This is a genomic window from Streptomyces sp. NPDC024632 (assembly GCF_055559175.1).
Genome location: NZ_JBVHLD010000011.1, coordinates 57,672 through 108,527, shown reverse-complemented (window position 1 = coordinate 108,527; position 50,856 = coordinate 57,672). Strand labels below are relative to the sequence as shown.

The window sequence follows — 50,856 nt, the reverse complement described above, 5'->3', positions numbered from 1 at the left end:
TGCGGTGGTCGTAGTGGGGGCGCGGGGCGCGGTTCGAGAAAACAACAAAAAAACACCCCCCCCCCCCCCTCCTCCTCCCCCCCCCCCCCCCCCCCCCCCCCCCCCCCCGCGTTCGTACCCTTTTCATCCCTGTTCCGGAGTCGGAGAGTGAGCCGTACATGCAGTTGGTAGTCGGCAGGATCGGCCGCGCCCACGGCATCAAGGGCGAGGTCAGCGTCGAGGTGCGGACCGACGAGCCGGAGTTGCGGCTCGCGCCCGGAGCCGTCCTCGCCACCGACCCGGCCGCCACGGGCCCGCTGACCATCGCCACCGGACGCGTGCACAGCGGCCGGCTGATGCTGCGCTTCGAGGGCGTCGCCGACCGCACCGCCGCCGAAGCGCTGCGCAACACGCTGCTGATCGCCGAGGTCGACCCGGAGCAGACGCCGGAGGACCCCGAGGAGTTCTACGACCATCAGCTCATCGACCTCGACGTGGTGACGGTCGACGGCCGCGAGGTCGGCCGGATCGCCGAGATCAGCCATCTCCCGTACCAGGACCTGCTGATCGTCCGGCGGCCTGACGGCACCGAGGTGCTCATCCCGTTCGTCGGCGAGATCGTGCCGGAGATCGACCTGGAGGAGCAGCGCGCGGTGATCGACCCGCCGCCAGGGCTGCTGGACGAGGCCGACGCGGAAGTGGCGACGTCCGGCGAGGGCGCGGGCGGCGCCACGTCCGGCGACGCCACGGATGACGGGGCCACTGATGCCGACGCTACGTCCGGCGACGACGCGGACGGCGTGTGACATGCGGATCGACGTCGTCACGATCTTCCCCGAGTACCTGGAGCCGCTGAACGTCTCGCTGGTCGGCAAGGCACGGGCGAGCGGGCGGCTCGACGTGCGGGTGCACGACCTGCGCGGGTGGGCGTACGACCGGCACAACACGGTGGACGACACCCCGTACGGCGGCGGACCCGGCATGGTCATGAAGACCGGCCCCTGGGGCGAGGCGCTCGACCAGACCCTCGCCGACGGCTACGAGGCGGGCGCCCGCCGCCCCGCCCTCGTCGTCCCCACTCCCAGCGGCCGGCCCTTCAGCCAGGCGCTCGCCGTCGAACTCTCCGCCAGCCCCTGGCTGATCTTCACACCCGCCCGCTACGAGGGCATCGACACCCGCGTCACCGACGAGTACGCGACCCGGCTGCCGGTCCACGAGGTCTCCATCGGCGACTACGTGCTGGCCGGCGGCGAGGCGGCGGTCCTGGTGATCACCGAGGCGGTGGCCCGGCTGCTGCCCGGCGTCCTCGGCAACGCCGAGTCGCACCGCGACGACTCCTTCGCGCCGGGACCGATGGCCAATCTGCTGGAGGGCCCGGTCTACACCAAGCCGCCGCAGTGGCGCGGGCGCGGCATCCCCGACGTGCTGCTCAGCGGCCACCACGGCAAGGTCGCGCGCTGGCGGCGGGACGAGGCGCTGCGCCGTACCGTCGCCAACCGGCCCGATCTGGTGGAGCGTTGCGACCCCGCGGCCTTCGACAAGAAGGACCGTGAGATGCTCTCCATCCTCGGCTGGGGCCCCGGCCCCGACGGCCGATTTGGGCCCAGCCCGGAGGCCGTGGAAGAATGAGCCGCTGCTGTCCGTCCGGCGCGCGCCCCTGCCACAGGGGGAACGACGTCCGTCCGACGCGGCGGCACCCCATTTTTTGGCAAATCCGCATCGCGACATTCCGTCGATGACCTGTGGCATCGGCGAGGAAGCAGAATCTCATGCCCAACCTGATCGACAGCGTCAACAGCGCCTCGCTGCGCACCGACGTCCCGGCCTTCCGCCCCGGCGACACCGTCAACGTCCACGTGCGCGTCATCGAGGGCAACCGCTCCCGTGTGCAGCAGTTCAAGGGTGTTGTCATCCGCCGCCAGGGCGCGGGCATCAGCGAGACCTTCACGGTCCGCAAGGTCAGCTTCTCCGTCGGCGTCGAGCGCACGTTCCCCGTGCACACCCCGATCGTCGAGAAGATCGAGGTCGTCACCCGCGGTGACGTCCGTCGCGCGAAGCTGTACTACCTCCGTGAGCTGCGCGGCAAGGCCGCGAAGATCAAGGAGAAGCGCGACAACTGATCCACGGGAAGGCCGGATAAGCTCTGGCCTCGATGGACAGCGAAGCGACACTTCCGGAACGCGACCGTTCCTCTCCCGCCGACGAGGCGGATACGGAGGAGCGGTCGCGTTTCGTCGTGTCAGGACGCGATGCGGCGGGTCCTGGATCCCGGTCCCCGATGCGGGTCCTCGTGCGCGAGGCCGTGCCGCGCTGGTGGGCGGAGTGGCGGCGTACGGTGCTGCTCGCGGTCGGCTGCGTCGTCGCGCTGCTGCTGGTGAGCACGTATGTCGTGCAGCCCTTCCAAGTGCCCAGCGGCTCCATGGAGAACACGCTGCGGGTCGGCGACCGGGTGCTGGTCAACAAGCTGGCGTACCGTTTCGGCGGCCATCCGCGGCGCGGGGACGTGATCGTCTTCGACGGCGACGGATCGTTCACTCAGCAGGGTGGGACGGACTACGTGAAGCGCGTCATCGGCATCGGCGGCGACCGCGTCACCTGCTGCGACAAGCAGGGCAGGCTGCTGGTCAACGGCCGCCCGCTGGACGAGGGCTACCTCTTCCCCGGCGACGCGCCCTCGCGGGTACCTTTCGACATCGTGGTGCCGGACGGAAGGCTGTGGGTGATGGGCGACCACCGCGACGACTCCCGCGACTCACGGGACCACCTCGGGGAACCGGGCGGCGGCACCGTACCGCTCGGCAAGGTGATCGGCCGGGCCGAGTGGATCGGCTGGCCGTTCGGCCACTGGACCCGGCTCAACCGCCCCGCGACCTTCGCCGCCGTCCCCGCACCCGCCGCGGGTCACCATGGGTAACCGCGGGCGGCCCCGCTACGGCCACCACCGCGCCGCCCCGGTGACGGGCGCGGCGGGCTCCGGCGCGGGCGGCGCCCCGGGAAGCGGCGCGGGCGACGGCGCGTACGGCGGACCGCCCGGCGGCGGCAGCACCCGTATCGAGCGCCGCAAACTGGCCCGCAAGGTCAAGCGCAAGCGCCGCCGCTCGCTCGCCAGGGAGGTGCCGCTGCTGGTCATGGTGGCCCTGCTGATCGCGCTGGTGCTCAAGACGTTCCTGCTCCAGGCGTTCGTCATCCCGTCCGGGTCGATGGAGCAGACCATCAAGATCGGCGACCGGGTGCTGGTCGACAAGCTCACCCCGTGGTTCGGCGCCGAGCCGCACCGCGGTGACGTCGTGGTCTTCAAGGACCCCGGCGGCTGGCTGCCGCCCGAGGAGCAGAAGAAGCCCGACCCCGTGGTGATCAAGCAGGTGAAGCAGTTCTTCACCTACATCGGCCTGCTGCCGTCCGCCGACGAGCAGGACCTGATCAAGCGGGTCATCGGCGTCGGCGGCGACACCGTGAAGTGCTGCGACGCCGACGGGCGCATCACCGTCAACGGCGTGCCCCTCAGTGAGCCGTATCTTTACGCCGGTAATCCACCCTCAATGATGAAATTCACCGTGCACGTACCCCAGGGCAGGCTCTGGGTGATGGGCGACCACCGGTCGGATTCGGCCGACTCGCGGTACCACACGGACAAGCCCGGAGGCGGCACGATTCCGCTGAATCTGGTGGTGGGAAGGGCCTTCGTCATCGCCTGGCCGTTCGGTCACTGGGAGCGACTGAAGGAACCCGGCACGTTCGCGTCCGTCCCCGACGCGCAGGTGGCGGCGACCGCGGCCACAGCCGGGACGGCTAGGGTGGCCCAGGCCAACAACGGCCAAGGAACGAGCCAGACACCGACTCCTGCGGAACTCCCGCTCGTTATGGGAGTGGCGGGCCTGCGCCGGAAACGGGGCAGGCGGCGGACTGGAGTGAGGAGTGGATGTGGGGGACCTGGTGGTCGGCGCACGGTCTGGATCCGGCGAGCCCGAAAAAGGGGATGTCACGGTGCCGTCTGTCGACAAGTCGGAGGCCGATGGCCGAGTCCCCGAGCCCGCGGACAGTACGGAGTACGGCGGCGGGCAGTACCCGGGCGGCGGGTCGTACCCCGGCAGCCACGCCGATGCGGGTCAGGTTCCCGGCCAGGCTCCGGAGGCCCCCGCGGGGCCGGCGGACGGCACGGACCCGCGGGACCCCGCGGCGGGCGGTCCCGCTGACCGCCCCCAGGGCCCCGGCGGCCCCGGGGACCCCGGCTCGGGTGACGAGCCGCCGTCCCACTCCTCGGGCGGCTCCGCGAGCAAGAACCGGTCGTTCTGGAAGGAACTGCCGCTCCTGATCGGCATCGCGCTGGTCCTGGCGCTGCTGATCAAGACCTTCCTGGTGCAGGCGTTCTCCATCCCGTCCGACTCCATGCAGCACACGCTGGAGCGCGGCGACCGCGTCCTGGTCGACAAGCTCACCCCCTGGTTCGGCTCCAAGCCGAGCCGCGGCGAGGTCGTCGTCTTCCACGACCCGGGCGGCTGGCTCGGCGAGAATCCGCCCGCCAGCGGCAACGCGGTGACCAGGGGCGTGCAAAAGGGCCTCAGCTTCATCGGCCTGATGCCGTCCGCCGAGGAGAAGGACCTGATCAAGCGGGTCATCGGCGTCGGCGGCGACACGGTCGAGTGCAACGGCACGGGACCGGTGAAGGTCAACGGCAAGGCGCTGGACGAGCCGTACGTCTTCGCGGGCAACACCCCCTGCACTCCCGACCGGCCGTTCAAGGTCACCGTGCCCAAGGGCCGGATCTGGGTCATGGGCGACCACCGCCAGGACTCCCTCGACTCCCGCTACCACATGACGCTGCCCGGCGGCGGCACCGTGTCCGACAACGAGGTCGTCGGCCGCGCCGTGACGGTGGCCTGGCCGGTCAACCGCTGGGACTGGCTCTCCATCCCCAGCACCTTCAGCCAGCCGGGCATCAACGCGGCGGGCACCGCGGGCCCGGCCGCGGTGGGCCTCCTCGGTGCCGCGCCGCTGGTGCTGATGCGCCGCCGCAAGCTGCTGCGCGCACAGCCGCCGGTCACTGCGGAGACGGAAGAGGACTGACGGACGTACCCGGTCCGCGGCGGCGGGCGCCCGGTCGAGCACCGACGGGCGTCCGGGCCTACGGTCCGGGGCGTACCGCCGGGTAGGGTTCCGGTCCATGAGCAGCAGCAGTGCGATACGCAAGGGTGAGGGCCGGTTCGGACGTACGGTGTCCGGGCTGGCCATCGCTCTTGGCTGTGCCCTGTTCCTCGGCGGCTTCGCCTGGGGAGCGGTCGAGTACCGGCCGTACACAGTGCCCACCAATTCCATGCAGCCGACCGTGCAGCCGGGCGACCGGGTGCTGGCCCAGAAGGTCTCCGGCTCCGATGTGCGCCGCGGCGACGTGGTGGTCTTCCAGGACAAGCTCTGGGGCGACCTGCCCGAGGTCAAGCGGGTCGTCGGCGTCGGCGGCGACGTCGTCAAGTGCTGCGACACCCAGAGCCGCCTCACGGTGAACGGCACGGCGGTCGACGAAGAGGGCTATCTCGACGGCTCCGACGCCTCCGCCGCACCCGGTGGCTCCGGCCTTCCCGGCGTTCCCGCCTCCGTGACGAAGTTCAGCACCACGGTGCCGCGCGGCTCGCTCTTCCTGCTCGGTGACAACCGCGCGGTCTCCCAGGACTCCCGTATCCGCCTCAGCGACGCCCAGCACGGCGCGGTCCCCGTGAGCGCCGTGAAGGGCCGCGTGGACGGCACGGTGTGGCCCATGGGGCGGATGGGGACGCTGTCGCCCACGACCGCCTTCAAGGCCGTGCCGGGCGGCGGTACGTCCGCCGAGGGGCCGCTGCGCTGGATCGTCGTCATGGTGGTCGTGGGCGCCGTGCTGATTCTCGGCGGCGCGGCGTACGGACCGGTGGCCGGGCTGCTGAGGCGGCGCAGGTGACCGTGGTGCGTCGGCGCGTCGCCCGTGTGGTGCTGCTCGACCCGGCGGACCGGATCCTGCTGCTGAACGGCGTCGATCCGGCCGATCCGGCGGTGGGCTCGTGGTTCACGCCGGGCGGCGGGGTCGAGGGCGGTGAGAGCCTGGAGGAGACGGCGCTGCGCGAGCTCGCCGAGGAGACCGGCATCACCGATGTACGGCTCGGCCCGGTGCTGTGGGAGCGGACCAGCTCCTTCAGCTTCGACGGGCGGCGCTGGGAACAGGACGAGTGGTACCACCTGGGCCGTACCGACACCGTCGACATCGACACCAGCGGCCAGACGGACCTGGAACGCAGAAGTGTCTCGTCGTTGCGCTGGTGGACCTGCGAGGAACTTTTGCGCACTCGTGAGACGGTGTACCCCATCAGACTCGCTGAGCTGCTGCGTACGCTGCTCGGCGAAGGCCCCCCGCAATCCCCGATCCCCCTGGGGACGGAGCGCGACTGACGCACAATGGGGGGCACGTACGGCTGAAGGGGAACATGCCATGAGCGCCGAGGACCTCGAAAAGTACGAGACCGAGATGGAGCTGAAGCTCTACCGGGAGTACCGCGATGTCGTTGGCCTGTTCAAGTACGTGATCGAGACCGAGCGGCGCTTCTACCTCACCAACGACTACGAGATGCAGGTGCACTCGGTCCAGGGTGAGGTCTTCTTCGAGGTCTCGATGGCCGATGCCTGGGTCTGGGACATGTACAGGCCCGCCCGCTTCGTCAAGCAGGTCCGTGTCCTCACGTTCAAGGACGTGAACATCGAGGAGCTGAACAAGGCGGATCTGGATCTGCCGTCGGACGAGTCGGGCTTCAATAGTTGAAGCTGAGGCCCTTTTGAGGGGGCCTTCGGGGGTGCCGGTGCGCTCTTGGTGGGGCGTGGGCCGGGTGGTGGTGCGGGGCGCGGTGGGGGATCGCGGCGCGGGGTCGCGGCGCGGGCCCCGGTGCATGGGCGCGGTGCGGGGTCGCGGCGCGGGTCGCGGGGAGTTATCCACAGGCTGGGACCAAGATCATCTTTGGCGGTCGAACTCTGTCACAGTGAGTGACGGAGGTGGTACGCATGAACGCACGAGGTGCGCTGGGGCGGTACGGCGAGGGGCTGGCGGCCCGCAGGCTGGAGGACGCGGGACTGACCGTGCTCGACCGGAATTGGCGGTGCGGGCGCGACGGGGAGATCGACATTCTGGCGTCCGAGGGGGACGCCCTGGTGGTGTGCGAGGTGAAGACCCGCCGTGACGGCGGCTTCCAGCACCCCATGGCGGCGCTCGGGCCGCGGCAGATCCACCGGCTGCGGTCGCTCGCCGACCGCTGGGCGGCGGAACACGGCGGCGCGCCACCGGGCGGCGTGAGAATCGACCTGGTCGGCATCCTGCTGCCCGCCCGCGGCGCGGCCCGCGTCGAGCATGTGCGGGGGGTGGCGTGATGGGCTTCGCCCGTACGTGCTCGGTCGCGCTGATCGGCGTCGAAGGCGTCGTGGTCGAGGTCCAGGCCGACCTCGAACCCGGCGTGGCGGCCTTCGCCCTGGTCGGACTGCCCGACAAGAGCCTCACCGAGAGCCGCGACCGGGTGCGCGCCGCGATCGTGAACAGCGGCGAGGTCTGGCCGCAGAAGAAGCTCACCGTCGGCCTCAGCCCGGCCTCGGTGCCCAAGGGCGGTTCGGGGTTCGATCTCGCCGTGGCGTGTGCGATCCTCGCCGCCAACGACCGCATCGCCCCCGGATCCATCGCCGACCTCATGATGATCGGTGAGCTGGGACTCGACGGACGGGTCCGCCCGGTCCGCGGGGTGCTGCCCGCCGTCCTGGCGGCGGCCGACGCCGGATACCGGCACGTCGTGGTGCCGGAGCGCACCACGGCCGAGGCATCCCTGGTCCCCGGCGTCTCCGTCCTCGGCATCCGCACCCTGCGGCAGCTCGTCGCCCTCCTCAACGACGAGCTGGCCCCCGAGGAGGACCAGGACCCGGCGCGGGCGGACGGCCGCCCCGACCCGATACTGGCCGGGCTGACCGTGCCGGGCGGCGGCGTCGGGACCGGACTGGCCGGCGGCCTCGGCGACGCCACGCTCACCGGGCACGGCCCCGACCTGGCCGACGTCGCCGGACAGCGGACCGCCCGCACCGCGCTGGAGGTCGCCGCCGCCGGCGGACACCATCTGTATCTGAAGGGCCCGCCGGGCGCGGGCAAGACGATGCTCGCCGAGCGACTGCCCGGCATCCTGCCGCCGCTCACCCGCCAGGAGTCCCTGGAGGTCACCGCCGTCCACTCGGTGGCGGGCATCCTCCCGCCAGGACGGCCCATGGTCGACGCCCCGCCGTACTGCGCGCCGCACCACTCGGCCACCATGCCCTCGCTGGTCGGCGGCGGCAGCGGACTGCCCCGACCGGGTGCGGTCTCGCTCGCCCATCGCGGGGTGCTGTTCCTTGACGAGGCTCCGGAATTCAGCGTGCGGGCGCTGGAGGCGCTGCGGCAACCGCTCGAATCGGGCCATGTCGTGGTCGCCCGCGCGGCGGGCGTGATGCGGCTCCCGGCCCGCTTCATGCTGGTGCTCGCCGCCAACCCCTGTCCCTGCGGGCGCTACTCGATGCTGGGCGAGGGCTGCGACTGCTCGCCCACCGCCGTCCGCCGCTACCAGGGCAGGCTTTCTGGGCCGCTGCTGGACCGCGTCGACCTGCGCGTCGAAGTGGAATCCGTCAGCAGATCCGACCTCCTCGGCCAGGGCCCCGGCGAATCCACCGCCACCGTCGCCGCCCGGGTCGTCGCCGCCCGCGAGCGTGCCGCGACCCGCTACCGGGACACCCCCTGGAAGCTGAACAGCGAGATCCCCGGCCACGAGATGCGCACCCGCTGGCACGTCGCCCCCGGCGCCCTGCACCCCGCCGAGCGCGACATGGAACGCGGCCTGCTCACCGCCCGCGGCCTCGACCGCGTCCTGCGCGTCGCCTGGTCCCTCGCCGACCTCGCGGGCCACGACCGCCCCCACGTCGACGACGTCTTCCAGGCGCTCCACCTCAGGACCGGTGTCAGCCGCGGGGTGCCCGTAGCGGGAGGCGTGTGATGCGGCGGCGGAGGGGGTCGCCGGGCCCCGATGGGGCCGGGCCGCCGGGGGAGGAGACGGCCACTGGTTCAGCCGCCGAGGGTGGCGCAGGGAGGGTCCGGGGTTCGCAGGCCGCCGATGGCTCTCAGATCGGCCCCGCGGCCGGTGGGGCCGGTCCACCGACGCTGGCGGTGCCCCCGCCGACGGTGCCCGCTTTGGCGGTACCTGCCTTGGCGGCTGCCGTGCCGGAGGCGGAGCGGTTGGCGCGGGTGGCGATCACGCGGATCGCCGATCCCGGGGACGAGGTGGTGGGGCGGGCGCTGCGGGAGAGGGGAGCCGAAGAGGTGCTGCGCGCGCTACGGGAGGGGGAGGCACTGCCCGGAGCCGGTCCGCGCCGGACCGACGGATACCGGACGCGGTCGGTTCGGGCCGACCCCGAGGGGGATCTGGAGGCCGCACGCCGGGCCGGAGGACGGTTCGTCTGCCCCGAGGACGCCGACTGGCCGGGGCAGTTGGACGACCTCGGGCCGCAGCGCCCGTACGGCCTGTGGGTACGCGGGCAGCCGTCGCTACGGCTGTGGGCACTGCGCTCGGTGGCCGTGGTCGGCGCACGGGCCTGCACCGACTACGGCGCCCACATGGCGGCGCGGCTCGGCGGGGGACTGGCGCGGGCGGGCTGGGTGGTGGTCTCGGGAGCCGCCTACGGGGTGGACGGTGTGGTGCACCGGGGCGCGCTGCGGGCGGGCGGCGCCACCATCGGCGTGGTGGCCAGCGGCGTCGATGTGCCGTACCCGCCGGGCAACACCCAGTTGATCGGCGAGATCGCCGAACGCGGCCTGCTCGTCGGCGAACTGCCGCCGGGCGACCACCCCACCCGCAGCAGATTCGTGCTGCGGAACCGGGTGATCGCCGCCCTGACCCGCGGCACGGTGGTGGTCGAGGCGCGCTACCGCAGCGGTTCCCTGGTCACCGCGCGGCGGGCCGCCCAGTTGGGGCGGGTGACGATGGGGGTGCCGGGGCCCTGCACGAGCGGTCTGTCGGAAGGGGTGCACGAACTGCTGCGCGGGGACGCCGTGGTGGTGACCGACGCGGCCGAAGTCATCGAGATGGTGGGGGAGATCGGCGCCGACCTCGCACCCGCCCGCCGCGGACCCGTACTGCCGCGCGATCTGCTCGACCCGGTGGCGGCCCGCGTGCTGGAAGCGCTCCCCGGTCAAGGGGACGCCTGCGAAGAGGAGATCGCCCTCGCCGTGGGGTCCACCAGCGACGACACGCTGAGACGGCTCTACGAATTGCAGGCCCTCGGCTTCGTCGAACGCGACGACGGGCGGTGGAAGTTGGTCCGTACCGCGCACGACGGCGCGCCGCGTCGGGAGGGTTGACGCCATCGACACACCATCAGGTGACAGGAAACCGCCGTGACCTGGGACGATCGTAGGACCGGCCGTGGGCGGCCCAGCGGCCCACCATGATGACCCGAGGGGCTCCCGCGCGGGCCCCGTACCGGGCGGTATAGCCGGTCCGGTGAGCGCGCACCGGTAGAGGAACGTATCTGCGCATGTCCCATACGGATGATGTAGCAATAAGCGACACTATGGTCACGCTACGCTCGCGGAGGCTCGATTTCCCGCCCACGTCTCGGCAGAACGGCTCAAAACGGCACATGCCCCAGTACACCCCCGGGTCCGAGCGGGCGACGGCGGCGACCGCCCCCCGCACCTCCCCTCGGCCAGCCGCCCCCACGTCGCTCGACGAACTGTGGCGGACCTATAAGTCCACGGGGGACGCCCGGCTGCGGGAGCAGTTGATCCTGCACTACTCGCCGCTGGTGAAGTACGTGGCGGGCCGGGTCAGCGTCGGACTCCCGGCCAACGTCGAGCAGGCCGACTTCGTCTCCTCCGGGGTGTTCGGACTCATCGACGCGATCGAGAAGTTCGACCCGGAACGCGCGATCAAATTCGAGACCTACGCGATCACCCGTATCCGCGGCGCCATGATCGACGAACTGCGCGCGCTCGACTGGATCCCGCGCTCCGTCCGGCAGAAGGCGCGCGCCGTCGAACGCGCCTACGCCACCCTTGAGGCCAAGCTGCGCCGCACCCCGAGCGAGCCCGAGGTGGCGGCGGAGATGGGCGTCGGGATCGAAGACCTGCACGCGGTGTTCAGCGCGCTGTCCCTGGCCAACGTCGTCGCGCTGGAGGACCTCCTGCACGCGGGCGGCGAGGGCGGCGACCGGCTCAGCCTCGTCGACACCCTGGAGGACACCGGCGCCGACAACCCCGTCGAGGTCGCCGAGGACCGTGAGCTGCGCCGACTGCTCGCCCGCGCGGTCAACACCCTTCCCGAACGCGAGAAGACCGTCGTCACCCTCTACTACTACGAGGGCCTGACACTCGCCGAGATCGGCCAGGTACTCGGCGTCACCGAAAGCAGGGTCAGCCAGATCCACACCAAGTCCGTCCTCCAACTACGGGCAAAGCTGGCCGACGTCGGGCGGTGACAGGCGCGGCACAGTGTCTACAGTGGTGGGATGCCCAGGATTCGAGCGGCCTCGGTGGCCGAACACCGGACGATGCAGCGCCAGGCCCTGCTGGACGCCGCGCGTTCGCTGCTGTCCGAGGGCGGCACGGAGGCGCTGACCTTCCCCGCCCTGGCCGAGCGCACCGGACTGGCGCGCTCCTCGGTCTACGAGTACTTCCGCTCCCGCGCCGCGGTGGTCGAAGAGCTGTGCGCCGTGGACTTCCCCGTCTGGGCCGCCGAGGTCGAGGCCGCCATGCAGGCCGCCGACACCGCCGAGGGTCAGATCGAGGCCTACGTACGCAGCCAGCTCGCGCTGGTCGGCGACCGCCGCCACCGCGCCGTCGTCGCGATCTCCGCCGGTGAACTGGACGCGGGCGCCCGCGAGAAGATCCGCGCCGCCCACGGCGGCCTGGTCACGATGGTCGGCGCCGCCCTCGCGGCCCTCGGCCACGCCGAGCCCCGCCTGACCGCCATGCTCCTGCAAGGCGTGGTCGACGCCGCGGTCCGCCGGATCGAACTCGGCGCCGCAGAAGACCCCGTTCACATCACCGAGTCGGCCGTCACGATGGCGCTGCACGGGGTGACCGGCCGCCCCTGACCCGGGCTGCCGCCTCCGCTTTCCGTTCCGTCCCGCCCGCCGCCGCGCCGAACACCGGCAGCAGCCGGGAGGGCCCCGCGCGCAGCAGCCACGGCGGCAGCAGGGTCAACGGGTCGAGGTAGACGTCACCCCGCAGGAGGCCCCAGTGGAGGCAACCGGGTGAGCGGTGGACGGCGGAGTCGGTCACCACTCCCAGCGGGCCGCCCGCGGCGAGCCGGGTGCCGACCGCGACCGTCCCCCGTACCGGCTCATAGGTGACGCGCAGGCTCGCGTCCGGCCGGTCGAGCCGCAGCACGACGACATCGGTGCCCGCCACCTTCCCCGCGAAGGTCACCTCGCCGGGAGCCGCCGCCCGCACCACGCTCCCCGGCCCCGCGCGTAAGTCGACCCCGCGGTGTCCCGCGGCATAGGGCGTCGCGGGCGGCTCGAAGGCGCGCAGCACCGCCGGCCGCCCCCGTACTCCCGGCCCTGTCACGGGCCAGCAGCGCGCGTCCGAGCCGGCGCCCGCGCACCCCCCGCCGCCCGCCGTACCGGCGCCGCCAGCCGTCCCCGTGCCGCCCGCCGTCCCCGTGCCGCCGGGGAGGGCCGTCAGCAGAGCCGTCATCACCACCGTCAACCACATGTGAAGTGCCATGGCACGAGCATCCCGGATCCGGGCGGCGAAAGATGATCATGGTCCTGGCCTGTGGATAACTCGGGTGTCGCCCGGCACTCCACCGGTCCCGTACACTTTCTCTGGCGATCCGGGTCACCGGGTCGACTTCGCACGCCCCGCCACCCACTCCCCTCATCGGGACGGTGGCCGCGCCCCTCGGTCCCTCGTGGCACGGCGCGTCGGGACGTCAGGCGCGACCGCCGTCCGGCGGTCGCGATAACCGAGTACCTCAAGGAGTACGGCCATGGCCGTCGTCACGATGCGGGAGCTGCTGGAGAGCGGCGTCCACTTCGGGCACCAGACCCGTCGCTGGAACCCGAAGATGAAGCGCTTCATCTTCACCGAGCGCAATGGCATCTACATCATCGACCTGCTCCAGTCGCTGTCGTACATCGACCGCGCCTACGAGTTCGTCAAGGAGACCGTCGCGCACGGCGGCTCCATCATGTTCGTCGGCACCAAGAAGCAGGCGCAGGAAGCCATCGCGGAGCAGGCCTCCCGCGTCGGCATGCCCTACGTCAACCAGCGCTGGCTGGGCGGCATGCTCACCAACTTCTCGACTGTCTACAAGCGCCTCCAGCGCCTGAAGGAGCTCGAGGAGATCGACTTCGACGACGTGGCCGCGTCCGGCCTCACGAAGAAGGAGCTGCTGGTCCTCTCCCGCGAGAAGGACAAGCTGGAGAAGACCCTCGGCGGCATCCGCGAGATGCAGAAGGTGCCGAGCGCCGTCTGGATCGTCGACACCAAGAAGGAGCACATCGCCGTCGGTGAGGCGCGCAAGCTCCGCATCCCGGTCGTCGCGATCCTCGACACCAACTGCGACCCCGACGAGGTCGACTACAAGATCCCGGGCAACGACGACGCGATCCGTTCCGTCACGCTGCTCACCCGTGTGATCGCCGACGCCGTCGCCGAGGGCCTCATCGCCCGCTCCGGTGCCGCCACCGGTGACAAGAAGGCCGAAGGCGTCGCCGAGCCGCTCGCCGAGTGGGAGCGTGACCTGCTCGAGGGCGAGAAGAAGGCCGACGAGGCGCCCGCCGCCGACGCGACCGCCGCCGCTGCCGAGGCACCCGCCGCCGAGGCCGAGGCTCCGGCCGACGCCGCTCCGGCCGACGCCGAGACCGCCGAGGCTCCGGCCGACGCCGCCCCGGCCGCCACGGAGGGCGAGTCCGAGCAGGCCTGAGCCTGTTCCGACCCGTACCGACGGCACACCGGCACCACCGGTCAACCGCACAGCAGCAGGACGCGTATCGCGTACGACGCGTACGACGTGAACCACGCGTGACGACGGCGGGGGCCCATGCCCCCGCCGTCCACCCGTAGATCCACCGACCATTCGGGAAGAGACTTAAACCCATGGCGAACTTCACCGCCGCTGACGTCAAGAAGCTCCGCGAGCTGACCGCCGCGGGCATGATGGACTGCAAGAACGCCCTTGTGGAGGCCGAAGGCGACCTGGACAAGGCCGTCGAGATCCTTCGGGTCAAGGGCCAGAAGGGCGTCACCAAGCGCGAGGGCCGCTCGGCCTCCAACGGTGCGGTCGTCTCCCTGATCGCCGCCGACAACTCCGAGGGCGTCCTCGTCGAGCTGAAGTGCGAGACGGACTTCGTCGCCAAGGGCGACAAGTTCGTCGCCGTGGCCGACGCCATCGCCGCCCACGTCGCCGCCAGCAAGCCGGCCGACATCACGGCACTGCTCGGCTCCGAGATCAAGGACGGCCAGACCGTCCAGGCGTACGTGGACGAGGCGAACGCCACCCTCGGCGAGAAGATCGTGCTCGACCGCTTCGCCCAGTTCTCCGGCACCTACGTGACCTCCTACCTGCACCGCACCAGCCCCGACCTGCCCCCGCAGGTCGGCGTCCTGGTCGAGCTGGACAAGGCCGACGCGCAGGTCGCCAAGGACGTCGCCCAGCACATCGCCGCCTTCGCGCCGACCGCCCTGTCCCGCGACGAGATCCCGGCCGAGACGGTCGAGAACGAGCGTCGCGTCGCCGAGGCCACCGCCCGCGAGGAGGGCAAGCCCGAGGCCGCCCTGGCGCGCATCGTCGAGGGCCGGGTGAACGGCTTCTTCAAGGAGAACGTCGTCCTGGAGCAGGCCTTCGCGAAGGACTCCAAGAAGACCGTCCAGAAGGTGCTGGACGAGGCCGGCGTCACGCTGAAGCGTTTCGCGCGTTTCCGCGTCGGCGTCTGATCGCGCTGGACACGAAAGCAGCGAATGACCGACGGCCCGGCTAGGGTCGTACGCGGTCGGCCGCCCGCCGACCGGCCGCAGATGTGACGAGGAGGCCATTGCCGTACAGGGAACCCACGAGGACCCGCGGCAATGGCCTCCTTCGTACGTGCACGAGGAGATCTCCATGGACAAAGGCGCCGATACGGCCCACCACACCACCGCCCACCGCCGCTATCTGCTGAAGCTGTCCGGCGAGGCGTTCGCCGGGGGAGGCGGTCTCGGAGTCGATCCCGACGTCGTGCACGCCATCGCCCGCGAGATCGCCGCGGTCGTCGCGGACGGCTACGAGATCGCCCTCGTCGTCGGCGGCGGCAACTTCTTCCGCGGCGCAGAACTCCAGCAGCGCGGCATGGACCGGGCCCGCTCGGACTACATGGGCATGCTCGGCACGGTCATGAACTGCCTGGCCCTCCAGGACTTCCTGGAGAAGGAGGGCGTCGAGACCCGCGTGCAGACCGCGATCACCATGGGCCAGGTCGCCGAGCCGTACATCCCGCTGCGGGCCGTACGGCACCTGGAGAAGGGCCGCGTCGTCATCTTCGGCGCCGGTATGGGCATGCCGTACTTCTCCACCGACACCACCGCCGCCCAGCGGGCCCTGGAGATCGACGCGGCGGCCATGCTGATGGGCAAGAACGGGGTCGACGGGGTCTACGACTCCGACCCCAAGCTGAACCCGGACGCGGTGAAGTTCGACGCCCTGGAGTACGGCGAGGTCATCACCCGCGACCTGCGGGTCGCCGACCTCACCGCGATCACCCTCTGCCAGGACAACAAGCTGCCGATCCTCGTCTTCGAGCTGCTCGCCGAAGGGAACATCGCGCGGGCCGTGAAGGGTGAGAAGATCGGCACGCTGGTCAACGACCGGGGCTCCAGGGCTTAATGACCGCCCGAGCGCCGGGTGGTGACACGTCCCGGTTCGCCCGGTCCGGGGATGGACAACAGGCTGCCGGTCGGACACCGTGCAGGAAAGACGCGCGCAGGGGCCCGACCGTCAGGCTCCGCCTTCTGAATACCAGGAGCACATGGTGATTGAAGAGACCCTCCTCGAGGCCGAGGAGAAGATGGAGAAGGCCGTCGTCGTCGCCAAGGAGGACTTCGCGGCGATCCGTACCGGCCGGGCGCACCCCGCGATGTTCAACAAGATCGTGGCCGAGTACTACGGCGCGCCCACCCCGATCAACCAGCTCGCCTCGTTCGCGGTGCCCGAGCCGCGGATGGCGGTGATCACCCCCTTCGACAGCAGCAGTCTGCGCAACATTGAGGAGGCGATCCGCAACTCCGACCTCGGCGTCAACCCGAGCAACGACGGCCGGATCATCCGGGTGGCGTTCCCGCAGCTCACCGAGGAGCGGCGCCGGGAGTACATCAAGGTCGCCAAGACCAAGGGCGAGGACGCCAAGATCTCGATCCGCAGCGTCCGCCGCAAGGCCAAGGAGACCCTCGACAAGCTCGTCAAGGACGGCGAGTCGGGCGAGGACGAGGTGCGCCGCGCGGAGAAGGAGCTGGACGACACGACGTCGAAGTACGTCGCCCAGGTCGACGAGCTGCTCAAGCACAAGGAAGCCGAGCTGCTGGAGGTCTGACCGGGCCGGGCCCCCGGGCCCGCCCCGGAAACACCGCCCCGGACATCTCAGTCCGTCCGGACACGCCCGTCCGGACACGCCCGTCCTGGCGCCGTTCCTGACGCCCGTCCGGACACCGGCAGTACGACCGTATGCACGATCCCGCCCTCAGCCCTTCCCGGCCGACACACGACGACGCGAGGCGAAGCTCAGTGAACGACTCTTCCTGGGGCGCTTCGCCACGCGCCGGTCACTGGGGAGCGCCCGAGGACACGGTCACCAACGGCGCGGCCGACGGCTCGATTGCGGATGAAACGATCATCTATCCGGCGGGTTCCGCACCCGATTCCGGGCGCGGCAGGAAGACTCCTCCTATGCCAACCGCCCCGGAGCCGACACCGCCGCCGCAGCCCCCCGCGAAGAAGTCCGCAGGGCGGAATCTGCGCGCGGCGATAGGGGTCGGCCTCGGCCTCGGCGCGGTCATCGTCGCCTCGCTCTTCATCGTGAAGGCGGTGTTCGTCGGCGTCGTGGTCGTCGCCGCCGCCGTCGGCGTCTGGGAGCTGACCTCGCGGCTGGCGGAGCGCAAGGGCATCCGCGCCCCGCTGATCCCGATCGCGGCCGGCGGTACGGCGATGATCATCGCCGGGTATCTGCGCGGCGCGGACGGCGCCTGGGTGGCGATGGCCCTCACCGCGCTCGCCATCCTCGTGTGGCGCATGACGGAGCCGCCCGAGAACTACCTGCGCGATGTCACCGCCGGCGTCTTCGCCGCCTTCTACGTGCCCTTCCTGGCCACCTTCGTGGTCATGATGCTCGCCGCCGACGACGGCCCGCGGCGCGTCCTGGTCTTCCTGCTGCTCACCGTGATCAGCGACACCGGCGCCTACGCCGTCGGCTGGCGCTTCGGCAAGCACAAGCTCGCGCCCCGCATCAGCCCCGGCAAGACCCGCGAGGGCCTGCTCGGCGCGATCTCCTTCGCCATGGTCGCGGGCGCCCTGCTCATGCAGTACGTCATCGACGACGGCCGCTGGTGGCAGGGCCTCCTCCTCGGCCTCGCCGCCGCCGTCAGCGCCACCCTCGGCGACCTCGGCGAATCCATGATCAAGCGCGACCTCGGCATCAAGGACATGGGCACCCTCCTGCCGGGCCACGGCGGCATCATGGACCGCCTCGACTCCCTGCTCCCCACCGCCCCCGTCGTCTGGCTCCTCCTGGCCGTCTTCGTCGGCACCGGCTGACCCCCCGACGGCCCGCCGCCCGAGCGACAGCCCCCGGACCAGCGGGCGACCGGCCGACCCATTTCGATCTGCGACACTTGTCAGATCATGCCTGTACCCGGAGAACTCACTTTTGCCGCGCCGCGTGGGGCCAAGAAGCCGCCGCGGCACCTTGCCGACCTCACTCCCGTCGAGCGGCGGGAGGCGGTGGCCGCGCTCGGGGAGAAGCCGTTCCGGGCGAAGCAACTGTCGCAGCACTACTTCGCGCGGTACGCCGACGATCCGGCGGCGTGGACGGACATTCCGGCCGCGGCGCGGGGGAAGCTGGCGGAGGACCTGCTGCCGGAGCTGATGACGGTGGTGCGGCACGCGTCGTGCGACGACGGGGACACCCGTAAGACGCTGTGGAAGCTGTTCGACGGGACGCTCGTCGAGTCGGTGCTGATGCGGTACCCGGACCGGGTCACGATGTGCATCTCCTCGCAGGCGGGCTGCGGCATGAACTGCCCGTTCTGCGCGACCGGGCAGGCCGGTCTCGACCGGAATCTGTCCACCGCCGAGATCGTGCACCAGATCGTCGCGGGCATGAAGAGCCTGCGCGACGGCGAGGTGCCCGGGGGGCCCGCGCGGCTGTCGAACATCGTCTTCATGGGGATGGGCGAGCCGCTGGCCAACTACAAGCGCGTGATCGGCGCGATCCGCCGCCTCACCGACCCCGAGCCGGACGGCCTCGGCCTGTCGCAGCGCGGCATCACCGTCTCCACGGTCGGCCTGGTCCCGGCGATCTACCGGTTCGCCGACGAGGGGCTGAAGTGCCGCCTCGCGGTCTCGCTGCACGCGCCCGACGACGAGCTGCGCGACACCCTGGTGCCGGTCAACACCCGCTGGAAGGTCCGCGAGGTGCTGGACGCGGCCTGGCACTACGCCGAGGTCTCCGGCCGCCGGATCTCCATCGAGTACGCGCTGATCCGGGACATCAACGACCAGGCGTGGCGCGCGGACCGGCTCGGCCGGATGCTGAAGAACCACCGGGTGCACGTCAATCTGATCCCGCTCAACCCCACGCCCGGCTCCAAGTGGACGGCCTCCCGGCCGGAGGACGAGCGGGCGTTCGTCGCCGCGCTCGAGTCCCACGGCGTGCCCGTGACCGTACGGGACACCCGCGGCCAGGAGATCGACGGCGCGTGCGGCCAGCTCGCGGCCTCGGAGCGCTGAGGCGCCGGGCGCGATAGGGGCCCGGCGCTGACCAGCCCTTTCGCACCTGCTGCTATCGTGCTCGTGCAATCACACAAGTACGTACAAGTGAACATTCCGACAGGGGAGCGCCTGAGACGGCGCTGAGAGTGCGGCCCACGAGACCGCAGACCCTCGGACCTGATCCGGGTCATACCGGCGTAGGGAGTCTGCACAGATGAACACCATCCGTCGGCGTGCCATCGGCGCGCTCGTCCTGGCCACGGTCGGCGCCACCGCGCTCGCCGCGTGCGGCAGCGACTCGGGCGGCACCAAGACCAGCGGCGGCAGCACGTCCAAGACCGTGACGCTGGTCAGCCACGACTCCTTCGCGGCGTCCGACGCCGTGCTCAAGGACTTCACCAAGGAGACCGGCTACACGGTCAAGGTACTGCGCGGCGGAGACGCGGGCGCGGCCGTCAACCAGGCGATCCTCACCAAGGACCACCCGCAGGGCGACGTCTTCTTCGGCGTCGACAACACGCTGCTGTCCCGCGCGCTCGACAACGGCCTGTTCACCCCGTACGCGGCCAAGGGCCTCGACCAGGTGCCCGCCGACCTCCAACTCGACGCGGCCAAGCACCGGGTGACGCCCATCGACTCCGGTGACGTCTGCGTCAACTACGACCGGGCGTACTTCACCGCGCACAAGCTGGCCCCGCCCGCCACCTTCGCGGACCTGGTCAAGCCGGAGTACAAGAACCTGCTGGTCACCGAGAACGCCGCGACGTCCTCGCCCGGTCTGGCCTTCCTGCTCGGCAGCGCCGCCGCCTACGGGGACTCCGACTGGCAGTCGTACTGGAAGAAGCTCAAGGCCAACGGCGTCGAGGTCGTGGACGGTTGGGAGCAGGCGTACAACGACCGCTTCTCCGGCTCCTCGGCAGGCAAGAAGGCCAAGGGCGACAAGCCGCTGGTCGTGTCGTACGCGTCCAGCCCGCCCGCCGAGGTCGTGGGCGTCACCCCCGCGCCCGCCCAGTCCCCGACCGGGGTCTCCACCGGCACCTGCTTCCGGCAGATCGAATTCGCCGGGCTGCTGCACGGCGCGAAGAACACCGCGGGCGGCCAGGCGCTGATCGACTTCCTGCTGAGCAGGACGTTCCAGGAGGACATGCCCCTCCAGATGTACGTCGACCCGGTGCGCAAGGACGCCGCCGAGCCCGAGGTGTTCACCAAATACGGCGCGAAGATCACCGACCCGAAGACGCTGGCGCCCGACAAGATCGCCGCCAAGCGCGACGAGTGGGTCAAGGCATGGTCGTCGATCGTCCTCAAGTGACGCCCGGCGCCGAAAAGACGGACGCGGCCGATACGTCGGGCCACGCCGATACGTCGGACACGACCGATACGTCGGACACGACCGGCACGGCGGACGCGACCGATACGACGGACACGACCGGCACGGCACCTGCGGTACGCGGCAGGGCCCGGTCGCTCGTACCCGGTCGCGGCACCGCGATCCGACTCGCCCTGATGGCCGTGCCCGCCGCCTTCTTCGGGGTGTTCTTCGCCTACCCCGTGATCTCCATCGTCGGCCGCGGCCTGCACCAGGGCGGCCGGTGGCAGCTCGGCCGGATCGGCGACGTCCTCGGCGACGGCTCCATCCGGCACGTGCTGTGGTTCACCTGCTGGCAGGCCGCCGCGTCCACCGCGCTGACCCTGGCCGTCGCCCTGCCCGGCGCGTACGTCTTCGCGCGGCTCGACTTCCCCGGCAAGCGGCTGCTGCGGGCCGTCGTCACCGTGCCCTTCGTGCTGCCGACCGTGGTCGCCGGTTCGGCCTTCCTCGCGCTGCTCGGCCGCGGCGGCTTCACCGACTCGCTGTGGGGCGTCCGCCTGGACACCACCGTGTGGGCGATCCTCATCGCGCACGTCTTCTTCAACTACGCGGTGGTCGTCCGCACCGTCGGCGGCCTGTGGGCGCAGCTCGACCCGCGCCAGGAAGAGGCCGCGCGGATGCTCGGCGCGAGCCGGCTCGCCGCCTGGCGGCGGGTCACGCTGCCCGCGCTCGGCCCCTCGGTGGCCGCCGCCGGGCTGATGGTGTTCCTGTTCACCTTCACCTCCTTCGGCGTGATCCAGATCCTCGGCGGCCCGCTGTACTCCACCCTCGAAGTGGAGATCTACCGGCAGACCGCGGAACTCCTCGACCTGCCGACCGCCGCCGTGCTGACCCTGCTGCAATTCGCCGCCGTCGCCGCGATCCTCGCCGTGCACGCCTGGACCGTACGCCGCCGGGAGTCCACGCTGCGGCTGGTCGACGCGGCCACTACCGCGCACCGGCCGCGCGGCAGGGGGGAGCGGACGCTGCTCGCCGGAGTGCTCGCCGTCATCGCGCTGCTGATCCTGCTGCCGCTGGGCGTGCTCGTCGCCCGCTCGCTGGACGGCCCGGACGGCTACGGCTTCGCCTTCTACCGCTCGCTCGGCTCCGTCGGCTCGGGCCGGAGCGGCGGCACCTTCACCGTCGCCCCGCTGGAGACGGTCTGGAATTCGCTGCGGTACGCCGCCGTCGCCACCGTCATCGCCTTGACGGTCGGCGGGCTCGCCGCCGCGGCCCTGGTCCGCAGGGCGGGACGGCTGGTCCGCGGCTTCGACGCGCTGCTGATGCTGCCGCTCGGCACCTCCGCCGTCACCGTAGGCTTCGGCTTCCTGATCACCCTCGACAAGCCGCCGCTCGACCTGCGGTCCTCCTGGATCCTGGTGCCGCTCGCCCAGGCGCTGGTCGGTGTGCCGTTCGTCGTACGCGTCATGCTGCCGGTGCTGCGCGCCGTCGACGACCGGCTGCGGGAGGCCGCAGCGGTGCTCGGCGCGTCACCGCTACGGGTCTGGCGCGAGGTCGAACTCCCGCTCGTCGGACGGGCACTGGCCGTCGCCGCGGGCTTCGCCTTCGCCGTGTCGCTCGGCGAATTCGGCGCCACCGTCTTCATCGCCCGCCCCGACAGCCCCACCCTCCCGGTCGCCGTCGCCCGCCTGCTCGGCCGCGCGGGCCCGTCCACGTACGGCCAGGCCATGGCACTGAGCACCATCCTCATGCTGGTCTGCGCCGCGTCGCTGCTGGTGCTGGAGAATCTGCGCCCGCGCGGCGGGGGCGCCGACCCCTCACCCGGGGAGTTCTGATGACGCTGCTGCGAGTCGAGGACGCGACCGTACGGTTCGGCGCGCGGGCCGCGCTGGACGCCGTCACGCTGGAGGTGGCCGCGCACGAGACGGTGTGCGTGCTCGGGCCCAGCGGCAGCGGCAAGTCCACGCTGCTGCGGGCCGTCGCCGGACTCCAGCCGCTGGACGGCGGACGGGTGCTGCTCGACGGCGCCGACCAGGCGGGCGTTCCCGCGCACCGGCGCGGCGTCGGCCTGATGTTCCAGGACCACCAGCTCTTTCCGCAGCGCGACGTCGGCGGCAACGTCGCCTTCGGGCCGCGCATGCACAAGGTGCCGCGCGAGCGGCGCGAGGAGCGGGTGCGCGAACTGCTCGACCTCGTCGGGCTGCCCGGCGCGGGCGGGCGCGGCGTCGCCACGCTCTCCGGCGGGGAGCAGCAGCGGGTCGCCCTGGCCCGCGCCCTCGCCCCCGAGCCGCGGCTGCTCATGCTCGACGAGCCGCTGGGACAGCTCGACCGGGCGCTGCGCGAACGGCTCGTGGTGGAGCTGCGCGAACTCTTCCGTCGCCTGGGGACGACGGTCCTGGCCGTCACGCACGACCAGAGCGAGGCGTTCGCCCTCGCGGACCGGGTCGTGGTGATGCGCGACGGGCGCATCGCGCAGTCCGGTACGCCGCTGGAGGTCTGGCAGCGGCCGGTGTCGCCCTTCGTGGCCCGCTTCCTCGGCTTCGACAACATCGTGGACGCCAGCGTCGGGGGTGGCGTCGCCGATACGCCGTGGGGGAAGGTGCCGGTGCCCTCCGGCACCCCGCAGGGGCCCTGCCACCTGCTCATCCGGCCCGCCGGGGTGCGCCTCACCGGACTCGAGTCCGGGCTTCGCTGCACTGTCGTCGCCCGCACGTTTCGTGGCGACCACATCACGCTCGTCCTGGCGCCGGAGGCGGGGCCGCGCCTCGAAGCCGGGTGCCCTTGGCGGGCGGCACCCGAGGTCGGTGCCGAGGTCGCCGTGACCTTCGCCCCCGAAGAGGTCGTCCTCCTCGCGGACGCCCCCCACCGCCCCTAGGGCCGGTCCTTCAGGGGCGCGGGGAACCGCGCGAGCAACCCCCCACCGGCCGGTGGTCCGACGACAACCGATCCGCCCCGTTGGGGAAGAAGACCGGCTGACCGTCTCGGTCAGAGAGCCGTTCTAGGGGGTGGCCAGCCTGGACAGGGCGGCGGGGACTTCCGCGACGGAGTCGACGAGGGCGAGGAGGGGGGACATGGGGCGGCCGGAGGCGAGGGCGGTCAGGAGGGGCCAGGCGGGGAGAGTGGTGGTCCAGTGGACGCGGTCGACGAGGACGAGGGGAACGGGAACCCCTCGGGAGGAGTAGTAGTCGGGGGTGGCGGCGTCGAAGATCTCCTGGACGGTCCCGGCGGCGCCGGGGAGGAAGACGACCCCGCCGGTGCAGCGCGAGAGCAACCCGTCCTCGCGGGTCGCGTTGGCGAAGAACTTGGCGATGCCGGAGGCGAAGGCGTTCGGCGGCTCGTGGCCGTAGAACCAGGTGGGCAGCCCGTAGGAGGGTCCGCCGTCCGGCCAGCGGTCGCGTACCTCGAAGGCGGTACGGGCCCAGTCGCCGACGGAGGGCGCGAAGGACGGGACGCCGGCCAGGACGGCGAGGGCCTTGCGGAGCATCAGGTCGTCGTAGGGCGCGGCGTAGGCGCCGAAGTTGGCGGCCTCCATCGCGCCGGGGCCGCCGCCGGTGGCGACGGTGTGCCCGGCCCTGGCGAGGTCGCGGCCGAGCCGTGCGGCACCCGCGTAGGCGTCGGAGCCGCGCTCCATGGCGTGGCCGCCCATGACGCCGACCACGCTGAGGCCGCGCAGGCGCTCGTCGAGGGCGTCGGACACGGCGTCGTCGTGGATCGAGCGCAGCATCGAGGCGAGTATGTCGCCCTCCGCCGCGGCGGAGCGCGCCCAGGCGTGCGTACGGGCGTCCGGCGTCCGCTCGTAACCGTCCTCGTCGAGGCCCGCGTACAGCTCGTCGGGGCTGTAGAGCGCGCCCCGGTACGGGTCGAAGGGCAGGTCGGGGACGGGCGGGAAGACCAGCGCGCCGCCCGCGCGCACATGGGCGAGGGCCTGCGGCTCCATCGGGCAGCCGAGGAAGACGGCCTGCGAGGTGTCGGTGACGAGGAGCGCGAACGTACGGTCGGTCAGGTCGACGGCCTGTACGCGGTATCCGGCGAAGGAACCGCTCAGGGCGACCTGGTCGAATTCGGCCAGCGACTCAACTTCCCTGTCCTGTCCGGGAGTTGGGGGAATGTCGGGCGCTGCGGGCGGGATGTCGGCGGGCACGTCTGAACGATAGTCCTCGGTGCGGCTCACCGGCCCGGCGGGACGGTGGTGAGTACGGCGACCAGGGCCGTGAGGGGGACGGCGGCGGCCAGCAGGACGCCCGCCCGCAGCGCGACCGCGCCGCGCAGGAGCGCGGGGGAGGCGCCGACCTGGCGCAGGGCGGCCATCGCGGGCTCCCGGCCGCGCCGGGCCTCCAGCAGCGCGGTGCCCGCGGTGGCCAGCACGCACACCACGATCAGGACACCGGCCAGGGCGGTGAGGGGGCCGAAGGGGCGGGCGCCGCCGCGGTGCAGGTCGTACGCGGCCAGGGCCGCGGCGGCGGTGGCGCACAGGGCGCCGAGCGGGCGGCCGACCGCACCGGCCTCCTCCTGGAGGGCCCGTCCGGCCAGCAGCCGGAGCGCGCCGGGGCGGAAGGCGGCGAGCAGCCGTCCGCAGGCGTGCACGAGGCCGGGACCCGCGAGGACCATGCCCGCGGTGGCGACGACCCAGCCGCCGAGCGCGAGCGGCGCGATGGAGCCGAGACCGCCGGGCAGCGGCACCTCGTGGCCGTGCGGCGCGGCCACCTCGGCGGCGAGCCCGACGGCGATCAGAGCGACGCCCCAGGGCAGGCCGCCGGGCGGATCGGCCGCGGAGACCTTGCGGGTCGCGGGGGCGGGCGCGGTGGAGACGGCGCGCGGTGGCCACAACTGGGCCGCGCCGATGACGGCGGCGCTCACCGGGACCAGCGCGAGCAGCGTCAACGCGCCCGCGAGCGGCACCTGTTCGCCGCCGCCGAGGAGGTCGGAGGCGGCGCCGTGGAGGGGCAGCGCGCCCGTCAGGTCGCCGCGCAGGTGCAGAAACGCCAGCAGGGCCACCGCGCTGCCGACCGCGCAGGTCAGGGCGGTCGCCGACGCGGCGAGCAGGGCCACGCCGACCCGGCCGAGGCCCACCGCGGCCAGTCCGGGACGCGGCCACCGCGCGGGCACCGCCCGCCCCGCGGCGACCGCGAACTGCACGGTCACCACGACCGGCAGCGCGCACCACGCCAGCCGCGCGGCGGCGTCGGCCGGCCGGTGCGGGTGCCCGAGGGCGTATCCCAGCGCGGCCAGCAGCAGCAGCCCGGTGGCCGCCGACGCGGCGGCGACCAGCACCCACCGCACCAGCGCGGTGTACCGCGCCCCGCGTACGACACGAAAACTCAGCACGCCCGGCTCCCTTCCGACACGGGCCGCCGCCCCGTACGGGCCATGGCCACGGCACCGGCCCCGCCGAAGCGGGCACCCGTAAGGGCACGGGCGGTGTGGACAGTCGAGGTCATACGGACGCGGCCCGCGTCGTCGTCGCGGTCGGCTCGGAATCCCGCTCCTGCGCGGGCATCGCGGCGTTGACCCGGCCGTCGAGCAGCGGGATCACGCGGTCCGCGAAGGGCGCGATGTCGTGGTCGCAGGCGCTGAGCACGACGGTGATGCCGTGCGAGCGGGCCGCGCTGGTGAGGGTCCGCATCACCAGGGCGCGGTCGGGACGGTGCAGCGGCGCGCCCGGGTCGTCGGCGAAGACGATCTCCGGGGTGGTGACCAGGGCGCGGGCCACCGCGATCCGCTGCCGCTCGGCCTGGAGGAGTTCGGCCGGGCGCTTGCGGGCGGCGGCCCCGATGTCGAGCCGGTCAAGCCACTCCTGCGCCGCGGCCCTGGCCGCGCGGTACTTGGTGCCGCGCAGCAGCAGCGGCAGCGCCGCGTTCTCCCAGGCCGTCAGCTCGGGCAGCAGTTGCGAGGTGCTGCCGACCCAGCCGAAGCGGTCCCTGCGCAGCTCGTCCCTGGCCGTCTCGGGGAGGGTGTGGACCGGGGCGCTGTTGAACCACACCTCGCCCTCGTCCGGCACCAACTGCCCCGACAGGCAGCGCAGCAGCGTCGACTTGCCCGCGCCCCGCGGACCCACGACGGCCAGGATCTCGCCCTGCCGTACGCCCAGCGACACACCCAGCAGCGCGGGGGACCCGTCGTGCGCGTGGCGCAGCGAACGGGCCCACAACACGTCATTGTCCGGCGGGGCCACCATGCCGTTACCTCCGCGGTTCGCGAACCAATCCCCTCCGGGGAGGTTAGGCGCCGCCGGCCCCCGCGGCCCGCAGGCACGGCGTACGTCCCCCGCGAGCCGCCCGTCCGGGTGACAAGCCCCCGACGCCTGCGTGACGCAGGCGGGTGACCCAGTTCCCCGCGCCCCCAAAAGAAGCACGGCGATGGCGTCTCACGCCGCGGGAGCGCGCTGGGAGCGTCAGAGCTTGGTCCACGCCTCGGTCAGGACGCCGCGCAGGATGGCCTCGATGTCGTTGAAGAGGGACTGGTCGGAGGTGAGCGGCGGGGCGAGCTGGACGACGGGGTCGCCGCGGTCGTCGGCGCGGCAGTAGAGGCCGGCGGCGTACAGCTCCTTGGAGAGGAAGCCGTACAGGACGCGCTCGGTCTCCTCGTCGGTGAAGGTCTCCTTGGTGGCCTTGTCCTTGACGAGTTCGATGCCGTAGAAGAAGCCGTTGCCGCGGACGTCGCCCACTATCGGCAGGTCGTTGAGCTTCTTGAGGGTGTCGAAGAAGGCGCCCTCGTTGTCCAGGACGTGCTGGTTGAGGCCCTCGCGCTCGAAGATGTCGAGGTTGGCGATGCCGACGGCGGCCGAGACGGGGTGGCCGCCGAAGGTGTACCCGTGGAGGAAGGTGTTGTTGCCCTTGTAGAAGGGCTCGGCGAGCCGGTCGGAGATGATGCAGGCGCCGATGGGGGAGTACCCGGAGGTCATGCCCTTGGCGCAGGTGATCATGTCGGGCACGAAGTCGAACTTGTCGCAGGCGAACATCGTGCCGAGCCGCCCGAAGGCGCAGATGACCTCGTCGGAGACGAGCAGCACGTCGTACTGGTCGCAGATCTCGCGGACGCGCCGGAAGTATCCGGGGGGCGGCGGGAAGCAGCCGCCCGCGTTCTGCACCGGCTCCAGGAAGACGGCGGCGACGGTGTCGGGGCCCTCGAAGAGGATCTGCTGCTCGATCTGGTCGGCGGCCCAGCGGCCGAACGCCTCGGGGTCGTCACCGTGGATCGGGGCGCGGTAGATGTTGGTGTTGGGCACCTTGCGCGCGCCGGGGACCAGCGGCTCGAAAGGGGCCTTCAGGGCGGGCAGCCCGGTGATCGACAGGGCGCCCTGCGGGGTGCCGTGGTAGGCGACGGCCCGTGAGATCACCTTGTACTTGGTGTGGTTGCCGGTCAGCTTGTGATACTGCTTCGCGAGCTTCCAGGCCGTCTCGACGGCCTCGCCGCCGCCGGTGGTGAAGAAGACCTTGTTGAGGTCGCCGGGCGCGTAGTGCGCGAGCCGCTCGGCCAGTTCGATCGCCTTGGGGTGCGCGTAGCTCCAGATCGGGAAGAAGGCCAGCTCCTGGGCCTGCTTGTACGCGGTCTCGGCCAGCTCGTGCCTGCCGTGACCGGCGTTGACGACGAAGAGCCCCGACAGACCGTCGATGTACCGCTTGCCGTGGTCGTCGTAGATGTACGTGCCCTCGCCGCGCACGATGGTCGGCACGGGGGCGTTCTCGTACGACGACATGCGGGTGAAGTGCATCCACAGGTGGTCGTGGGCGGTCCTGGAGGAGTCCGAGGCAGTCGCGGACGGTGCGGGGTTCGTGGAGGTCATGGCTATCTGGTTCCCCAGGTGTAGGTCTGCTTCCGCAGCTTGAGGTAGACGAAGGTCTCGGTGGAGCGGACGCCGGGCAGTGCCCGGATCCGCTTGTTCACCAGGTCCAGCAGGTGGTCGTCGTCCTCGCAGACGATCTCCACCATCAGGTCGAAGGAACCGGCGGTGATGACGACGTAGTCGACCTCGTCCAGCGCGGTCAGCGTCTCGGCGACCGGGTCGATGTCGCCGTCCACGTTGATGCCGACCATCGCCTGCCGCCGGAAGCCCACGGTGAGCGGGTCGGTGACGGCGACGATCTGCATGACGCCCTGGTCGAGCAGCTTCTGTACGCGCTGCCGCACCGCCGCCTCGGACAGGCCCACGGCCTTGCCGATCGTCGCGTACGGACGGCGTCCGTCCTGCTGGAGCTGTTCGATGATCGCGTTCGACACCGCGTCTATCGACGGCGCTCCGCCGTTCTTGTCCCGAGTGGCCACGCGCCCCACTGTGCAGGAGAGGTCGACGGTCGCGCAAGCCCTTCACGATGAAAATCGTCGCCGACGGCCCTCTGTGGTACCGAATCGGTTGTTGAGGGGGGATGGGTGTGTCGAATACGGCAGTCCTGCGGCTAAGCTGGGGAACGTCTCAGCCCGTGGACACCGGACTCGTACGACCAGGGAGCAAGCGCCGTGACCGAACTCCGTACTCTGCGCAATTACATCGACGGAGAGTTCCGCGACGCCGCGGACGGCCGGACCACCGAGGTGGTCAGCCCGGTGACCGGCGACGCGTACGCCACCGCGCCGCTGTCCGGCGCGGCCGACGTGGACGCGGCGATGGCCGCCGCGGCGGCCGCCTTCCCCGCGTGGCGCGACGCCACCCCGTCGGAGCGGCAGAAGGCGCTGCTGAAGATCGCCGACGCGATCGAGGCGCGCGCCGATGAGCTTATCGCGGTGGAGAGCGAGAACACCGGCAAGCCGATCGGACTGACCGCCAGCGAGGAAATCCCGCCGATGGTGGACCAGATCCGCTTCTTCGCGGGCGCCGCGCGCATGCTCGAAGGCCGCTCGGCCGGTGAGTACATGGACGGCATGACGTCCATCGTGCGGCGCGAGCCGGTCGGCGTCTGCGCGCAGGTCGCGCCCTGGAACTACCCGATGATGATGGCCGTGTGGAAGTTCGCCCCGGCCATCGCGGCGGGCAACACCGTCGTCCTCAAGCCGTCCGACACCACGCCCGCCTCCACCGTGCTGCTCGCCGAGATCCTCGGCGGCATCCTCCCCAAGGGCGTCTTCAACGTCGTCTGCGGCGACCGGGACACCGGCCGGGCGATGGTCGAGCACCCGGTGCCCGCGATGGCCTCCATCACCGGTTCGGTACGCGCGGGCATCGAGGTCGCCGGATCGGCCGCCAAGGACGTCAAGCGGGTCCACCTCGAACTGGGCGGCAAGGCCCCCGTCGTGGTCTTCGAGGACACCGACATCGCCAAGGCCGTCGAGGACATCGCCGTCGCCGGATTCTTCAACGCCGGGCAGGACTGCACCGCGGCCACCCGCGTCCTGGTCCAGGAGTCGATCCACGCGGAGTTCACCGCCGCCCTCGCCAAGGCCGCCGCCGAGACCAGGACCGGCCTGCCGGACGACGAGGACGTGCTGTACGGGCCGCTGAACAACGCCAACCAGCTCGCCCAGGTCAGCGGCTTCATCGAGCGGCTGCCCGCGCACGCCAAGGTCGAGACCGGCGGCCACCGGGTCGGCGAGCGCGGCTACTTCTACGCGCCGACCGTCGTGTCCGGGCTGCGGCAGGACGACGAGATCATCCAGCGCGAGGTCTTCGGCCCCGTCATCACCGTCCAGTCCTTCACCGACGAGGAGCAGGCCGTCGCCTGGGCCAACGGCGTGGACTACGCGCTGGCGTCCTCGGTGTGGACCAAGGACCACGGGCGCGCCATGCGGATGTCCAAGCGGCTGGACTTCGGCTGCGTGTGGATCAACACCCACATCCCGCTGGTCGCCGAAATGCCGCACGGCGGCTTCAAGCGGTCCGGCTACGGCAAGGACCTGTCGGGCTACGGCTTCGAGGACTACACGCGGATCAAGCACGTGATGACCTCGCTGGACGGCTGAGCCGGCCGTCCGGCCTCCCCCGCGGGCGGGCCCGCGGGGGAGGGGCGGTCAGGCGCGGCGCCGCAGCAGCCGCTGCAAGGCGTCCAGCCGGTTCGTGGTGATCGCGTCCACGCCCAGGTCGAGCAGCCGGGTCATGTTGCGCTGCCAGTCCGCCGTCCACGCGCCGACCAGCAGCCCGTTGTCCGCGGCCCACCGCACGGTCGTGGCGTCGATCAGCCCGAAGCGCAGATTGATCCACCGCGGCTTCAGCTCGTCCAGCAGCGAGCGCGGCGGCGGGGCCACCGTCGTCCACGTCATGGCGATCTCCGCCGACGCGTCCAGGTCGCGCACCGTCAGCATCGCGCCGAGCCCGCCGCAGTAGTAGACGCGGTCGCCGACGCCCGCCTCCGCCACCGCGGCCATGGTCGCCTTCACCTGGCCGACCGAGGTCAGGTCCAGCATCATCCGGCCGCCGCCGGGGTGCCGCAGCAGCTCGGCGAAGGCGTCCGACAGAGTGGGCACACGGCCGTCGGTGAGGTCCACGACATCGTTCAACGACAGGTCGCCGACCGCCTCCGGCACCTTCCACAGCCGCTCCAGCGTCTCGTCGTGCAGCAGCACCGGCACGCCGTCGGCGGTCAGCTTCACGTCGACCTCCACCGCGCCCGCGCCCTTGAGCAGCGCCGACCGCACGGAGGGCAGGGTGTTCTCGCGCTCGTGGTACGGGTCGCCCCGGTGGGAGACCGCGACGGTCACCGCCACGCCGCCGTGTACGCGTCGATCTCGGCGGCCAGCGCCCGCTTGCCCGCCGGGTCGAGGAAGGAGACCTCGACGGCGTTCTTGGCGAGCGCCGCGACCCCGGTGTGGTCCAGCTCCAGCAGCCGGGCGGCGACCGCGTACTCGGTGTTGAGGTCGGTGCCGAACATCGGCGGGTCGTCGCTGTTGACCGTGACCAGCACGCCCGCGTCGATCATCTCCCTGATCGGGTGCTGGTCGATCTCGGTGACCGCGCGGGTGGCGATGTTGGAGGTGGGGCAGACCTCCAGCGGGATGCGCTGCTCCGCGAGGTGATCGAGCAGCCGCCGGTCGCGTACCGCGCTGGTGCCGTGGCCGATGCGCTCCGCGCCCAGTTCGTTGATCGCGTCCCAGATCGTCTCGGGGCCCGTCGTCTCGCCCGCGTGCGGCACGCTGTGCAGACCGGCGGCGCGCGCCCGGTCGAAGTACGGCTTGAACTGCGGCCTCGGCACGCCCAGTTCCGGGCCGCCCAGACCGAAGGAGACCAGGCCCTCGGGGCGCAGGTCGAGCGCCAGGTGCGTGGTCTGCTCGGCGGACTCAAGACCCGCCTCGCCGGGGATGTCGAAGCACCAGCGCAGGGTCACGCCCAGCTCGGACTCCGCGGCCTTGCGCGCGTCCTCGATGGCCTCCATGAACGCCTGCTCGTGGATGCCGCGCCGGGTCGAGCTGAACGGGGTGACGGTCAGCTCCGCGTAGCGGATGTTCTGCCGCGCCATGTCCCTGGCCACCTCGAAGGTGAGCAGCCGTACGTCCTCGGCGTCCCTGATCAGGTCGACCACCGACAGGTAGACCTGGATGAAGTGCGCGAAGTCCTTGAAGGTGAAGAAGTCGGCGAGGGCCGCGGGGTCGGCGGGGACCGCGGAGTCCGGGTGCCGGGCGGCCAGTTCCGCGACGATCCGCGGTGACGCGGACCCGACGTGGTGGACATGCAACTCGGCTTTCGGAAGTCCGGCGATGAAGGTGTCGAGGCCGGAGCCGAAGCCGGGCGCGGTGTCGGGCATGCGGGGGTCCTCCCAGGGGTCCGATCGGTGCGGTTCATCGTAAACGGCACCGGGAAACGGCGCTGGGACGGCGGGCGGCGACGCCGTGACGGCGGGCGGGGACGGCCGACGTCGCACCATGGCCCCCAGACGTCCCCCGGTCACGCCGCCGGGGATCGCCGCGACGGCCGGATTCACACAGAATTCGTCGCGTAACCAAAAGGCAACAACGGAATCACTTGTTGAAGGACAGCTCCTCTGCCAGGATCGGCGATCAATCCAGAGTTTGGCCACGCCGCCAGGAGTGGGCGCGGAGGCGAGGAGAACGTGATGGACCACGTGACGGACGTGGCGAAACGGTTCGCGAGCGGAGCCCAGTACATCGACGGCCGCCCGCGAACCGGCGGCAGCGGCGACACGCACTCCGTCGTGGACCCGGCGACGGGCCGCACGGTGTGGACGTACGCCACCGCGGGACCCGCCGACGTGGACGCCGCCGTCGCCGCCGCGAAGGCCGCGCTGCCCGGCTGGGCGGCCACCGCGCCCGGCGAGCGCTCCGCCGCGCTGCACCGGCTGTCCGCCGCCCTCGACGCGCGCGCCGACGAACTCGCTCGCGCCGAAACCCTCCAGTGCGGCAAGCCGATCAAGCTCAGCACCGAATTCGACGTACCGGGCACCGTGGACAACGCCGCGTTCTTCGCCGGGGCCGCCCGCCACCTGGAGGGCAAGGCGGCAGGCGAGTACAGCCCGGACCACACCTCGTACGTGCGCCGCGAGCCGGTCGGCGTCATCGGTTCCGTCGCCCCCTGGAACTACCCGCTCCAGATGGCCGGGTGGAAGATCCTCCCGGCGGTCGCGGCAGGCAACACCATCGTGCTCAAGCCGTCGGAGCTGACCCCGCTGACCGCCCTGATGTTCGCCGAGGCCGCCACCGAGGCCGGAATCCCGGACGGCGTGCTCAACATCGTCACCGGCACGGGGCAGGGCGCGGGCGAACACCTGGTCACCCACCCCGACGTCGCCATGACGTCCTTCACCGGCTCCACCGCCGTCGGCACCCGGATCGCCCGGCTCACCGCGGGCACCGTCAAGCGCCTGCACCTCGAACTCGGCGGCAAGGCCCCCTTCGTGGTCTTCGACGACGCCGACCTCGACGCGGCCGTGCACGGCGCGGTCGCCGCCGCCCTGATCAACAGCGGCCAGGACTGCACCGCCGCCACCCGCGCCTACGTCCAGCGCCCGCTGTACGACGCCTTCGTGACCGCCGTCGCCGACCTGATGGCGACCGTACGGCTCGGCGACCCCGCCGACCCGGCCACCGACCTCGGCCCGCTCATCTCCTTCGCGCACCGCGACCGCGTCGCGGCCGTCGTCGAGCGGGCCCGTACGTACGCCACCGTCGTCACCGGCGGCGCGGCGCCCGGCGGCGGGCTCGCGGCGGGCGCGTACTACCGGCCCACGCTGCTCACCGGCGCGCCGCAGCACAGCGAGGCCGTCCAGCAGGAGATCTTCGGCCCGGTACTGGCGGTGCTGCCGTTCGACAGCGACGATCAGGGCCTGGCGTACGCCAACGACACCCCGTACGGCCTGGCCGCCTCCGCCTGGACCCGCGATGTCTACCGGGCCGGGCGGGCCGCGCGGGAGATCACCGCGGGCTGCGTCTGGATCAACGACCACATCCCGATCGTCAGCGAGATGCCGCACGGCGGAGCGAAGTCCTCGGGCTTCGGCAAGGACATGTCCACGTACTCCTTCGAGGAGTACACGCAGGTCAAGCACGTGATGTTCGACAACACCGCGGTGGCGCGCAAGGACTGGCACCGCACCGTCTTCGGAGACCGATAGCGGAAGGGCACCACCCATGGAGCAGTACGAGACCCTGTCCCCGCCGGTGCGCGCGGCGATACTCCGCAGCATGACCGGCGGGCGCGGCGCCCTCGGCCGCCGGACGCTGCTGCGCGCCGCGGGGCTGGGCACCGTCGCCACGGCGGGACTGACGGCGTGCGGCATCCCGGCCGCGGGCCGCAAGGGCGACACCACGGCGTCGACCGACCACTCGGCGCAGGAGAAGGTCGTGAACTTCTCCAACTGGGACCAGTACATCGACGTCACCGACGACGGCAAGCACCGCCCGAGCCTCGACCAGTTCACCAAGGCCACCGGCATCAAGGTCGACTACACCGAGGACATCAACGACAACGTCGAGTTCTTCGGCAAGATCAAGCCGCAACTGTCCGCCGGCCAGGACACCGGCCGCGACCTGATGGTGCTCACCGACTGGCTCGCGGGCCGGATGATCCGGCTCGGCTGGGTCCAGAAGCTCGACCCCTCGAACCTGCCGCACGCCTTCGCCAACCTGGAACAGCGCTTCCGCAGCCCCGACTGGGACCCCGGCCGCGCCTACTCCTACCCCTGGGCCGGCATCCCCACCTGCATCGCCTACAACAAGAAGGTCACCAAGGGCCGCAAGGTCACCTCGGTGTCGCAACTGCTGGACGACCCCGCGCTCAAGGGCAAGGCCGCCATGCTCTCCGAGATGCGCGACACCGTCGGGATGACGCTGCTCGACATGGGCAAGAAGCCGGAGACCGTCACCGACGACGAGTACGACGCCGCGCTCAACCGCATCCAGGGCGCGGTGGACAAGGGGCAGATCCGCAAGTTCACCGGCGGCGAGTACACCGACGGCCTCAGCAAGGGCGACATCGCCGCCTGTATCGCCTGGGCCGGTGACCTGGTGCAGCTCAGGCTCGACGACCCGAACATCGAGTACGCCTTCCCGGCCGCCGGTTACATGACCTCCACGGACAATCTGCTGATCCCCGCCAAGGCGCGGCACAAGACCAACGCCGAGCGGCTGATCGACTGGTACTACCAGCCGCGGATCGCGGCCGAACTGGCCGCCTACACCACCTATGTGTCACCGGTGATGGGCGTCCGCGAGGAACTGGCCAAGATCGACCCGTCGCTCGCCACCAACCCGCTGATCATCCCGAACGCCCAGATGAACGCCACGTCGCACGCCTTCCGCTCGCTCAGCGAGGACGAGGACACCCGGTACGAGGCGAAGTTCTCCAAGCTCACCGGCGCCTGACCGGCGCTCCAGCAGCCCGCACTCCCCGACGACTTCCGGGACACCTCATGACGACCCCCAAGACCCCGGCCGACGACGCCGTCAGCCTCAGCGGGATCAGCAAGACCTACGGCTCCTTCACCGCCGTCCACCCGCTGGACCTCGCCGTGCCCGCCGGTTCCTTCTTCGCTCTGCTCGGCGCCTCCGGATGCGGCAAGACCACCACCTTGCGCATGATCGCGGGCCTGGAGGACCCCTCCTCCGGCTCCGTACGCCTCGGCGGCCAGGACGTCACCGCCCTGCCGCCGTACAAGCGCCCGGTCAACACCGTCTTCCAGAACTACGCGCTCTTCCCGCACCTCGACGTCTACGAGAACGTCGCCTTCGGACTGCGCCGCCGCGGCATCAAATCCGTCAAGAAGCAGGTCGGCGACATGCTGGACCTCGTCCAGCTCGGCGCGCTCGCCCGCCGCAAGCCGCACCAGCTCTCCGGTGGCCAGCAGCAGCGCGTCGCCGTGGCCCGCGCGCTGATCAACCAGCCGCAGGTGCTGCTGCTCGACGAACCGCTCGGCGCGCTCGACCTCAAGCTGCGCCGCCAGATGCAGCTCGAACTCAAGCGCATCCAGACCGAGGTGGGCATCACCTTCATCCACGTCACCCACGACCAGGAGGAGGCCATGACGATGGCCGACACCGTCGCGGTGATGAACGCCGGACGCGTCGAGCAGATGGGCGCGCCCGCCGACCTCTACGAGAACCCCGCCTCCACCTTCGTCGCCAACTTCCTCGGCACCTCCAACCTCATCGAGACCGAGGTGACCGGCGTCAGCGGCGGCGAACTCCAGCTCACCGCCGCCGGACAGAAGCTGACCCTGCCCGCCGCCCGATGTCGCGTCGACGTGACGACCGGCGGCCGGGTGCTGGCCGGGGTCCGCCCCGAGAAGATCACCCTGGCGCACAGCGACGACGAGCACGAGATAGCCGAGAGCCGCAACCGGGTGCGCGGCCGGATCGTCGACTCCAGCTTCATCGGCGTCTCCACGCAGTACGTCATCGACAGCCCGGTCTGCCCGGAGCTGGAGGTCTTCGTGCCCAACGTGGAACGCGACGGCCGCCTGGTGCCCGGCGCGCCCGTCGTCCTGCACTGGAACCCCGAGCACACCTTCGGCCTCGACGCCGACCAGGACATCGACGCCGGTACCGACACCGACGAGGGGGAGGCCGCCGCATGAGCGCAGCGACCGCGCCCGTCACCGGGCCGCCGGCCCCGGCCGAGGCGGCCCCGCTGCCCGCCGCCCTGAAGAAGGCCGCCCGCAGACGGCGGCGCATCCCGTACCTGCTGCTGCTCGCGGGCGTCGCCTGGCTGCTGGTCTTCTTCGTGGCGCCGATGGTCTACCAGGCGTCGACCTCGGTGCAGACCGGCTCGCTCGACGACGGCTTCAAGGTGACCTGGCACTTCGCCACGTACTGGGACGCCTTCCACGAGTACTGGCCGCAGTTCGTGAAGTCGCTGGTCTACTCCGGCATCGCCACCGTGCTGTGCCTGGGCATCGGCTACCCGCTGGCGTACACCATCGCCTTCCGGGCCGGACGCTGGCGCAATCTGGTGCTGATCCTGGTGATCGCGCCCTTCTTCACCAGCTTCCTGATCCGCACCCTGGCGTGGGAGACGATCCTCGCCGACCAGAGCCCGCTGGTGTCGTTCCTGAACCACATCCACCTGCTGGACGTCACGTCCGCGCTCGGCATCACCGAGGGCAACCGGGTGATGGCCACCCCGCTGGCGGTGGTCTGCGGCCTCACGTACAACTTCCTGCCGTTCATGATCCTGCCGCTCTACACGTCCCTCGAGCGGGTCGACGGCAAGCTGCACGAGGCGGCGGGCGACCTGTACGCGACCCCGTTCACCACCTTCCGCAAGGTGACCTTCCCGCTGTCCATGCCGGGTGTGGTGGCCGGCACCCTGCTCACCTTCATCCCGGCCTCCGGCGACTACATCAACGCCGAGTTGCTGGGCTCCACCAACCAGAAGATGATCGGCAGCGTCATCCAGTCGCAGTTCCTGCGGGTGCTGGACTACCCGACGGCCGCCGCCCTGTCGTTCATCCTCATGGCGGTCATCCTGGCGATCGTCATGGTCTACGTCCGCCGCGCGGGAACGGAGGAACTGGTCTGATGCGTCCGATCCGCTGGCTGCGCAAGAACCTCGTGGTGATCGCCGGGGTGCTCACCCTGACGTACCTGATCGTGCCCAACCTCGTGGTGCTGCTCTTCTCCTTCAACAAGCCCAACGGCCGCTACAACTACACCTGGACGCGGTTCTCCACCGACGCCTGGCAGCACCCCTGCGACGTCGCGGGCATGTGCGACTCCCTCACGCTCAGCCTGAAGCTGGCCGTCTACTCGACCATCGGCGCCACCGTGCTCGGCACGATGACCGCATTCGCGCTGGCCCGCTACCGCTTCAGGGGCCGCGCCACCACCAACATGCTGATCTTCCTGCCGATGGCGATGCCCGAGGTCGTGATGGGCGCCTCGCTGGGCACCCTCTTCCTCAACATGCGCATCCAGTTCGGCTTCTGGACCATCCTCATCGCGCACATCATGTTCTGCCTGAGCTTCGTCGTCGTCGCCGTCAAGGCCCGCGTGATGAGCATGGACCCCCGTCTGGAGCAGGCCGCGCAGGATCTCTACGCCACCCCGACGCAGACGTTCCTGCGGATCACGCTGCCGCTGGCCGCGCCCGGTATCGCGGCGGGCGCCCTGCTGTCCTTCGCGCTCTCCTTCGACGACTACATCATCACCAGCTTCAACGCGGGCAACACCGTCACCTTCCCGATGTTCGTGTGGGGCTCCGCGCAGCGCGGCACACCCGTGCAGGTCAATGTGATCGGTACGGCGATGTTCGTCATCGCGGTGCTGCTCGTACTGGCCGGGCAGCTTCTCGGCAGCAGCCGCAGGAGGGCGCGCACCTGACCCGTACCGCCCCCGTATTCCGGACGCAGACCCGCGCATCACGAAGGTGTGAGAACCATGGACGCAGCCCGCTCGCTCGCCGAGGCCGAGCCCCGACCGTACTGGCTGGACGACCCCGGCAGGCCGCAGGCGCACCCCGCGCTCACCGGCCACGACAGCTGCGACCTGCTGGTGGTCGGGGGCGGTTACAGCGGGCTGTGGACCGCGCTGCTGGCCAAGGAGCGCGATCCGCAGCGGGACGTGGTGCTGGTCGAGGGGAACAGGATCGGGTGGGCCGCCTCCGGGCGCAACGGCGGCTTCTGCGCCGCGAGCCTCACTCACGGCGCCGCCAACGGACTCGCCCGCTGGCCCGACGAATTCGACGCGCTCCAGCGGCTGGGCGACCGCAATCTCGACGCCATCGAGGAGGCCGTCGCCCGCTACGGCCTGGACTGCGACTTCGAGCGGACCGGCGAGATCGACGTGGCCACCGAGCCGCACCAGTACGACGAACTGCGCGAGGCCGCCGAGGAAGGCGCCGAGCACGGCCTGGACGCGGAACTGCTGGACCGCGACCAGGTCCGCGCCGAAGTCGACTCGCCCACCTTCCTCGGCGGCCTGTACAACCGGCGCGGCGTCGCCATGCTGCACCCCGCCAAGCTCGCTTGGGGCCTGGCCCGCGCCGCCGCCGACGCGGGCGTACGGATCTACGAGCGCACCCCGGCCCGCGACCTGGCCGGCTATGGCACGGCGCTGGGGGTGCGCACCCCGTACGGCAGGGTGACCGCCCGCCAGGTGGCGCTCGGCACCAACGTCTTCCCGTCACTGGTCCGCCGGGCCCGCCCGTACACCGTGCCGGTCTACGACTACGCGCTGATGACGGAGCCGCTGACCGAACAGCGGCTCGCGGCGATCGGCTGGCAGGGCCGCCAGGGACTGAGCGACAGCGCCAACCACTTCCACTACTTCCGGCTCAGCGCGGACAACCGCATCCTGTGGGGCGGCTACGACGCGGTCTATCCGCGCGGCGGCCGGATGCGCGCGGAGTACGACCAGCGGCCCGAGACCTTCCTGAAGCTCGCGGAGCACTTCCGCACCTGCTTCCCGCAGTTGGAGGACGTCCGCTTCACCCACGCCTGGGGCGGCGCGATCGACACCTGCTCGCGCTTCTCCGCCTTCTTCGGCACCGCGTACGGCGGCCGGGTCGCCTACGCGGCCGGGTACACCGGGCTGGGCGTGGGCGCCACCCGCTTCGGCGCCGACGTGATGCTGGACCTGCTGGCGGGGGAGGAGACCGAGCGGACCCGCCTGGAGATGGTCCGCAAAAAGCCGCTGCCGTTCCCGCCGGAGCCGCTGGCCACCGTCGGGATCGGCATCACCCAGTGGTCGCTGGCCCGCGCCGACCGGTCGGGAGGGCGGCGCAATCTGTGGCTGAAGGCGATGGACCGCGCCGGGCTCGGCTTCGACAGCTAGGGCCTGATCCGCCGGACAGGCCCTGGGGCCGCCCGGCGCGGACCCGCGATGATCCCCCGGCGCACAACCGGCATACGGCGTGAGCCACTTCACTACCAATGAGTAGCGAAACCCGCGTAATGATCGGCCCCCAACCCGCTCTCTTCCATGACAGCGACCGTCCACAGCGGTCGTCGGGCGGAAGAGACGGAGGAGCCGGTCATGGTCAGCACCGGTGCGAAAAGCGCGGTCGAGTGGCTGGTGTCGGTGGCGGTGGATCCGGTGAGCTGCCGGTGGGAGTGGGAGCGCAACCCCCTCGGGGTCACGCTGCTGCCCGCCGGGAAACTGTGGGACGTCCTGATCCTCACCGGGGATCTCGGCTACCCCACCCTGGACGTCCTGACCCGGCTCGTGGAGCGGCCGGGCCCGGTGCTCGCCGACTTCGGCGACTCCCGGATGGGGTTCTTCGTACCGCCGGGCACGGCGGCGCGCTGGCTGGCCACCGGCGTACGGACGGCGGGCCGCGGCACCTGGATCGTCGTGCCGTACCCGGGCCGGGCGACCGGCGGGGTGCGGTGGCTGGTGCCGCCGGACGGCAGCGGGCACCTCACCGACCCGGTGCTGCTCGAACTGGCCATGCACGAGGCCGCCGCCCAGATCGCGGGCGGCGGCTGAAGGACGCACCGCGGAGCGAGCCCACCGCGCGGTGCTTGTGACCACCTCCCCGGCCTGGGGAGACTGACATGAGACAACGACGGAAGGGTCAGCCCGTGACGACCAAGCACATCACCCACTGGATCGCAGGCAAGGGCTGGACCGGCGGCGCGGAACGGCACGCAGACGTGTACGACCCGGCGACCGGCGCGATCACCGGGCAGGTGGACCTCGCGTCCGCCGACGTCGTGGACGCGGCGGTCGACGCCGCCCTCGACGCGTTCCAGCAGTGGCGGCACACCTCGATCGCCAAGCGCACCGGCGTCCTCTTCGCCTTCCGCGAACTGCTCAACGCCCGCCGCGACGAACTGGCCTCGATCATCGTCGCCGAGCACGGCAAGGTGCACTCCGACGCCCTCGGCGAGGTCGCCCGCGGCATCGAGGTCGTGGAGTACGCGTGCGGCATCCCGCAACTGATCAAGGGCGGCTTCACCGAGCAGGCGTCCACCGGCATCGACGTCTACTCGATCCGCCAGCCGCTCGGCCCGGTCGCGATCATCTCGCCGTTCAACTTCCCCGCCATGGTGCCGATGTGGTTCTTCCCGCTGGCCATCGCCGCGGGCAACACCGTCGTCGTCAAGCCGTCGGAGAAGGACCCCTCCGCCGCCAACTTCATGGCAGGGCTCTGGCAGGAGGCGGGCCTGCCCGACGGCGTCTTCAACGTCGTGCACGGCGACAAGCCCGCCGTCGACCGCCTGCTGGAACACCCCGACATCAAGGCCGTCTCCTTCGTCGGCTCCACCCCCATCGCCCGCTACGTGTACGAGACCGGCACCCGGCACGGCAAGCGCGTCCAGGCCCTCGGCGGCGCCAAGAACCACATGCTGGTGCTGCCCGACGCGGACCTGGACCTGGCCGCCGACGCCGCCGTCAACGCGGGCTTCGGCGCCGCGGGCGAACGCTGCATGGCGGTCTCCGTGCTGGTCGCCGTCGACCCGGTCGGCGACGGCCTGGTCGAGCGGATCAAGCAGCGCGTCGCGGGTCTGACCGTGGGACCCGGCTGCGCCGCCAGCTCCGAGATGGGCCCGCTGGTCACCGGCGTGCACCGCGACAAGGTGACCGCGTATCTGGACTCCGGCGTCGCGGACGGCGCGGAACTGGCCGTCGACGGCCGCAAGCACCCGATCTCGGGCGCGGAGACCGCAGACGGCTTCTGGCTCGGCCCCACCCTCTTCGACCGCGTCACGCCCGGCATGTCCGTCTACGACGACGAGATCTTCGGCCCGGTGCTCTCCGTCGTCCGCGTCTCCTCGTACGAGGAGGGCCTGGCGCTGATCAACGCCAACCCGTACGGCAACGGGACCGCGCTGTTCACCAACGACGGCGGCGCCGCGCGGCGCTTCCAGCACGAGGTCGAGGTCGGCATGGTCGGCATCAACGTGCCGATCCCGGTGCCGGTCGCGTACTACTCCTTCGGCGGCTGGAAGTCCTCGCTCTTCGGCGACACCCACGCCTACGGCGAGGACGGGGTCCGCTTCTTCACCCGCGGCAAGGCCGTCACGCAGCGCTGGCTCGACCCTTCGCACGGGGGCATCAATCTGGGCTTCCCGACGAATAGCTGACCGTCGGTCCGTCGGCGTCCGGACCGTCGGCGTCCGGACCGTTGGCGTCCGGACCGTCGGCGTCCGGTCCGCCGACGCCCGGACGGTCGGCGCTCGAACCGTCGGCGTCCGGTTCGCCGGCTTCCGGCGCGTGGCTGAACAGCCCGGCCGCCGCCACCCACGCCACCAGCGTGACCGTCAGGAACCAGCTCGCCAGCACGTCCAGCGGCCAGTGGTAGTCGCACCACACCAGTGCGACGCCCACGGCCGCCTGGAGGGCGAGGGTGAAAACGGTCAGCGCGGTCCTGGCCGCGGGGCGGCGCACGTACGGCAGCAGGAGCAGCAGGGCCAGGCCGTACGCGACGGCGGAGGTCGCGGCGTGACCGGAGGGGAAGTAGCCGTAGCCGTCGAGCCGGGGCAGGAGGCGGCCGGGCGCGGGCCGGTGCACCGCGGACTTGACCGTGTCGACCACGACCGGCAGCAGCGCCATGGCCACGCAGGCGGCCAGCGGCGGCAGCCACCAGCGGACGACGGCCGCCCGCCGCCCGAGCACCGCGGCGGCCACGACCGCGACGAGCAGGACCGGCACGGCGACCTCGATGTTACCGAAGTCGCTCACGACCTGCGCGGTGCCGTGCACGCCCGGATGCGCGGCGGACGCCCGCCGGAACCAGCCGAGTACGGTCCAGTCGCGGCCGACCAGCCGCCCGCCGGTCTCGACCTGCCAGGTGAGCAGGGAGAACAGGGCGGCGCCGACGGCGCTCAGCAGCAGGAGAAAAGTCAGCCGCCCCGGAACAGGGGGGAGAGTTCCGGGGCGGCCAGGGCGACCGCCGTGCCGCTCGTCCCGGGGGGTGTGGGACGAACGGCCGACCGATCGGCGAGGAGTGCCGGGGCCTACGGTCCCGGCGGTGTCGTGCGCGAGGGCACTGCTGAGCCGGTGTTGGGGATACACCGGCGCGGTGTCGCCCGTGATGATCTCCTTCGGAGACCGCCCCGAGCGGGGTGTTCTGCTCAGACCGTACGTCACCGGGAGGGCCACAAGGCCAGGGATCACCCCTCCGCCATCAGGCCCGCACACGTTCTTCACGTCCCCCCATTCCTTACCGCCGGTCACACCCCGGCGAAGGCCCCCTCGATGATGTCGAGGCCCTCGTTGAGCAGATCCTCCCCGATAACCAGCGGCGGGAGGAAACGCAACACGTTGCCGTAGGTGCCACAAGTGAGGACAACCAGGCCCGCACTGTGACACGCGCGGGCGATCGCGCCGGTGAGCGCCGCGTCCGGGGTCGTGGTGCCCGGCTCGACCAGTTCCACCGCGATCATCGCGCCGCGCCCGCGGACCTCGCCGATCGCCGGGAACTTCTCCTGGAGCGCGGTCAGCCGCGCCTTCATGACCTCGCCGATCCGCCGCGCCTTCGCCGCGAGGTCCAGCTCCTTCATCGTCTCGATCGCGCCCAGGGCCGCCGCGCACGCCACCGGGTTGCCGCCGTAGGTGCCGCCGAGGCCGCCCGCGTGCGCCGCGTCCATGATCCCCGCGCGCCCGGTCACCGCCGCCAGCGGCAGACCGCCCGCGATGCCCTTCGCCGTCGTGATCAGATCCGGCACCACGCCCTCGTCCTCGCACGCGAACCACTGACCGGTACGGCAGAAGCCGGTCTGGATCTCGTCCGCGACGAACACGATCCCGTTGTCCTTCGCGAACTGCGCGATCCGCGGCAGGAAGCCCTTGGCGGGCTCGATGAAGCCGCCCTCGCCCGCGATCGGCTCGATCACGATCGCCGCCACGTGCTCCGCGCCGATCTGCTTGGTGATCATGTCGATCGCCTGCGCCGCCGCCTCCTCCGCCGCGTGCTCCGGCCCGGTCAGCCACCGGAAGCCGTACGCCAGCGGCACCCGGTACACCTCGGGCGCGAACGGCCCGAAGCCCTCCTTGTACGGCATGTTCTTCGCGGTCAGCGCCATCGTCAGATTCGTCCGGCCGTGATAGCCGTGGTCGAACACCACGACCGCCGGGCGCTTGGTGTACGAACGCGCGATCTTCACCGCGTTCTCCACCGCCTCCGCGCCCGAGTTGAACAGCGCCGTCTTCTTCGCGTGGCTGCCGGGCGTCAGCTCGTTCAGCGCCTCGGCGACCTCCACGTACCCCTCGTACGGCGTCACCATGAAGCAGGTGTGCGTGAAGTCGGCGAGCTGCGCCGTGGCCCGCCGCACCACGGCCTCCGCGCTGTTGCCCACCGACGTGACCGCGATCCCGGAGCCGAAGTCGATCAGCCGGTTCCCGTCCACGTCCTCCACCACGCCGCCCCCGGCGCGCGTCACGTACACCGGCAGCGTCACCCCCACCCCGTTCGCGACCGCGGCGCTCTTGCGCGCCGACAGCTCCTGCGACTTGGGGCCGGGAATGCTGGTGACCAGCTTGCGTTCCTGCGGAAGTGCGGTCATGGCGGGTGCTCTCCTCAAGCCGGGCGGCGGTGTCTGTGCGGTGTCTCTTCGGATCTCTTCGGACTTTTCAGCTCTTCCCGCAGGCTAGGCCGCGTCCCGGCCCGCCCGCATACGCCGATAGGTAACACTGCCCACCGACGATTCGCCGTAACGGCCAGTGCGCGCGCCGCGGCGTGCCACCGCCCGCCACCGGCAAGATCCTTTTACGGCGGTAGCCGCTCGACTACATTGAGCGCATCGTCGGCGACGAGGGGCGAGGGGCACGCACCATGGATGCCATGGATCACGAGGGCGCGCACGGGTACGGCCACCGGCCCGAGGTGCCGCCCCGGCCCGCCGGGACACCGGCGCGCCCGGCCGCCGCGCCCCCCGTGCCCAAACAGGCACCGCCGATGTCCGAGACCGAGCGCTGGCTGCGCACCCCGCGGATCTCCGACGCGCCCGGCGTGTACGCCTACGGACACGTGCCCAACGAAGCCGACCGGGTCCCCGACGGCCGCGTCCTCGGCCGCGCCGCACTCGCCCTCCTCGCCGGAATCCTCATCTGGTCCCTGCGCAACAACGGCTTCCTGCCCTGGTGGCAGTTCCCGCTCAAGATCCTGACCCCGCACAGCTGGTCCTTCAGCGGCCACCAGTCCCGCCCCGAGGTCTTCACCCAGAACCTCTACAGCGTGCTGTCGGCCGCCGTGATCGTCTGGATCACCGGCAGGCTCGGCAACTGGGGCGAGGCGGCCCGCCGCTTCCTGAACACCCCCGCGCGCCGCGGCTGGTTCGCGCTCGCCGCGGGCGCCCTGGTGTGGCAACTGAGCTGGACGGGCTACGTGCCCCTCCTCGACACGGTGCTCGACCTCTTCCCGTACTCGTGGATAAGCGGTGGCGGCAACCCCAACCGGGCCGCCGCGGTCACCTACGCCATCTACGCCCTCGTCGCCGCGCTGATCGCCTGGCCCTGCGCCACATTCGGCGGCTGGTTCGGCATCCCCGGCTGGCAGCCCGACGACACCGCGGGAACGCGCCCCGCCGCCCCCTCGTACACCCGCACCGGCACCGACCCCTTCGGGGAGACCCCCGCGGACTGGCCGGAACTGCGCGCGGCCGGGCGCTCCGACGCGGCCGACCGGCTGGCGCGGGACGTGGGCCTGGGCCGGATGAACGACGTGGACTGCGTCCGCGTCCGGCACGCGTGGGACGAGACCCGGCAGCGCCCCCGCGAGGTCCTGGCGTTCACCGACGAGGTCCGGCGCCTCGGCGGCGGCGCCTGCCTCCACCCGTCGGGCGAGCGCGACCTGCCCGCCCGCACCGCCCCGCACGACCTGCTCGGCGGCCAGGTCAGGATCGGCCGCGGCGTCGAGGACGACCGCAACGGCTTCCAGTACCGCGGCTCCGGCATGGCCCTCGACCCCGCACTGCTCGGTACGGGACTGCTCGTCGTCGGCCCGCCCGGCGCCGACAGGACCCGCCGCGTCATGCGCCCGGCGGCCGAGTCGCTCTGCCTCCAGGCGCTCACCGGCACCGCCGCCGTGGTCGTCGTGGCCGGCGCGGACACCGACCTCGGACCGCACGAGGCGTACGACGTCGTCATCGCGCCCGGCGACCCGGCCTCCCGCTACAGCCTCGACCTGTACGGCGGCACCACCGACCCCGACATGGCCGCCTGGCTGCTCGCCGAAGCCCTCGTCGACGGCCCCGAGGCCGAACAGCGCCGCGCCGTCGCCGCCCTCGGCCAGCTCCTCGGCCCCTACGCCGCCGCGCACGGCCGTTTCCCCCCGGTGCCGGTGCTCCGCGAACTGCTGGACGGCGCCCCCGAGGCGTACGAGGACCTGCGCCGCGCCGTGGACGCGGCGGGCGCGCCCGCGCTGCTGCGCGAACTCGACGCCAGGCAGCGGCAGTCCGCCCGCACCGGGGACATCGGCGGCGACCTCGCCAACCGGATCGCGCTGCTCGACCGGCCCGCCTTCGCCGGGTCCTTCGGCGCCCCCGACCGGGCCCGGCCGTTCTCGATGGAAGCGCTCGTCCACCCCATCCGGGTGCGGATCGAACTGCCCGAACGCGGCCACGCCGAAGCCTCCCGGATCCTCGTCCGGCTGCTGCTCGCCCAGTTCACCGCCGCCGTCCGCGCCCAGCGCACCTGGACCCGCTTCGTCTGCCTGATCGTCGACGACATCGGCCAGGCCGTCACCGCGGAGACCGTCCGCGCGCTGGCGGCCCTGCCGTCCACCACGGCGGGCATGGTCCTCGGCCTGCGCACCCTGGCCGACGTGCCCGAGCACCTGCGCGGCCCGCTCGTCGCCGCCGCGGGCTGCCGGATGTCCCTGGCCGGGGTCACGCCGTGGGACGGCAAGTTCTTCGCCGAGTCCTGGGGCACCACGCGGGTGGAGACCCGCGAGGTCACCCGCGCCGACCAATCGGGCGGCATGGCGCAGCGCGTCAACCGCGTGGCACGCCGGATGATCACCGGCCGGGTCGTCACCGCCGACGCCGTCACCGTCCGCGAGGTCGAGCGCGAACGCTGGTCGGCCTCCGACCTCGCCCACACCGTGCCCGCCGGGCAGGCCGTCGTCTCGCTCACGACCACCGCGGGGGAGAGCGCCCCGCCGGTCCTGGTGGACCTGCGGGGGTAGCGCCGAGGGCGTGCGGGCCCGTACCGGTCGGGCGGCGACCGGGCGTGCGGGCCCGGTCGGGTCGGGCGGCGGCGGGGCGTGCGTGTCCGGTATTGGCGGCTGGCGTCAGGGCAGCGCTGGACGGTGCGGCACAATTGGGGGTGGCGACCGCTCCCGGTCGGCCAAAAATCGGCCTTCTCCCGTACCAGGCACCTATGCCCCTCACGCTCGCGTCCCTCGCCCACCACTCGGTCCTCAAGCTCACCGTCCTCGCCGGAGGCGACCGGCTGGGGGACACCGAAGTGCGCTGGGTCCACACCAGCGAGCTGGACGACCCGGGACCGTACCTGGAGGGCGGCGAACTGCTGCTCACCACCGGCCTGAAACTGCCCGTGGACGACGCGGAGCACATACGCGCGTACGTGACGCGGCTGGCGGCGGCCGGAGTCGTCGGCCTCGGCTTCGGCGTCGGGGTCGGCCACGACGCCGTGCCCCCCGCCCTGGTGGCCGCGGCGGAGACCGCCCGGCTGCCGCTGTTCGAGGTACCGCGCAAGACCCCGTTCATCGCCATCAGCAAAGCGGTCTCCGCGGCCGTCGCCGCGGACCAGTACAAGGCCGTCACGGCGGGCTTCGAGGCCCAGCGCGAACTGACCCGCGCCGCCCTCGCCCCCGACGGCACCGCCGCGCTCCTCAGCCGCCTCGCCCAGCACCTCGACGGCTGGGCCGCGCTCTACGACGCCTCAGGCGCCGTCCTGGCCGCGGCCCCCGACTGGGCGGGCCGCAGGGCGGCCCGGCTCGCGGGCGAGATCGACCGGCTGCGCGACACGCCCGCCCCGGCCAGCGCCGCCGTCGCGGGACCCGCGGGCAGCGAGGACCGCGTCGAACTCCAGTCGCTGGGCACCGGCCGCCGCCCCCGCGGCTTCCTCGCCGTCGGCACCGAGGAACGCCTCGACACCGCCGCCCGCTACGTCGTGCACGCCGCCGTCGCCCTGCTCACCCTCTCCCTCGAACAGTCCCGCACCCTCCAGGACGCCGAACAGCGCCTGGCCGCCGCCCTGTTGCGGATGCTGCTCGCCGGGGAGCCCGGCCATGCCCGCAGCGTCGCGGGCAAGCTCTACGGCACCCTTCTCGACCACCCGGTCCGCGTGCTCATCGCCGAACCGGCCGAGGCCCACGCCACCGCGGGCGCCGACGCCGTCACCCTCCTCGGCGAACGCGCCGAGGCCGTCGCCTCCCGCTCCGGCGACGCCCTCCTCGCCGTCCGCGAGGGTCCCCGGCTGATCGTGCTGGCCGCCGAGGAGTCCATGGCCCTGTCCACCGCCGCCGACCTCGCCGAGGCCGAGGACGCGCTGGCCGCGGGACTGTCCGCGCCCGTACTCCCCGCCGAGGTCCCCGAGGCCCACCGCCAGGCCGAACGCGCCCTCGCCGTCGCCCTGCGCCGCGGCCGCAACCTCGTCGAGCACGGCGAGGTCGGCGCGGGCTCCGTCCTGCCCCTCCTCGCCGACGACGCCGTCCGCGCCTTCTCCGAAGGTCTGCTGCGGCCACTGCGCGACCACGACGCCACCTCCCGCGGCGACCTCGTCGCCTCCCTGCACGCCTGGCTCTCCCACCACGGCCAATGGGACGCCGCCGCCGCCGACCTGGGCGTCCACCGCCACACGCTCCGCTACCGCATGCGGCGCGTCGAGGAAATCCTGGGCCGCTCGCTGGACGACCCGGACGTGCGGATGGAGCTGTGGCTGGCGCTGAAGACCGGGCCGTGAGGCGCTGACCCGCGGTCAGCCCTGCCGGTTGTCGGCCAGCAGCCGCGCGGCCATGCTCTGCGCCTGCCGCTCGGCGTCCCGCGCGTCCGAACGCCGCCTCGCCAGCAGGGACTTGGCCCGCAGCGCGGTCACCCGGTCCTGGTGCGGGCGGTCGGCGAAGAGGCTGTCCAGCAGCGACTCGGCGGCGGACAGGTGCCCCTCGGCCCGCGACCGGTCACCCGCCAGTTCACGGGCGCGGGCCAGCAGCAGTTCCAGGCGCGGCAGCAGCGGGCACCGGGAGCCGTAGACGTCCACGGTGGCGTCGCGCGCGCGCAGCAGTTGGACCGCCGCCGCCTGGACGTCCCCGGCCGCCAGCAGCACATGGCCCTCCGCCGTCCTGAACCGCGCGTAGAGATGCGGCCGTTCGACGTTCGCGCGCTCCACGAAGGGCCGCATCGCATCGATGTGCCGTTGGGCCCGGGTGATGGCCGGATACCACCGGTCGTCGCTGTACGGTTCCCGCTCGGCCCACTGCGAGCCGGACGCGTACTGCGCGAGGCTTGTCGCGAGCAATTCGGTGAGGGCCAGGTACAGATCGAAGTGCTCGCGTGTTGCGGCCGTGGCGAGAGACGCGAGGTCGGCCTCGGTGCCGCTGTCGGCGGCGCCGAGGCGCAACCGCAGGAGTGCCTCCTCGGCCAGCGGCACAGCGGCACCGATGGCGGACGATGACACTTCGTCCCTGGCGGCCGCGATCGAGGCGTCGAGGAACGAGTCCCGGCAGCTGTCGAGGAGTTCCGCCGTCATGTCGTCCCTGCGACCTGCCCAGGACGACGGCTCCGCCGACCGGCCGTACGACCGGGACGCCCGGCTGAGGTCGCCGGTGACGAACCCGTGCCTCAGGAGACCCTGGCCGACAAGGCGCCGACCACGGTGAGACACCGTCGGCTCCAGCCTCAGGTATTCCTCCTTCGCCGAATCCAACGAGCCACACCACAGCGCGAGTTCGGCTCTGGCCAGCGCGGCCTCCTCCTTCGCGGAAGGCGAACCGCGCCCGGCACCGGGAGCCGCCTCGATCTCGGTGCAGCGCTCCAGTGCCTGCCGCACCAGGCCGCGCGCCATCCGTGCCCGCAGGGAGATGATCCGCCAACTCTGGCGCTCGTTGGGGATGAACAGCGACCGCGACAGGGGCCTGTCGTCGCCCAGCGCGATCAGGGCCAGCCGTTCGGCCTCCGCCGCGGAGCCGTGCAGCAGCTGATACCGGCTCCAGTTCACCAGCAGCGTGAGGATGGGGTCGGTGGTGGGGAGCACCTGGTCCTCGCGGGTATCCATGACCCGCCCGACCAACTCGCCGAACGGCGGCCCACTTTCGTACGCGGCCCAGGTCGCGGGATCGGGGGTCGGCTCCGGGTAGAAGCGGGACAGGGTCCCGACCAGCGCGCGCCGGAAGCGCGCGGCGTCCTGGCGGGTCACCCGGGCCCGCACGGCGGTACGGGCCGACTCGGTCAGTCGCAGCGCCGTCCCGTCGGCCTCGGCCAGATTGCCTTCCACCAACCGTGCGGTGTCGACGGGGAGTTCGGAGGACGGACCGCGTCCCTCCGGCCACGACGCCCACAGCGCGGACACCGTGGCTCCTGTGACGCCGTCGCCGGTGTCGAGGAAGTCCAGCAGCCACAGAGTGAGCAGCAGGTCGGGGCCGAGGGGAAGCACCGGGGAGAACGGACCGGCGTCGGCCGCCTCCCGCGCCGTGAAACCCGCCGTCACCGACGCCACATCCCAGATCCGCGCGCGGCCGAAGGACGAGGCCGTGGCCAACAGGGGCCTGCCGTAAGTGCCGTTGAAGGCGGCGACGGCCACCACACGGCTGGTGTCCCCGGTGGCGACGGTGCCGACCGGCTGAGCGGACGCGGTGTCCCAGAGCGTGACCGTGCCCTCGGCGTCGATCGCCGCGACCAGGTCGGGCCGGCCGTGGACGTGGACGGTGGTGAGCGCCTCCACCTGTCCGAGCCGTGCGGGCAGGTCGCTGTCGACCTCCTCGCCGCTGGCGGCGTCCCTGACGTGGACGGTGCGGTTCTCCGGCGGGTGGTCCCCGGTCACGTGGAGGCAGAGCGGCCGTGCGCCGGGGCCGGTGAAGAAGGTGAGGGCGCGGACGCGGCCCACCAGGGGGGTGAGGGCCGAGCCGAATTCGGTGCCGGTCCCGGGGTCCCAGCAGCGCAGGGCGACGTCAGGGCCCGCCGTGACCAGGACGAGCCGTCCGTCCGCGTCGGTGAAGGTCGTCAGGAGGTGCGCCCCGGACGACGGGCCGGCGACGAGGGTGCGCGTCCGTGTGCCCGCAAGGAGGTCCCAGAGGGAGACGGCGCCGCCGATCCCCGCGACGGCGGCCTGCGGACGGCCGTTGGCGTCGGGGAAGACGGTGAGCGTCTGCACGGCGTC

General features: G+C 72.0%; 43 protein-coding genes, 2 pseudogenes and 1 riboswitch (1 of these 46 cut by a window edge). Of the genes and pseudogenes, 34 read left to right on the top strand and 11 right to left on the bottom strand.

Annotated features, from left to right (window positions below; all coding sequences use genetic code 11):
* The first annotated feature begins 158 nt into the window (after positions 1 to 158).
* The 14 genes and pseudogenes from rimM (at position 159) to ACZ37P_RS23265 (ending at position 12,084) form a co-directional block, all read left to right on the top strand.
* Entirely contained in the window at positions 159 to 785 is a 627-nt protein-coding gene (gene rimM, locus ACZ37P_RS23330; RefSeq protein WP_467348447.1) for a ribosome maturation factor RimM, read from the top strand.
* A 1-nt stretch (position 786) separates the two neighbouring features.
* Positions 787 to 1,608 carry a tRNA (guanosine(37)-N1)-methyltransferase TrmD gene (gene trmD / locus ACZ37P_RS23325; protein ID WP_355346392.1) on the top strand — a complete coding sequence of 274 codons (822 nt, stop codon included), beginning with the start codon at positions 787 to 789 and terminating at the stop codon, positions 1,606 to 1,608.
* A 140-nt stretch (positions 1,609 to 1,748) separates the two neighbouring features.
* Positions 1,749 to 2,099 (top strand): 50S ribosomal protein L19, encoded by a 351-nt coding sequence (rplS, locus tag ACZ37P_RS23320; RefSeq protein ID WP_093716565.1) that lies wholly within the window; start codon positions 1,749 to 1,751, stop codon positions 2,097 to 2,099.
* Positions 2,100 to 2,131: 32 nt separating this feature from the next.
* Entirely contained in the window at positions 2,132 to 2,893 is a 762-nt protein-coding gene (lepB, locus tag ACZ37P_RS23315) for a signal peptidase I (RefSeq protein WP_355346395.1), read from the top strand.
* Positions 2,886 to 3,620, top strand: a pseudogene (gene lepB, locus ACZ37P_RS23310) (signal peptidase I); the annotation flags it as partial. The gene lepB (ACZ37P_RS23315) and the pseudogene lepB (ACZ37P_RS23310), both read left to right, overlap by 8 nt.
* Before the next feature lie 280 nt (positions 3,621 to 3,900).
* Complete coding sequence (lepB, locus tag ACZ37P_RS23305) at positions 3,901 to 5,043, top strand: signal peptidase I (protein WP_391161451.1); 1,143 nt, start codon at positions 3,901 to 3,903, stop codon at positions 5,041 to 5,043.
* Positions 5,044 to 5,140: 97 nt separating this feature from the next.
* Positions 5,141 to 5,905, top strand: a complete 765-nt coding sequence (lepB, locus tag ACZ37P_RS23300; RefSeq protein WP_355346404.1) for a signal peptidase I — start codon at positions 5,141 to 5,143, stop codon at positions 5,903 to 5,905.
* 5 nt (positions 5,906 to 5,910) lie between these two features.
* The gene (locus ACZ37P_RS23295; protein WP_401723112.1) at positions 5,911 to 6,390 is read left to right on the top strand and encodes an NUDIX hydrolase; all 480 of its coding nucleotides are present in this window, start codon (positions 5,911 to 5,913) and stop codon (positions 6,388 to 6,390) included.
* A gap of 40 nt (positions 6,391 to 6,430) precedes the next feature.
* Positions 6,431 to 6,757, top strand: a complete 327-nt coding sequence (locus ACZ37P_RS23290; protein ID WP_188281213.1) for a DUF2469 domain-containing protein — start codon at positions 6,431 to 6,433, stop codon at positions 6,755 to 6,757.
* A gap of 124 nt (positions 6,758 to 6,881) precedes the next feature.
* A pseudogene (locus tag ACZ37P_RS23285) lies at positions 6,882 to 7,356 on the top strand (YraN family protein).
* Complete coding sequence (locus ACZ37P_RS23280; protein WP_467348445.1) at positions 7,356 to 8,987, top strand: YifB family Mg chelatase-like AAA ATPase; 1,632 nt, start codon at positions 7,356 to 7,358, stop codon at positions 8,985 to 8,987. The pseudogene ACZ37P_RS23285 and the gene ACZ37P_RS23280 overlap by 1 nt, the downstream one beginning before the upstream one ends.
* Positions 8,988 to 9,181: 194 nt before the next feature.
* The gene (dprA, locus tag ACZ37P_RS23275) at positions 9,182 to 10,348 is read left to right on the top strand and encodes a DNA-processing protein DprA (protein ID WP_467348443.1); all 1,167 of its coding nucleotides are present in this window, start codon (positions 9,182 to 9,184) and stop codon (positions 10,346 to 10,348) included.
* 281 nt (positions 10,349 to 10,629) lie between these two features.
* Complete coding sequence (gene whiG / locus ACZ37P_RS23270) at positions 10,630 to 11,466, top strand: RNA polymerase sigma factor WhiG (protein ID WP_355346480.1); 837 nt, start codon at positions 10,630 to 10,632, stop codon at positions 11,464 to 11,466.
* A 30-nt stretch (positions 11,467 to 11,496) separates the two neighbouring features.
* Positions 11,497 to 12,084 carry a TetR/AcrR family transcriptional regulator gene (locus tag ACZ37P_RS23265; protein ID WP_355346483.1) on the top strand — a complete coding sequence of 196 codons (588 nt, stop codon included), beginning with the start codon at positions 11,497 to 11,499 and terminating at the stop codon, positions 12,082 to 12,084.
* Here the strand turns inward: ACZ37P_RS23265 and ACZ37P_RS23260 are convergent.
* Complete coding sequence (locus tag ACZ37P_RS23260; RefSeq protein ID WP_467348440.1) at positions 12,047 to 12,718, bottom strand: peptidoglycan DD-metalloendopeptidase family protein; 672 nt, start codon at positions 12,716 to 12,718, stop codon at positions 12,047 to 12,049. The genes ACZ37P_RS23265 and ACZ37P_RS23260 overlap by 38 nt on opposite strands.
* Before the next feature lie 265 nt (positions 12,719 to 12,983).
* On the opposite strand from ACZ37P_RS23260, the gene rpsB reads away from it, so the two are divergent.
* The 9 genes from rpsB to ACZ37P_RS23215 all read left to right on the top strand — a co-directional run bounded on the left by rpsB (position 12,984) and on the right by ACZ37P_RS23215 (position 23,137).
* Positions 12,984 to 13,922: a 30S ribosomal protein S2 gene (rpsB, locus tag ACZ37P_RS23255; protein ID WP_391050341.1), complete on the top strand. Its 939-nt coding sequence runs from the start codon at positions 12,984 to 12,986 to the stop codon at positions 13,920 to 13,922.
* Positions 13,923 to 14,095: 173 nt separating this feature from the next.
* A complete protein-coding gene (gene tsf / locus ACZ37P_RS23250) occupies positions 14,096 to 14,932 on the top strand; it encodes a translation elongation factor Ts (RefSeq protein ID WP_391050340.1) in 837 nt (278 codons plus the stop codon).
* 166 nt (positions 14,933 to 15,098) lie between these two features.
* The gene (pyrH, locus tag ACZ37P_RS23245) at positions 15,099 to 15,857 is read left to right on the top strand and encodes a UMP kinase (RefSeq protein WP_355346495.1); all 759 of its coding nucleotides are present in this window, start codon (positions 15,099 to 15,101) and stop codon (positions 15,855 to 15,857) included.
* Between the two features lie 145 nt (positions 15,858 to 16,002).
* Positions 16,003 to 16,560, top strand: coding sequence for a ribosome recycling factor (gene frr / locus ACZ37P_RS23240; RefSeq protein ID WP_188281238.1), 558 nt, complete (start codon positions 16,003 to 16,005; stop codon positions 16,558 to 16,560).
* A gap of 191 nt (positions 16,561 to 16,751) precedes the next feature.
* Positions 16,752 to 17,777 carry a phosphatidate cytidylyltransferase gene (locus ACZ37P_RS23235; RefSeq protein WP_467348437.1) on the top strand — a complete coding sequence of 342 codons (1,026 nt, stop codon included), beginning with the start codon at positions 16,752 to 16,754 and terminating at the stop codon, positions 17,775 to 17,777.
* A gap of 87 nt (positions 17,778 to 17,864) precedes the next feature.
* Positions 17,865 to 18,971, top strand: coding sequence for a dual-specificity RNA methyltransferase RlmN (gene rlmN / locus ACZ37P_RS23230; protein ID WP_355346501.1), 1,107 nt, complete (start codon positions 17,865 to 17,867; stop codon positions 18,969 to 18,971).
* Between the two features lie 91 nt (positions 18,972 to 19,062).
* Positions 19,063 to 19,174: riboswitch (TPP riboswitch) on the top strand.
* Entirely contained in the window at positions 19,168 to 20,265 is a 1,098-nt protein-coding gene (locus tag ACZ37P_RS23225; protein ID WP_467348435.1) for a thiamine ABC transporter substrate-binding protein, read from the top strand. (Overlaps the previous riboswitch by 7 nt.)
* Positions 20,266 to 20,459: 194 nt before the next feature.
* The gene (locus ACZ37P_RS23220) at positions 20,460 to 22,097 is read left to right on the top strand and encodes an ABC transporter permease (protein ID WP_467348568.1); all 1,638 of its coding nucleotides are present in this window, start codon (positions 20,460 to 20,462) and stop codon (positions 22,095 to 22,097) included.
* The gene (locus ACZ37P_RS23215) at positions 22,097 to 23,137 is read left to right on the top strand and encodes an ABC transporter ATP-binding protein (RefSeq protein ID WP_355346507.1); all 1,041 of its coding nucleotides are present in this window, start codon (positions 22,097 to 22,099) and stop codon (positions 23,135 to 23,137) included. Before ACZ37P_RS23220 ends, ACZ37P_RS23215 begins: the two co-directional genes overlap by 1 nt.
* Before the next feature lie 123 nt (positions 23,138 to 23,260).
* Here the strand turns inward: ACZ37P_RS23215 and ACZ37P_RS23210 are convergent, their stop codons facing one another.
* From ACZ37P_RS23210 to ACZ37P_RS23190, 5 genes are all read right to left on the bottom strand, one after another.
* Positions 23,261 to 24,403 (bottom strand): LOG family protein, encoded by a 1,143-nt coding sequence (locus ACZ37P_RS23210; RefSeq protein WP_467348432.1) that lies wholly within the window; start codon positions 24,401 to 24,403, stop codon positions 23,261 to 23,263.
* Between the two features lie 26 nt (positions 24,404 to 24,429).
* The gene (locus ACZ37P_RS23205) at positions 24,430 to 25,587 is read right to left on the bottom strand and encodes a hypothetical protein (RefSeq protein WP_467348430.1); all 1,158 of its coding nucleotides are present in this window, start codon (positions 25,585 to 25,587) and stop codon (positions 24,430 to 24,432) included.
* Between the two features lie 109 nt (positions 25,588 to 25,696).
* Positions 25,697 to 26,437, bottom strand: a complete 741-nt coding sequence (locus tag ACZ37P_RS23200) for an ABC transporter ATP-binding protein (protein ID WP_355346516.1) — start codon at positions 26,435 to 26,437, stop codon at positions 25,697 to 25,699.
* Positions 26,438 to 26,653: 216 nt separating this feature from the next.
* Positions 26,654 to 28,045, bottom strand: coding sequence for an aspartate aminotransferase family protein (locus ACZ37P_RS23195; RefSeq protein ID WP_355346519.1), 1,392 nt, complete (start codon positions 28,043 to 28,045; stop codon positions 26,654 to 26,656).
* Positions 28,046 to 28,047: 2 nt separating this feature from the next.
* A complete protein-coding gene (locus tag ACZ37P_RS23190; protein ID WP_355346522.1) occupies positions 28,048 to 28,524 on the bottom strand; it encodes an Lrp/AsnC family transcriptional regulator in 477 nt (158 codons plus the stop codon).
* A 192-nt stretch (positions 28,525 to 28,716) separates the two neighbouring features.
* On the opposite strand from ACZ37P_RS23190, the gene ACZ37P_RS23185 reads away from it, so the two are divergent.
* The gene (locus ACZ37P_RS23185; protein WP_355346525.1) at positions 28,717 to 30,153 is read left to right on the top strand and encodes a gamma-aminobutyraldehyde dehydrogenase; all 1,437 of its coding nucleotides are present in this window, start codon (positions 28,717 to 28,719) and stop codon (positions 30,151 to 30,153) included.
* Between the two features lie 48 nt (positions 30,154 to 30,201).
* Here the strand turns inward: ACZ37P_RS23185 and ACZ37P_RS23180 are convergent, their stop codons facing one another.
* Together ACZ37P_RS23180 and ACZ37P_RS23175 are read right to left on the bottom strand one after the other, a co-directional pair.
* Positions 30,202 to 30,894, bottom strand: a complete 693-nt coding sequence (locus tag ACZ37P_RS23180) for a glycerophosphodiester phosphodiesterase (RefSeq protein WP_467348428.1) — start codon at positions 30,892 to 30,894, stop codon at positions 30,202 to 30,204.
* Positions 30,885 to 31,928 carry an adenosine deaminase gene (locus ACZ37P_RS23175; protein ID WP_355346531.1) on the bottom strand — a complete coding sequence of 348 codons (1,044 nt, stop codon included), beginning with the start codon at positions 31,926 to 31,928 and terminating at the stop codon, positions 30,885 to 30,887. The genes ACZ37P_RS23180 and ACZ37P_RS23175 overlap by 10 nt, the downstream gene beginning before the upstream one ends.
* 309 nt (positions 31,929 to 32,237) lie before the next feature.
* Between ACZ37P_RS23175 and ACZ37P_RS23170 the strand changes: the two genes are divergently transcribed.
* The 8 genes from ACZ37P_RS23170 (at position 32,238) to ACZ37P_RS23135 (ending at position 41,663) form a co-directional block, all read left to right on the top strand.
* Entirely contained in the window at positions 32,238 to 33,752 is a 1,515-nt protein-coding gene (locus ACZ37P_RS23170) for a gamma-aminobutyraldehyde dehydrogenase (protein ID WP_467348426.1), read from the top strand.
* 16 nt (positions 33,753 to 33,768) lie between these two features.
* Complete coding sequence (locus ACZ37P_RS23165; protein ID WP_355346537.1) at positions 33,769 to 35,001, top strand: ABC transporter substrate-binding protein; 1,233 nt, start codon at positions 33,769 to 33,771, stop codon at positions 34,999 to 35,001.
* A gap of 47 nt (positions 35,002 to 35,048) precedes the next feature.
* A complete protein-coding gene (locus tag ACZ37P_RS23160; RefSeq protein ID WP_467348424.1) occupies positions 35,049 to 36,212 on the top strand; it encodes an ABC transporter ATP-binding protein in 1,164 nt (387 codons plus the stop codon).
* Positions 36,209 to 37,156 (top strand): ABC transporter permease, encoded by a 948-nt coding sequence (locus ACZ37P_RS23155; protein ID WP_401852093.1) that lies wholly within the window; start codon positions 36,209 to 36,211, stop codon positions 37,154 to 37,156. Before ACZ37P_RS23160 ends, ACZ37P_RS23155 begins: the two co-directional genes overlap by 4 nt.
* Positions 37,156 to 37,956 carry an ABC transporter permease gene (locus ACZ37P_RS23150; protein WP_188280861.1) on the top strand — a complete coding sequence of 267 codons (801 nt, stop codon included), beginning with the start codon at positions 37,156 to 37,158 and terminating at the stop codon, positions 37,954 to 37,956. Before ACZ37P_RS23155 ends, ACZ37P_RS23150 begins: the two co-directional genes overlap by 1 nt.
* A gap of 57 nt (positions 37,957 to 38,013) precedes the next feature.
* Entirely contained in the window at positions 38,014 to 39,408 is a 1,395-nt protein-coding gene (locus ACZ37P_RS23145) for an NAD(P)/FAD-dependent oxidoreductase (protein WP_467348422.1), read from the top strand.
* A gap of 201 nt (positions 39,409 to 39,609) precedes the next feature.
* The gene (locus ACZ37P_RS23140) at positions 39,610 to 40,062 is read left to right on the top strand and encodes a hypothetical protein (protein WP_355346550.1); all 453 of its coding nucleotides are present in this window, start codon (positions 39,610 to 39,612) and stop codon (positions 40,060 to 40,062) included.
* A gap of 68 nt (positions 40,063 to 40,130) precedes the next feature.
* On the top strand, positions 40,131 to 41,663 hold the full coding sequence (locus tag ACZ37P_RS23135; protein ID WP_391050328.1) for a CoA-acylating methylmalonate-semialdehyde dehydrogenase: 1,533 nt from the start codon (positions 40,131 to 40,133) through the stop codon (positions 41,661 to 41,663).
* Here ACZ37P_RS23135 and ACZ37P_RS23130 read toward each other — a convergent pair.
* Both ACZ37P_RS23130 and gabT read right to left on the bottom strand, forming a co-directional pair.
* Positions 41,635 to 42,594 carry a phosphatase PAP2 family protein gene (locus ACZ37P_RS23130; protein WP_467348419.1) on the bottom strand — a complete coding sequence of 320 codons (960 nt, stop codon included), beginning with the start codon at positions 42,592 to 42,594 and terminating at the stop codon, positions 41,635 to 41,637. The genes ACZ37P_RS23135 and ACZ37P_RS23130 overlap by 29 nt on opposite strands.
* A 158-nt stretch (positions 42,595 to 42,752) precedes the next feature.
* Positions 42,753 to 44,084, bottom strand: a complete 1,332-nt coding sequence (gene gabT / locus ACZ37P_RS23125; RefSeq protein ID WP_391050326.1) for a 4-aminobutyrate--2-oxoglutarate transaminase — start codon at positions 44,082 to 44,084, stop codon at positions 42,753 to 42,755.
* A 269-nt stretch (positions 44,085 to 44,353) separates the two neighbouring features.
* Here gabT and ACZ37P_RS23120 point away from each other — a divergent pair, with 269 nt between their 5' ends.
* Both ACZ37P_RS23120 and ACZ37P_RS23115 read left to right on the top strand, forming a co-directional pair.
* The gene (locus ACZ37P_RS23120) at positions 44,354 to 46,705 is read left to right on the top strand and encodes a type IV secretory system conjugative DNA transfer family protein (RefSeq protein ID WP_467348417.1); all 2,352 of its coding nucleotides are present in this window, start codon (positions 44,354 to 44,356) and stop codon (positions 46,703 to 46,705) included.
* A 194-nt stretch (positions 46,706 to 46,899) separates the two neighbouring features.
* Positions 46,900 to 48,447 (top strand): helix-turn-helix domain-containing protein, encoded by a 1,548-nt coding sequence (locus tag ACZ37P_RS23115; RefSeq protein WP_355346565.1) that lies wholly within the window; start codon positions 46,900 to 46,902, stop codon positions 48,445 to 48,447.
* A 15-nt stretch (positions 48,448 to 48,462) separates the two neighbouring features.
* On the opposite strand, the gene ACZ37P_RS23110 is transcribed toward ACZ37P_RS23115, so the two are convergent.
* On the bottom strand, positions 48,463 to 50,856 hold the 3' end of the coding sequence (locus ACZ37P_RS23110) for an SAV_2336 N-terminal domain-related protein (RefSeq protein ID WP_467348415.1). The gene runs 2,754 nt beyond the window's last position; the window shows 2,394 of its 5,148 coding nt (coding positions 2,755–5,148); its start codon lies beyond the right edge, outside the window; its stop codon occupies positions 48,463 to 48,465.

Bases quoted from the DNA above. Each gene is read 5' to 3' on its own strand.
- rimM (WP_467348447.1), top strand. From the start codon at position 159: ATGCAGTTGGTAGTCGGCAGGATCGGCCGCGCCCACGGCATCAAGGGC.
- trmD (WP_355346392.1), top strand. From the start codon at position 787: ATGCGGATCGACGTCGTCACGATCTTCCCCGAGTACCTGGAGCCGCTG.
- rplS (WP_093716565.1), top strand. From the start codon at position 1,749: ATGCCCAACCTGATCGACAGCGTCAACAGCGCCTCGCTGCGCACCGAC.
- lepB (WP_355346395.1), top strand. From the start codon at position 2,132: ATGGACAGCGAAGCGACACTTCCGGAACGCGACCGTTCCTCTCCCGCC.
- lepB (WP_355346404.1), top strand. From the start codon at position 5,141: ATGAGCAGCAGCAGTGCGATACGCAAGGGTGAGGGCCGGTTCGGACGT.
- ACZ37P_RS23290 (WP_188281213.1), top strand. From the start codon at position 6,431: ATGAGCGCCGAGGACCTCGAAAAGTACGAGACCGAGATGGAGCTGAAG.
- ACZ37P_RS23280 (WP_467348445.1), top strand. From the start codon at position 7,356: ATGGGCTTCGCCCGTACGTGCTCGGTCGCGCTGATCGGCGTCGAAGGC.
- whiG (WP_355346480.1), top strand. From the start codon at position 10,630: ATGCCCCAGTACACCCCCGGGTCCGAGCGGGCGACGGCGGCGACCGCC.
- ACZ37P_RS23265 (WP_355346483.1), top strand. From the start codon at position 11,497: ATGCCCAGGATTCGAGCGGCCTCGGTGGCCGAACACCGGACGATGCAG.
- ACZ37P_RS23260 (WP_467348440.1), bottom strand. From the start codon at position 12,718: ATGGCACTTCACATGTGGTTGACGGTGGTGATGACGGCTCTGCTGACG.
- rpsB (WP_391050341.1), top strand. From the start codon at position 12,984: ATGGCCGTCGTCACGATGCGGGAGCTGCTGGAGAGCGGCGTCCACTTC.
- tsf (WP_391050340.1), top strand. From the start codon at position 14,096: ATGGCGAACTTCACCGCCGCTGACGTCAAGAAGCTCCGCGAGCTGACC.
- pyrH (WP_355346495.1), top strand. From the start codon at position 15,099: ATGGACAAAGGCGCCGATACGGCCCACCACACCACCGCCCACCGCCGC.
- rlmN (WP_355346501.1), top strand. From the start codon at position 17,865: ATGCCTGTACCCGGAGAACTCACTTTTGCCGCGCCGCGTGGGGCCAAG.
- ACZ37P_RS23225 (WP_467348435.1), top strand. From the start codon at position 19,168: ATGAACACCATCCGTCGGCGTGCCATCGGCGCGCTCGTCCTGGCCACG.
- ACZ37P_RS23220 (WP_467348568.1), top strand. From the start codon at position 20,460: ATGGCCGTGCCCGCCGCCTTCTTCGGGGTGTTCTTCGCCTACCCCGTG.
- ACZ37P_RS23215 (WP_355346507.1), top strand. From the start codon at position 22,097: ATGACGCTGCTGCGAGTCGAGGACGCGACCGTACGGTTCGGCGCGCGG.
- ACZ37P_RS23200 (WP_355346516.1), bottom strand. From the start codon at position 26,437: ATGGTGGCCCCGCCGGACAATGACGTGTTGTGGGCCCGTTCGCTGCGC.
- ACZ37P_RS23195 (WP_355346519.1), bottom strand. From the start codon at position 28,045: ATGACCTCCACGAACCCCGCACCGTCCGCGACTGCCTCGGACTCCTCC.
- ACZ37P_RS23175 (WP_355346531.1), bottom strand. From the start codon at position 31,928: ATGCCCGACACCGCGCCCGGCTTCGGCTCCGGCCTCGACACCTTCATC.
- ACZ37P_RS23170 (WP_467348426.1), top strand. From the start codon at position 32,238: ATGGACCACGTGACGGACGTGGCGAAACGGTTCGCGAGCGGAGCCCAG.
- ACZ37P_RS23165 (WP_355346537.1), top strand. From the start codon at position 33,769: ATGGAGCAGTACGAGACCCTGTCCCCGCCGGTGCGCGCGGCGATACTC.
- ACZ37P_RS23160 (WP_467348424.1), top strand. From the start codon at position 35,049: ATGACGACCCCCAAGACCCCGGCCGACGACGCCGTCAGCCTCAGCGGG.
- ACZ37P_RS23155 (WP_401852093.1), top strand. From the start codon at position 36,209: ATGAGCGCAGCGACCGCGCCCGTCACCGGGCCGCCGGCCCCGGCCGAG.
- ACZ37P_RS23150 (WP_188280861.1), top strand. From the start codon at position 37,156: ATGCGTCCGATCCGCTGGCTGCGCAAGAACCTCGTGGTGATCGCCGGG.
- ACZ37P_RS23145 (WP_467348422.1), top strand. From the start codon at position 38,014: ATGGACGCAGCCCGCTCGCTCGCCGAGGCCGAGCCCCGACCGTACTGG.
- ACZ37P_RS23140 (WP_355346550.1), top strand. From the start codon at position 39,610: ATGGTCAGCACCGGTGCGAAAAGCGCGGTCGAGTGGCTGGTGTCGGTG.
- ACZ37P_RS23135 (WP_391050328.1), top strand. From the start codon at position 40,131: ATGAGACAACGACGGAAGGGTCAGCCCGTGACGACCAAGCACATCACC.
- gabT (WP_391050326.1), bottom strand. From the start codon at position 44,084: ATGACCGCACTTCCGCAGGAACGCAAGCTGGTCACCAGCATTCCCGGC.
- ACZ37P_RS23120 (WP_467348417.1), top strand. From the start codon at position 44,354: ATGGATGCCATGGATCACGAGGGCGCGCACGGGTACGGCCACCGGCCC.
- ACZ37P_RS23115 (WP_355346565.1), top strand. From the start codon at position 46,900: ATGCCCCTCACGCTCGCGTCCCTCGCCCACCACTCGGTCCTCAAGCTC.